Source organism: Ornithinimicrobium avium (assembly GCF_003351765.1).
Taxonomy (GTDB): Bacteria; Actinomycetota; Actinomycetes; order Actinomycetales; family Dermatophilaceae; genus Ornithinicoccus; species Ornithinicoccus avius.
This window is the reverse complement of record NZ_CP031229.1, coordinates 3363724-3419765: the sequence shown is the minus strand read 5'-3', so window position 1 is coordinate 3419765 and position 56042 is coordinate 3363724. Positions and strand designations below refer to the sequence as shown.

The 56042-nt window shown below is 72.6% G+C and carries 55 protein-coding genes and 1 pseudogene (2 of these 56 only partly in view); 23 read left to right on the top strand and 33 right to left on the bottom strand.

Annotated elements, in window-relative coordinates:
- The 4 genes from DV701_RS15700 to DV701_RS15685 all read right to left on the bottom strand — a co-directional run.
- Window positions 1-532, bottom strand: partial view of a LacI family DNA-binding transcriptional regulator gene (locus tag DV701_RS15700; RefSeq protein ID WP_228255077.1) — the 5' portion only. The gene continues 512 nt to the left of window position 1, outside the view; the window shows 532 of its 1044 coding nt (coding positions 1-532); its start codon is at window positions 530-532; the stop codon falls past the left edge of the window.
- On the bottom strand, window positions 529-1482 hold the full coding sequence (locus DV701_RS15695) for a sugar ABC transporter permease (RefSeq protein ID WP_114929663.1): 954 nt from the start codon (window positions 1480-1482) through the stop codon (window positions 529-531). The genes DV701_RS15700 and DV701_RS15695 overlap by 4 nt, the downstream gene beginning before the upstream one ends.
- A 2-nt stretch (window positions 1483-1484) precedes the next feature.
- On the bottom strand, window positions 1485-3155 hold the full coding sequence (locus DV701_RS15690) for an ABC transporter permease subunit (protein WP_114929661.1): 1671 nt from the start codon (window positions 3153-3155) through the stop codon (window positions 1485-1487).
- A gap of 160 nt (window positions 3156-3315) precedes the next feature.
- A complete protein-coding gene (locus DV701_RS15685) occupies window positions 3316-4659 on the bottom strand; it encodes a sugar ABC transporter substrate-binding protein (RefSeq protein WP_114929659.1) in 1344 nt (447 codons plus the stop codon).
- A 243-nt stretch (window positions 4660-4902) separates the two neighbouring features.
- Between DV701_RS15685 and DV701_RS15680 the strand changes: the two genes are divergently transcribed.
- The 5 genes and pseudogenes from DV701_RS15680 to DV701_RS19295 all read left to right on the top strand — a co-directional run bounded on the left by DV701_RS15680 (window position 4903) and on the right by DV701_RS19295 (window position 7355).
- Complete coding sequence (locus DV701_RS15680) at window positions 4903-5988, top strand: ABC transporter ATP-binding protein (protein ID WP_114929657.1); 1086 nt, start codon at window positions 4903-4905, stop codon at window positions 5986-5988.
- 33 nt (window positions 5989-6021) lie between these two features.
- On the top strand, window positions 6022-6525 hold the full coding sequence (locus DV701_RS15675; RefSeq protein WP_114929655.1) for a universal stress protein: 504 nt from the start codon (window positions 6022-6024) through the stop codon (window positions 6523-6525).
- Entirely contained in the window at window positions 6522-6980 is a 459-nt protein-coding gene (locus DV701_RS15670) for a CrcB family protein (RefSeq protein WP_114929653.1), read from the top strand. Before DV701_RS15675 ends, DV701_RS15670 begins: the two co-directional genes overlap by 4 nt.
- A pseudogene (locus DV701_RS19300) lies at window positions 6977-7087 on the top strand (chromosome condensation protein CrcB); the annotation flags it as partial. The gene DV701_RS15670 and the pseudogene DV701_RS19300, both read left to right, overlap by 4 nt.
- A gap of 73 nt (window positions 7088-7160) precedes the next feature.
- Complete coding sequence (locus DV701_RS19295) at window positions 7161-7355, top strand: fluoride efflux transporter FluC (RefSeq protein ID WP_324616598.1); 195 nt, start codon at window positions 7161-7163, stop codon at window positions 7353-7355.
- Window positions 7356-7612: 257 nt separating this feature from the next.
- On the opposite strand, the gene DV701_RS15660 is transcribed toward DV701_RS19295, so the two are convergent.
- The gene (locus tag DV701_RS15660) at window positions 7613-8236 is read right to left on the bottom strand and encodes an FtsX-like permease family protein (RefSeq protein ID WP_114929651.1); all 624 of its coding nucleotides are present in this window, start codon (window positions 8234-8236) and stop codon (window positions 7613-7615) included.
- On the bottom strand, window positions 8233-8646 hold the full coding sequence (locus tag DV701_RS15655) for a hypothetical protein (RefSeq protein WP_162803081.1): 414 nt from the start codon (window positions 8644-8646) through the stop codon (window positions 8233-8235). The genes DV701_RS15660 and DV701_RS15655 overlap by 4 nt, the downstream gene beginning before the upstream one ends.
- A gap of 382 nt (window positions 8647-9028) precedes the next feature.
- Here DV701_RS15655 and DV701_RS15650 point away from each other — a divergent pair, with 382 nt between their 5' ends.
- The 3 genes from DV701_RS15650 to DV701_RS15645 are packed head-to-tail and all read left to right on the top strand — an operon-like array spanning window position 9029 to window position 11027.
- The gene (locus DV701_RS15650; protein ID WP_114931263.1) at window positions 9029-10123 is read left to right on the top strand and encodes a GNAT family N-acetyltransferase; all 1095 of its coding nucleotides are present in this window, start codon (window positions 9029-9031) and stop codon (window positions 10121-10123) included.
- A gap of 48 nt (window positions 10124-10171) precedes the next feature.
- Window positions 10172-10345: a DUF6104 family protein gene (locus DV701_RS18535; RefSeq protein ID WP_202863556.1), complete on the top strand. Its 174-nt coding sequence runs from the start codon at window positions 10172-10174 to the stop codon at window positions 10343-10345.
- A gap of 13 nt (window positions 10346-10358) precedes the next feature.
- On the top strand, window positions 10359-11027 hold the full coding sequence (locus tag DV701_RS15645) for a GDSL-type esterase/lipase family protein (RefSeq protein ID WP_114929647.1): 669 nt from the start codon (window positions 10359-10361) through the stop codon (window positions 11025-11027).
- A gap of 13 nt (window positions 11028-11040) precedes the next feature.
- On the opposite strand, the gene pheA is transcribed toward DV701_RS15645, so the two are convergent.
- The 6 genes from pheA to DV701_RS15615 form a co-directional block, all read right to left on the bottom strand.
- Window positions 11041-12000, bottom strand: coding sequence for a prephenate dehydratase (gene pheA / locus DV701_RS15640; RefSeq protein WP_114929645.1), 960 nt, complete (start codon window positions 11998-12000; stop codon window positions 11041-11043).
- A gap of 79 nt (window positions 12001-12079) precedes the next feature.
- Window positions 12080-13573 carry a sugar transferase gene (locus DV701_RS15635; protein WP_114929643.1) on the bottom strand — a complete coding sequence of 498 codons (1494 nt, stop codon included), beginning with the start codon at window positions 13571-13573 and terminating at the stop codon, window positions 12080-12082.
- Window positions 13574-13786: 213 nt separating this feature from the next.
- Complete coding sequence (locus tag DV701_RS15630; protein ID WP_114929641.1) at window positions 13787-14368, bottom strand: arsenate reductase/protein-tyrosine-phosphatase family protein; 582 nt, start codon at window positions 14366-14368, stop codon at window positions 13787-13789.
- Between the two features lie 9 nt (window positions 14369-14377).
- Window positions 14378-14899 carry a tRNA (adenosine(37)-N6)-threonylcarbamoyltransferase complex ATPase subunit type 1 TsaE gene (tsaE, locus tag DV701_RS15625; RefSeq protein ID WP_114929639.1) on the bottom strand — a complete coding sequence of 174 codons (522 nt, stop codon included), beginning with the start codon at window positions 14897-14899 and terminating at the stop codon, window positions 14378-14380.
- A complete protein-coding gene (gene alr, locus DV701_RS15620) occupies window positions 14896-16071 on the bottom strand; it encodes an alanine racemase (RefSeq protein WP_114929637.1) in 1176 nt (391 codons plus the stop codon). The genes tsaE and alr overlap by 4 nt, the downstream gene beginning before the upstream one ends.
- The gene (locus tag DV701_RS15615) at window positions 16068-17186 is read right to left on the bottom strand and encodes a 3-isopropylmalate dehydrogenase (RefSeq protein ID WP_114929635.1); all 1119 of its coding nucleotides are present in this window, start codon (window positions 17184-17186) and stop codon (window positions 16068-16070) included. Before DV701_RS15615 ends, alr begins: the two co-directional genes overlap by 4 nt.
- A gap of 91 nt (window positions 17187-17277) precedes the next feature.
- On the opposite strand from DV701_RS15615, the gene leuC reads away from it, so the two are divergent.
- The 5 genes from leuC (at window position 17278) to DV701_RS15590 (ending at window position 22307) form a co-directional block, all read left to right on the top strand.
- Window positions 17278-18690, top strand: a complete 1413-nt coding sequence (leuC, locus tag DV701_RS15610) for a 3-isopropylmalate dehydratase large subunit (RefSeq protein WP_114929633.1) — start codon at window positions 17278-17280, stop codon at window positions 18688-18690.
- Complete coding sequence (gene leuD, locus DV701_RS15605; RefSeq protein ID WP_114929631.1) at window positions 18690-19289, top strand: 3-isopropylmalate dehydratase small subunit; 600 nt, start codon at window positions 18690-18692, stop codon at window positions 19287-19289. The genes leuC and leuD overlap by 1 nt, the downstream gene beginning before the upstream one ends.
- A 122-nt stretch (window positions 19290-19411) precedes the next feature.
- Window positions 19412-20602, top strand: coding sequence for a glycosyltransferase (locus DV701_RS15600; RefSeq protein WP_228255076.1), 1191 nt, complete (start codon window positions 19412-19414; stop codon window positions 20600-20602).
- 83 nt (window positions 20603-20685) lie between these two features.
- Window positions 20686-21264 carry a TVP38/TMEM64 family protein gene (locus DV701_RS15595; protein ID WP_228255075.1) on the top strand — a complete coding sequence of 193 codons (579 nt, stop codon included), beginning with the start codon at window positions 20686-20688 and terminating at the stop codon, window positions 21262-21264.
- A 5-nt stretch (window positions 21265-21269) separates the two neighbouring features.
- Window positions 21270-22307, top strand: a complete 1038-nt coding sequence (locus DV701_RS15590; protein WP_228255376.1) for a glycosyltransferase family 4 protein — start codon at window positions 21270-21272, stop codon at window positions 22305-22307.
- A gap of 110 nt (window positions 22308-22417) precedes the next feature.
- Here DV701_RS15590 and DV701_RS15585 read toward each other — a convergent pair whose 3' ends face one another.
- Together DV701_RS15585 and DV701_RS15580 are read right to left on the bottom strand one after the other, a co-directional pair.
- Complete coding sequence (locus tag DV701_RS15585; RefSeq protein ID WP_162803079.1) at window positions 22418-23389, bottom strand: hypothetical protein; 972 nt, start codon at window positions 23387-23389, stop codon at window positions 22418-22420.
- Window positions 23390-23508: 119 nt separating this feature from the next.
- Window positions 23509-26115, bottom strand: coding sequence for a M14 family zinc carboxypeptidase (locus DV701_RS15580; protein ID WP_114929623.1), 2607 nt, complete (start codon window positions 26113-26115; stop codon window positions 23509-23511).
- Between the two features lie 259 nt (window positions 26116-26374).
- Between DV701_RS15580 and leuA the strand changes: the two genes are divergently transcribed.
- Window positions 26375-28114: a 2-isopropylmalate synthase gene (gene leuA / locus DV701_RS15575; protein WP_114929621.1), complete on the top strand. Its 1740-nt coding sequence runs from the start codon at window positions 26375-26377 to the stop codon at window positions 28112-28114.
- Between the two features lie 54 nt (window positions 28115-28168).
- Here leuA and DV701_RS15570 read toward each other — a convergent pair whose 3' ends face one another.
- From DV701_RS15570 to glmS, 4 genes are read right to left on the bottom strand one after another with little or no spacing between them, the layout of a single operon-like run.
- Window positions 28169-28627: a VOC family protein gene (locus DV701_RS15570; protein ID WP_114929619.1), complete on the bottom strand. Its 459-nt coding sequence runs from the start codon at window positions 28625-28627 to the stop codon at window positions 28169-28171.
- A gap of 22 nt (window positions 28628-28649) precedes the next feature.
- On the bottom strand, window positions 28650-30170 hold the full coding sequence (locus DV701_RS15565; protein WP_114929616.1) for a bifunctional ADP-dependent NAD(P)H-hydrate dehydratase/NAD(P)H-hydrate epimerase: 1521 nt from the start codon (window positions 30168-30170) through the stop codon (window positions 28650-28652).
- Window positions 30171-30521: a holo-ACP synthase gene (locus DV701_RS15560; RefSeq protein ID WP_114929614.1), complete on the bottom strand. Its 351-nt coding sequence runs from the start codon at window positions 30519-30521 to the stop codon at window positions 30171-30173.
- A 32-nt stretch (window positions 30522-30553) separates the two neighbouring features.
- Window positions 30554-32413 (bottom strand): glutamine--fructose-6-phosphate transaminase (isomerizing), encoded by a 1860-nt coding sequence (gene glmS, locus DV701_RS15555; RefSeq protein WP_114929612.1) that lies wholly within the window; start codon window positions 32411-32413, stop codon window positions 30554-30556.
- Window positions 32414-32489: 76 nt separating this feature from the next.
- Here glmS and coaA point away from each other — a divergent pair, with 76 nt between their 5' ends.
- Window positions 32490-33452 carry a type I pantothenate kinase gene (gene coaA / locus DV701_RS15550; protein ID WP_114929610.1) on the top strand — a complete coding sequence of 321 codons (963 nt, stop codon included), beginning with the start codon at window positions 32490-32492 and terminating at the stop codon, window positions 33450-33452.
- A gap of 5 nt (window positions 33453-33457) precedes the next feature.
- Here coaA and DV701_RS15545 read toward each other — a convergent pair whose 3' ends face one another.
- The 7 genes from DV701_RS15545 to DV701_RS15515 all read right to left on the bottom strand — a co-directional run bounded on the left by DV701_RS15545 (window position 33458) and on the right by DV701_RS15515 (window position 40424).
- Window positions 33458-34273: a DUF1206 domain-containing protein gene (locus tag DV701_RS15545; protein WP_228255074.1), complete on the bottom strand. Its 816-nt coding sequence runs from the start codon at window positions 34271-34273 to the stop codon at window positions 33458-33460.
- Between the two features lie 91 nt (window positions 34274-34364).
- Window positions 34365-35300 (bottom strand): aggregation-promoting factor C-terminal-like domain-containing protein, encoded by a 936-nt coding sequence (locus tag DV701_RS15540; protein ID WP_114929608.1) that lies wholly within the window; start codon window positions 35298-35300, stop codon window positions 34365-34367.
- A 234-nt stretch (window positions 35301-35534) separates the two neighbouring features.
- A complete protein-coding gene (locus DV701_RS15535) occupies window positions 35535-36905 on the bottom strand; it encodes a PhoH family protein (protein WP_114929606.1) in 1371 nt (456 codons plus the stop codon).
- Window positions 36906-37151: 246 nt separating this feature from the next.
- Entirely contained in the window at window positions 37152-37919 is a 768-nt protein-coding gene (locus tag DV701_RS15530; RefSeq protein ID WP_114929604.1) for an amino acid ABC transporter ATP-binding protein, read from the bottom strand.
- Window positions 37919-38719, bottom strand: a complete 801-nt coding sequence (locus tag DV701_RS15525) for an amino acid ABC transporter permease (RefSeq protein ID WP_324616597.1) — start codon at window positions 38717-38719, stop codon at window positions 37919-37921. The genes DV701_RS15530 and DV701_RS15525 overlap by 1 nt, the downstream gene beginning before the upstream one ends.
- A 31-nt stretch (window positions 38720-38750) precedes the next feature.
- Window positions 38751-39608 carry an ABC transporter substrate-binding protein gene (locus tag DV701_RS15520; RefSeq protein WP_114929602.1) on the bottom strand — a complete coding sequence of 286 codons (858 nt, stop codon included), beginning with the start codon at window positions 39606-39608 and terminating at the stop codon, window positions 38751-38753.
- Window positions 39609-39659: 51 nt separating this feature from the next.
- On the bottom strand, window positions 39660-40424 hold the full coding sequence (locus tag DV701_RS15515; RefSeq protein ID WP_114929600.1) for an isoprenyl transferase: 765 nt from the start codon (window positions 40422-40424) through the stop codon (window positions 39660-39662).
- 116 nt (window positions 40425-40540) lie between these two features.
- Here DV701_RS15515 and trhA point away from each other — a divergent pair, with 116 nt between their 5' ends.
- Entirely contained in the window at window positions 40541-41263 is a 723-nt protein-coding gene (gene trhA, locus DV701_RS15510) for a PAQR family membrane homeostasis protein TrhA (RefSeq protein WP_114929598.1), read from the top strand.
- A 42-nt stretch (window positions 41264-41305) separates the two neighbouring features.
- Here trhA and DV701_RS15505 read toward each other — a convergent pair whose 3' ends face one another.
- Window positions 41306-41512 (bottom strand): hypothetical protein, encoded by a 207-nt coding sequence (locus tag DV701_RS15505; protein WP_114929596.1) that lies wholly within the window; start codon window positions 41510-41512, stop codon window positions 41306-41308.
- On the bottom strand, window positions 41509-42564 hold the full coding sequence (gene mca / locus DV701_RS15500) for a mycothiol conjugate amidase Mca (protein ID WP_228255073.1): 1056 nt from the start codon (window positions 42562-42564) through the stop codon (window positions 41509-41511). The genes DV701_RS15505 and mca overlap by 4 nt, the downstream gene beginning before the upstream one ends.
- 128 nt (window positions 42565-42692) lie before the next feature.
- On the opposite strand from mca, the gene DV701_RS15495 reads away from it, so the two are divergent.
- Window positions 42693-43160 (top strand): DUF4307 domain-containing protein, encoded by a 468-nt coding sequence (locus DV701_RS15495; RefSeq protein WP_114929594.1) that lies wholly within the window; start codon window positions 42693-42695, stop codon window positions 43158-43160.
- 85 nt (window positions 43161-43245) lie between these two features.
- On the opposite strand, the gene greA is transcribed toward DV701_RS15495, so the two are convergent.
- The 4 genes from greA to DV701_RS15475 all read right to left on the bottom strand — a co-directional run bounded on the left by greA (window position 43246) and on the right by DV701_RS15475 (window position 46752).
- Window positions 43246-43755, bottom strand: a complete 510-nt coding sequence (gene greA / locus DV701_RS15490; RefSeq protein WP_407669325.1) for a transcription elongation factor GreA — start codon at window positions 43753-43755, stop codon at window positions 43246-43248.
- A 122-nt stretch (window positions 43756-43877) separates the two neighbouring features.
- Entirely contained in the window at window positions 43878-45107 is a 1230-nt protein-coding gene (ilvA, locus tag DV701_RS15485) for a threonine ammonia-lyase (RefSeq protein ID WP_114929590.1), read from the bottom strand.
- A gap of 2 nt (window positions 45108-45109) precedes the next feature.
- Window positions 45110-46477 carry a glutamate mutase L gene (locus DV701_RS15480; RefSeq protein ID WP_114929588.1) on the bottom strand — a complete coding sequence of 456 codons (1368 nt, stop codon included), beginning with the start codon at window positions 46475-46477 and terminating at the stop codon, window positions 45110-45112.
- Window positions 46474-46752, bottom strand: a complete 279-nt coding sequence (locus tag DV701_RS15475; protein ID WP_114929586.1) for a hypothetical protein — start codon at window positions 46750-46752, stop codon at window positions 46474-46476. The genes DV701_RS15480 and DV701_RS15475 overlap by 4 nt, the downstream gene beginning before the upstream one ends.
- Window positions 46753-46825: 73 nt before the next feature.
- Here DV701_RS15475 and msrA point away from each other — a divergent pair, with 73 nt between their 5' ends.
- Complete coding sequence (gene msrA, locus DV701_RS15470) at window positions 46826-47500, top strand: peptide-methionine (S)-S-oxide reductase MsrA (protein ID WP_114929584.1); 675 nt, start codon at window positions 46826-46828, stop codon at window positions 47498-47500.
- A 42-nt stretch (window positions 47501-47542) separates the two neighbouring features.
- Here the strand turns inward: msrA and DV701_RS15465 are convergent, their stop codons facing one another.
- A complete protein-coding gene (locus tag DV701_RS15465) occupies window positions 47543-48412 on the bottom strand; it encodes a hypothetical protein (protein ID WP_114929582.1) in 870 nt (289 codons plus the stop codon).
- Window positions 48413-48578: 166 nt separating this feature from the next.
- Here DV701_RS15465 and DV701_RS15460 point away from each other — a divergent pair, with 166 nt between their 5' ends.
- The 5 genes from DV701_RS15460 to DV701_RS15440 all read left to right on the top strand — a co-directional run bounded on the left by DV701_RS15460 (window position 48579) and on the right by DV701_RS15440 (window position 55754).
- Complete coding sequence (locus DV701_RS15460) at window positions 48579-49601, top strand: 3-oxoacyl-ACP synthase III (protein WP_114929580.1); 1023 nt, start codon at window positions 48579-48581, stop codon at window positions 49599-49601.
- 7 nt (window positions 49602-49608) lie between these two features.
- A complete protein-coding gene (locus tag DV701_RS15455) occupies window positions 49609-52347 on the top strand; it encodes an alpha/beta fold hydrolase (RefSeq protein ID WP_228255072.1) in 2739 nt (912 codons plus the stop codon).
- Entirely contained in the window at window positions 52347-53402 is a 1056-nt protein-coding gene (locus DV701_RS15450; protein ID WP_114929578.1) for an NAD-dependent epimerase/dehydratase family protein, read from the top strand. Before DV701_RS15455 ends, DV701_RS15450 begins: the two co-directional genes overlap by 1 nt.
- A gap of 74 nt (window positions 53403-53476) precedes the next feature.
- The gene (locus DV701_RS15445) at window positions 53477-54700 is read left to right on the top strand and encodes an acetyl-CoA C-acetyltransferase (RefSeq protein ID WP_114929576.1); all 1224 of its coding nucleotides are present in this window, start codon (window positions 53477-53479) and stop codon (window positions 54698-54700) included.
- Between the two features lie 79 nt (window positions 54701-54779).
- Complete coding sequence (locus DV701_RS15440) at window positions 54780-55754, top strand: DUF808 domain-containing protein (protein WP_114929574.1); 975 nt, start codon at window positions 54780-54782, stop codon at window positions 55752-55754.
- A gap of 35 nt (window positions 55755-55789) precedes the next feature.
- Here DV701_RS15440 and DV701_RS15435 read toward each other — a convergent pair whose 3' ends face one another.
- Window positions 55790-56042, bottom strand: partial view of a VOC family protein gene (locus DV701_RS15435; RefSeq protein WP_114929572.1) — the 3' portion only. The gene runs 245 nt beyond the window's last position; 253 of the gene's 498 nt are visible here — the last part of the coding sequence; its start codon lies beyond the right edge, outside the window; it ends in the stop codon at window positions 55790-55792.

Sequence of the window (56042 nt, the reverse complement as noted above, 5' to 3'; positions counted from 1 at the left end):
CGCGCATCGAGGCGAGGTCGTCGTGGGAGACGAAGGTCGCGTCGATGCCCTCCCGGTAGCCGTTGACCAGCGCGATCGGCAGGCCTCGGTCGCGCAGCCCGGTGTAGCGCTCGGTGCTCGCCCGGGTGTCGGCGTGGAGGCCGCTGACGAACACGATCCCGGAGACGCCGCGGGCCAGCAGCATCTGGACGTACTCGTCCTCGTGCACGCCGCCGGGCGTCTGGGTGCACAGCACCGGGGTGTAGCCGGCGCCGGCCAGCCGGGTCTCGATGACCTGGGCGAACATCGGGAAGACCGGGTTGGTCAGCTCGGGAGCGACCAGCCCGATGAGGCCCGCACTGCTGCGCCGCAGCTTGCTCGGCCGCTCGTAGCCCAGGACGTCGAGCGCGGTGAGCACGCCCTGCCGGGTCTTTGCCGCCACCCCCGGCTTGTCGTTGAGCACCCGGCTCACCGTCGCCTCGCTGACCCCCGCGTAGGCCGCGAGGTCGGCCAGGCGGCCCCGCGTCGGTGGGTCCGCGGGCGCCGTGATCACTTCACCGAGCCCGAGGTCAGGCCGCCGATCAGCTGCTTCTGCAGGCTGAGGTAGACCAGCACCGGCGGGATCGATGCCACCAGCGCGCCGGCGGCGAACATCCCGAAGTAGCGGTTGCGGTCGGCGAGGTTGAGCGAGTATAGACCGACGCCGAGCGTGCGGACGTCCTGGTCGAGCAGGAAGATGCTGGCCAGCATGAACTCACCCCACAGGCCCACGAAGGCGAGGATCCCCACCGTCGCCAGGATCGGGCTGACCAGGCGCAGGGTCATCGTGAAGAAGATCCGCGCGTGGCTGGCACCGTCGATCTTCGCCGCCTCGTCCAGCTCCTTGGGGATCGTGTCGAAGTAGCCCTTGAGCAGCCAGACGTTGGCGCCCATCGCGCCGCCGAGGTAGACGAGCAGCAGGCCCCACAGCGTGTTCAGCCCGACCACCGGCAGCGACTGCCCGAGGTGCAGGAACATCAGGTACAGCGCCGGGAAGGCGAGCAGCGCGGGAAACATCTGCGCCAGGAGCAGCGCCATCAGGCCTGGCCGCCGCCCCCTCCAGCGCAGCCGCGAGAACGCAAAGGCGGCCGCCGCAGCGATGAACACCGTGATCAGCGTGCCCAGGCCGGCCACGACCAGCGAGTTCTTGAACCACGTCCAGAAGGGGAAGGTCGTCGAGGAGAACAGGTCGTCGAAGTTCTTCGTCGAGAAGTGCTGCGGGATCGGCGAGGTGGCGCTGAGCGTGCCGGCCGGGTTGAGCGCCGCGGACACGACGAAGAGCACCGGGAAGAGTGCCCACGCCACCACGATCAGGGCGATCAGGTGCCGCCACCAGGTGCCGGTGCGGGGCCGCGACCCCGCGGCGTGCACGGGGGTGTCGCCGGCACGGAGCTCGCCGCCCGGGTCGATGGTCTCCTCGGCGGCCAGGCCACCACCGGGCTCGAGCTGGGACTGCTGGGACATCTCTAGTTCACCTCTTCGAGGGCCTGGGACTGGCTGAAGCCGATGTAGCTGATCACTCCGACGAGGAGGAAGATCACGATGCTCACGGCGGAGGCCAGTCCGATGTTGGGCTGGCCGGACTCCAGGGCCAGGCGGTAGGCGAAGTTGATCAGCAGGTCGGTGTTGCCGACGAGGCTGTTGGACGAGTCGAACGGACCGCCGCCGGTGACCAGGTAGACCAGGGTGAAGTTGTTGAAGTTGAACGCGTAGCTGGCCACGAGCAGCGGGCCGACCGCCACCAGGAGCAGCGGCATGATGACCGACCACGTGGTGCGGACCGGTCCGGCGCCGTCGACGGCAGCCGCCTCCTTGACGTCCTGCGGGATGGACTGCAGCGCGCCGGTGCAGATGAGGAACATGTAGGGGAAGCCGAGCCACAGGTTGGTGATGATCAGCGCCGCGCGCGCCGCCCACGGATCACCGAGCCAGTCCACGTTGAGACCGGTGACGTTGTTGATGAGGCCGAACTGCTGGTTGAACATCGAGGCCCAGATGATGCCGGTGACGAAGATCGGCAGCGCGTAGGGCAGCACCATCACCGACCGGTAGATCGACTTGCCCTTCAGCCGTGGGTCGTTGAAGAGCATCGCCAGCAGCATCCCCAGCACGAAGGTGCTCACCACGGTGATGAGGGGGAAGGCCAGGTTCCACAGGAAGATCTTGCCGAAGCCGGTGCGGAAGCTGGGGTCGGTGAAGATCGTGGCGAAGTTCGCCAGGCCCACGTTCTCGGTCCAGCCCGCGGTCAGCGCCTGGCCCTGCCCGTCCTGCGGCACGAAGTTGCCCTCGCTCGCCACGTAGACCTTGCCGTCGAGGTCGGTCATCGTGTCCGTGTCCGGGTCGTAGCTGACGGTCGGCCGGCCGACGAACGCCTGCGTCGTGGTCGCGGCCTTGATGCCGGCCCCGGCGTCACCGACCGGGACGGCGAAGCTCTGGACCTCCTGGGCGCGCTGGTTGGCCTCCAGCAGGTTGAGCACCCGGTAGCCGGGAGCGGTCTGCACGGTCCCGTTGCCGCGCAGCTCGACCCCGTCGGCGGGCAGCGGCTCCAGGCCCTGCTCGGTGCCGACGAACAGCCGCGTGCCGTCAGGCGCGACGTTGCCCTGGTCGGAGGTCTCCACCCCCTCGGCCTCGAGGTCCTGCACGTCCGCGGGCGGGGTGGTGAGCAGCATGGCCAGCTCACCGGTCTCGATCGGCTGGCCGTCGGGCACCGCGATCGACATCGCGTAGCGCGGTGAGTCCGGGGTGGGGCGCACCGACTGCGCCTGGATCGCGTCGATCGCCTCCTGCTTGGTCAGCGTGTGCCCGTCACCGTAGTTGGTGAACGCGGTGCCGACGGTGTAGACGATCGGCCACATCTGGAAGAGCAGGAGCAGGACCAGGCCGGGAAGCAGGTACTTCATCGGCACCAGGCCCCGGGTGGCGTAGACGACGAGCACCGCCATGGCGACGAACGCGCAGACGGTGACGACGAGCCACGAGCCGTTCTGGATCGCCAGCTGAGAGGCCCATGCGAGTCCCAGGATCGTGAGCGCGATCAGGCCCCACTTGGCCGCCAGCACCCACCCGGGGGTGCGTACGGCGTCCTGCTGCGGGGGCGGCTCGGCCGTCCGTGCGGGCTGATCGGTCGTCGTCGACATCGGTGTCTGCTCCGTCGTGGTGCGGGGCCCGGGTGGGCCGGTCCGGGGGCGGTGGGGAGGTGGGCGGGACCTGGTACGGCGTCCGGCCGGCTGCCATCACGCACGCCACACCGGACCTTGCCCGGGGACGGCCTGTCCGTCCCCGGGCGGGTTCAGCAGGTCACTGCTTCAGCGCGTCCTCGACCTCCTTCTGGGTGGTGGCGAGACGCTCGGCCGGGTCCTGACCGCTGACGATGTCGGCTGTCGCCTTGCCCAGCGGACCCCAGACGGCGTTCATCTCCGGGATGTTCGGCATCGGGGTGCCGCCCTCGGCCGCCTTGCCCCACGCGGCGATGTCGTCGTCCTCGGCGGCGACCTGCTCGTAGGCCTCGATCAGCGCCGGGGGCCGGTTGCCGGCCTCGTAGAGCGAGACCTGGACCTCGGGCCGGGTGACGAACTCCTGCACGAAGGTCTGCGCGATCTGCGGGTTCTTCGACGCGGCCGAGACGTAGAACGCCTGGACGCCCAGGAACGGGCTGGTCTCACCGCCGTCCTCGAAGTCCGGGATCGGGTCGATGGCGTAGTCGATGCCGGCGTCGCTGATCTGTCCGACCGCCCAGGGTCCGGAGACCATGTAGGCGGCCTTTTCGTCGCTGAACAGCGGGATGACGTTGGAGGCGTCCTGGTTGGTGGACAGGGCCCCCTCGTCGGCCAGCCACTGCATCTTCTCGGCACCCTGGATGGTCTCCTCGGAGTCCAGGATCACCTTGGTGCCGTCGAAACCACCCTCGGGCAGCACCGGGAAGATCCCGCCGCCGTAGGCCGAGAGGTAGGGGTAGAGGGAGTAGGCGTTGCCCTCCTTGCCGACCTCCTGGGTCATGATCAGCTCGGTGCTGCCGTCCTCGACGAGCTTCTTGCCGTTCTCGACCAGCGCCTCCATGGACCCGGGAGCCTCCGGCGCGAGAGCGGTGTTGCGGATGAGACCGAGGGACTCCACGGCGTAGGGGACCGCATAGGTCTGGCCCTGGTAGGTCACCGCCTCGATCGACTCGGGGGTGAAGGCGTCGACCACGTCCGAGGACATCTGGACCGGGGCCACGACGTTGTTCTGGACGAGTTCGCCCAGCCAGTCGTGGGCACCGACGGCGATGTCCGGCCCGGCGCCGGCACCGACGGAGTCCTTGAACTGCTCGCGCAGCTTCTCGTTGGCGACGATCTGGATCTTGACCGGGACGCCGGTCTCCTCCTCGAAGGTCTTGGCGTGCTCCTCCAGCGCGGCCGCGCGCAGGTCGTCGGCCCAGATCACGAGGTTGGTGCCGTCGGAAGCGGCCGGCTCACCGCCTTCCTCGGTCGTCGCGGCCGGGTCCGCGGCCTCGGTGTCCTCGGCCGACGCGGCGGCCGTGTCCTCGGCCGACTGCTCGGCCGTCGTCTGGTCGCTGGTGTCGTCCGTGGTGCCGCCGCAGGCGGTCAGCACCAGCGCCGCGGCGCTGACGACGGCGAAGACGCCGGTGGTGGTGCGCTTCATGCGTTCTCCTTCGAACCTGTGAGGTGGTCGAGCCAGTATGCAGCCATCCGACAGTCCTTGCAAGATCTTGCAGAACGAGTGGCAGCGCCTCTGCTACCGTGATGCTCGTCACCGGCAACGACGCCGTGCAGCACCCACCTCGTCGTCGGCACCGGAGACCTGCACGACGCCCGCCCGCGCCGCGGGCGGGTTCCTTTACGACGGATCGTCCGGCACGTACCTGCCGGTGAAGGAGAGTTTCCGATGGCAACCGTGACCTACGACCAGGCCACCCGCACCTACCCCGGGGCCGACAGCCCCTCGGTGGACCAGCTCAACATCGAGGTCGCCGACGGTGAGTTCCTCGTGCTGGTCGGCCCCTCGGGCTCCGGCAAGTCCACCGCCCTGCGCATGCTGGCAGGGCTGGAGGAGGTGAACGGCGGACGCATCCTCATCGGCGACCGCGACGTCACCCACATGCCTCCCAAGGACCGCGACGTGGCGATGGTCTTCCAGAACTACGCGCTCTACCCGCACATGTCGGTCGCGGACAACATGGGCTTCGCGCTGAAGATCGCCGGCAAGCCCAAGGCGGAGATCCGCGAGCGGGTCGAGGAGGCCGCCAAGATCCTGGACCTGGAGCCCTACCTGGATCGCAAGCCCAAGGCGCTCTCCGGTGGTCAGCGTCAGCGCGTCGCCATGGGCCGCGCGATCGTGCGCCAGCCGCAGGTCTTCCTGATGGACGAGCCGCTGTCCAACCTGGACGCCAAGCTGCGCGTGCAGACCCGGACCCAGATCGCCTCGCTGCAGCGCCGCCTCGGCGTCACCACCGTGTACGTCACCCACGACCAGGTCGAGGCGATGACGATGGGCGACCGGGTGGCCGTCCTCAACTTCGGCGTCCTGCAGCAGGTCGACAGCCCCCGGCGGATGTACGACCACCCCAACAACGTCTTCGTCGCGGGCTTCATCGGCTCCCCTGCGATGAACCTGATGACCGTCCCGGTGGCCGACGGCGGCATCAAGCTCGGCGACCACGTCCAGCCGGTCGCGCGGGAGGTGCTGGCCAAGGTCGAGGGCAACGAGGTCGTGCTGGGCGTGCGCCCGGAGGACCTGGAGATCTCCGACTCCGGCCGCGGGCTGCCGATCGAGGTCGACGTGGTCGAGGAGCTCGGCGCGGACGCCTACATCTACGGCAGCATGCCCGGTTCCGAGCCGACCGACCGGCCGTTCATCGCCCGGGTCGACGGCCGTACCCCGCCGAAGAAGGGCGAGGTCGTGCACTTCCAGCCCAACGGCGACCACCTGCACGTCTTCAACGTCGGCAGCGGCGAGCGCATCAGCGACTGACCACGGCAGCGACCGGACCGCACGGACCCCAGCATGAGCACGACGCCGACGCCCCACGTGGTCGTCGGCGTCGTGCTGGGTCAGCCCGCCGCGGTCGCGCGGACCGCCGCGACCTTCGCCGACCGCTTCGGCGCCGACCTCGTCTGCGCCTGCGTCGACCCCGCCCGCTACCCGCTGACGCACGACGTCGACCGGCCGGACCTGTCGGTCCCGGTGGACCCGGACCTGCTCGACCTGCCCGGGCCGGGCCTCCGGCCCGCGCTGGAGACCATGCTGTCCGAGCACCTGCGCGGGCTCGACGTGCGCTGGAGCGTCCGGGCGCTGGCCGGCGGCCCCGCGCGCGAGCTGGCCCGGCTGGCCGACGAGCTCGACGCCGCCATGATCGTGGTCGGCACCCGCGAGGCGGGGCTGCGCGAGTCCCTGCGCGAGCTGGTCAACGGCTCGGTGGCCGCCCACCTGGCCCACCGTCAGCACCGTCCGGTGCTCGTCGTGCCCCTCGCCCCCGCCCCGGCCCGGCAGGACCAGCCTTCCGCATGACCCCGGCCGACCCTCAGGGCCTCGACCCCCGCCCCTCCCACCTGCGCCCCTCCCACCTGGGCCTCGTCCTCGTCGGCGGCACCGTCGGCACCGGCGCCCGGGAGGCGCTGACCCTGGCCCTGCCGCCCGTGGACGGCGTGCCGTGGACGGTGCTGGGGATCAACGTCGGCGGCGCCCTCCTGCTGGGCCTGCTGCTCGACCCGCTGGCCCGGCGCGGTCCGGGCAGCGGCGGGGCACGCACCCTGCGGCTGCTGCTCGGCACCGGCGCCCTGGGCGGCTTCACCACCTACAGCGCGCTGGCCACCGCCACCGCCACGCTCGTCGGCGACGGCCGCCCCGCCACCGGCCTGGTCTACGCGGCGGCCACGCTGCTCCTCGGGGCGCTGGCGACGTGGGCCGGGGTCGCGCTGGCGGCCGCGGGCCGGGGACCCTCCGGGAGGGCCGTCGCGCGATGACCCCGCTCCTGCTCGTCCTGGTCGCCCTCGCCGGCGGGGTCGGCGCAGCCGCCCGCCTGGCCCTGGACGGGTACGTCTCGGGCCGGACGGCTCGGGCCTTCCCCTGGGGCACCGTCACGATCAACCTCAGCGGCTCGTTCGTCCTCGGGCTCGTCACCGGCCTGGCCGGCCAGCACGTGCTTGCCCGAGGACGTCGCGACCGTCCTCGGCGCCGGCTTCCTCGGCGGCTACACGACCTTCTCGACCGCGAGCCTGGAGACCGTGCGGCTGCTCCAGGAGGGCCGCCGCACCACCGGCGTCCTCGTGGGGGCCGGGACGCTGGTGACGACCGTGCTCCTGGCCGGCCTCGGGCTGTTGCTGGGCTCGCTCGCCTGACCTGGGGCGGGTCCCGGTGCCGACCGGCGTGCAGATCTCGCGACCGCTCCAGACCTCGATCGCCTGACCTGAGACGTCGCCCTCGCCACTCCCGTCGTGTACGCCGTTCGTCACCACCCGGCGTCGTGGGTCGACAGGCCCGGAGTCCGCTGAGCGCTGGCTGGGTCGGGCACGCCGGCGCACGCCGCTCTCCGCTGCCCTGAGGACGGGCCCCAGCGACGTCCGGCCGGGGCTGAGCTAGAGCACTCGGGTGCTTTTCACGGAACTCGCAGGACCGCGACGGGGTACTGCAGAGCCACGCTCAGGGCAGGCGGGACCGTGGCGACTGCGACCACGCCCAGGGTGAGTAGATTGACCGCCAGCACGAAGAGCGGGTCGGGCAACGAGCCGTGCATGATCACCATCGCACCCACACCCACGACTGTGCCCAGCACGGCTCCGGCGAGCGTGGGGATGGTCACGGTCATCATGACGAGCGCGACCAGAGCGGAGCGGGAGGACCCGAGTGCCTGACGGCGACCCATGTCCGCCCGACGGCTCGCCAGGGCCAGGCTCACCGTCAGCAGCGCCAGGAGGAGACCGAGGGCCACCACGCCGACCGCGATCTGCCGGGAGAAGGCCCCTACCTGACCGCTGATCACCTCGTTGGCCGACAACAGTGCATCGGAGGTGCGGATCGAGAGGAGATCCGGATCGCCGCCGACGAGCATCCTGACGTGTTCGACGACGAGGGGGACATGCTGCGCGTCGCGCGCCAGCACGTAGACGAGCGTCGCGTGAGGTGGATGGTCCGAGCTACCGGTGAGGACGAGTCGGTCCAGGTCGGAGATCACCCCGCCGGCGGTGAAGGAGCCGACGACCGCACATGGGTGGCTGTTCACCGTGAGCCACCGCGCAGGTGCTGCAGCCGTAGCGTGCGCTGCGCGGGGACGCTCGTGACGGCCTCTCCCGGGGAGGGCGCCCGGCCGACCTCGATGGTCACCAGGGGTGGCAGGTCGCTCACGAGCACCCGGGCGCAGACGTTGACACGCTCACCCGTCGGTCCGGAGCGCACGTCCTCCGCCGGACCCAACCCAAGGACCCACTCGACCTGCGGGAGTTCACCGATGGTCCCCAGCTGCCGAGGCGGGATGCCCGGGCTCTCGTCGAGGGCGAGGACGGTGATGAGGCGAGTCCCCTCCGCGTCAAGACCGTCGAGGATGTCACGCTCGGCTGCCGCCGAGCGACCGACCGTGAGCAACGTTGCGGCCGTCATGGCCAAGGAGACCAGGAGGAGCAGCGTTGTGGTCACGGGGTGTGCCCGCGCCTCGGCCACGGACTCGGTGACCGCGCGCCTAGACGAGAAGGCCATCGCGGACCTCGAGCGCGCGCTGGCAGGTCCTGCCCCCGTCCAGCCACCACCCAGCAGACCCGGCCCGTGGAACCCGGCGCCCACCCCGAGCGGACCGGCCGCCCCCGCACGCCTACGGCCCCTCAGCGACCTACGCCCGGCCGCCGCTGCAGCGTCACGGCCTCACACCGTCACCGTGAATGATCGAGGTCGACGTCCTGGAATGCCACGGCGAGCTGTGGCTCCGGTCCAGGACGTCGGGAGATTGGTCCCCGTGGCAGGTACAGCGGGGCGAGGAACCTGTGGAAGTGACCTTATGAGGACGTTTGGAAGAATGTCCCGCATGAGCGTCGACGCAGCCGGACCCGTCCTGCCCCCCGGGCACACCGCATACACGCCGGGGCCCGACGACCTCGGGGACCTCGCCCGCCTGCTGCGCAGGCACGAGAGGGAGGCCCGCGGCTGGCCCGGCGCGGACAGCGAGACCGTCGCCGCCGAGGTGACCGGGCGCGGCGCGACCACCCACCTGCACGAGACGGTGCGCGACCGCGACGGGGTGCTGCGCGCCTGGATCAACTGCCACGACCGGGCGGCCGGCCGCGTCCTCGTCGGCGTGACCGTCGACCCCGACCTGCCGGACGCCCAGGCCGACCCGCTGGCCCTCTACGGCTTCGCCCGCGCCCAGGACCTCGGGCGCGAGGTGCTCAGGCGGCGGGGCATGGCGCAGACCCAGCTGGACTCGGGCGCGTACGCTGACGACCCGCGCCAGCAGCGCTGGCTGGCCGCGGCCGGCTACGAGCACACCCGGAACTGGTGGCAGATGGTCCGGCCGGTGGACCCGGCCTCGGACCTGGAGCATCCGCCGCTGCGCCAGGGGGTGGAGATCCGCCGGGTCCGGCGCGACGACGGCGTCGGCATGCCCGACGAGGCAGACCTCCACGCCGTCCACGACGTCCTGGAGCACTCCTTCGCCGACCACTTCAACTCCTACCGTGAGACCTTCGAGGAGTTCCTCGGTCGGTTGCGCGAGGACCCGGGTCACCGGTGGGACCACTGGTGGTTGGCGACGGTGGACGGTCAGCCCGCCGGCGCGCTGGTCGCCGTCACCGTCACCATGCCCGTGAGCGACGACGGTGTCGCGCAGCCCGACTCCTCCTACGTCGAGTACATCGGAGTCCACCGTCTGGCCCGCGGCCGTGGGGTGGCCAAGGGCCTGCTGCGCACCGTGATCGCCGACGCCGCGGCCCGCGGGCGGGCGTCCGTCGGACTGGAGGTCGACGCGGACTCTCCGACCGGCGCCGACGGTCTCTACCTGTCCATGGGCTGGCGTACGAGGTACACCACCCAGTCCTGGCACCGCACGCTCAACCCGCCGACCGACCGGGCTGCGGGCAGCGGCTCCGAGGAGCGCATCACCCCCGGTGGGCGCGCGTCCTGACGGCGCCGCCTGAGCGGCACGGGCACGGTCTGCGGTTAACCTGCAGGTGTGTACTTCACCGACCGCGGCATCGAGGAGCTCGCCACCCGCCGTGGCCAGGACGAGGTCACGCTCGAGTGGCTGGCCGAGCAGCTGCGCACCTTCGTGGACCTGCACCCGGAGTTCGAGGTGCCGGTGGACCGGCTGGCCACCTGGCTCGCCCGCGAGGACGACGACGACTGATGAGAGGCATGCCGTGAGCACGGACGCGACGACGGGGACCACGACCGACATCGAATACACGCCGAGCGCCCACTTCCAGGTGACCGAGGGACCGCGGGACATCGGGCTGTGCTTCGTGGGTGACGGTTTCGTCGCCGGCTACGGCGACCCCAGGGCGCTGGGCTGGGTGAGCCGCGTCGTCGGGCGTACGGCGCTGGAGGAGGCCGACCTCACCTCCTACAACCTCGGGGTGCGCGGCAGCAGCTCGGCGGACGTGATGAACCGCTGGCGCACCGAGTGCCCCCCGCGCTGGGAGGGCCGCAACGAGCGCCGGCTGGTCGTGGGCGTCGGCGCCGAGGACGTGCAGCAGGGCGTCACCACCGCCCGGTCGCGGCTCAACCTGGCCAACGTGCTCGACGAGGCCAGCTCCACGGGGGTCGGCACCTTCGTGGTCGGCCCCACGCCGACGCTCGACTCCGAGGTCAACGCCCGCCTGCAGGTGCTGGCCGAGGCCCAGTCCGACGTGTGCGCGCGCCGCGGGGTGACGTTCGTCGACTGCTTCAGCGCCCTGCAGGGGCACGACCAGTGGCAGTCCGACCTCGCGGCCGGGGACACGGTGCACCCGGGGCAGGCCGGCTACGGACTGGTCGCCTGGCTCGTGCTCAACGGCGGCTGGCAGGACTGGCTGCAGCTCGAGTCCTGACCGGCCCGGCCGTTCACCCCGCAGCGTCCGCGGGCCCGCGGTCCAGGGTGTTCACCCACCGCAGCGCCTCGGCGTAGGTGTCCGCCCCCGCGTGCGCCGGCACGACGCTGGCGCGCCCGTCCGCGCGCGGGTAGGAACCGAAGAAGCGCACGTCCCGGCAGGTGCGCCGCAGGCCGATGAGCGCCTCACGCATCCGCGGCTCGCTCAGGTGGGCGTCCGCGTCGATCCAGAAACAGTACTCCCCCAGCCCCTCGCCCGTCGGACGCGACTCCAGGCGGCTCAGGTCGATCCCGCGCGTGGCGAACTGCTCGAGCAGCTCGAGCAGTGCGCCCGGGCGGTTCTGCCAGATGAGCGCCACCAGGGTGGTCCGGTCGCTGCCCGTGGCAGGGGGCGCGGCGGCGCCGCTGCGCAGGACGACGAAGCGGGTCACCGCGCCCTCGCGGTCGGCGATGTGCCTGGCCGCCGCGGTCAGGCCGTAGGCCTCGGCCGCCCCGGGAGCGGCGACGGCGGCGTCGTAGCGGCCCTCGGCCACGGCCTGCGCCGCGGCCGCCGTGGAGCTCTCCGGCACCTGGCGGGCACCGGGCAGCCGCGCGTCGAGCCAGTCCCTGGTCTGGGCGAAGGCGTGCGGGTGCGAGGCCACCGTGCGGACCGGCTCGTCGGCCCGACCGGGGCGCACGAGGAGGGAGAACTGCACCTCGACGAGCACCTCGCCGACGATCCGGACGTCGTCGCCGACCTGCAGCAGGGCCTGCAGGGTCGCCGGGACCGAGCCCTCCACGGAGTTCTCGAACGGGACGACGGCGGCGTCGGCGCGCCCGGAACGGAGCGCCTCGACCGCTGCCGGCACGCTCGGCTCGGGCTGCGCGTCCGGCCCCGTGCCGGTCGGGAGGTCGGCACCTCTCTCCACAGCCCATCGGCGGGTCGCCTGCTCGGTGAAGGTCCCGGCCGGCCCCAGGTAGGCGATGCGCGTCACCCTGGGCACGATAGCCGCGCCGCGCGGGCCGTCGTCGGACCGGTGCTCCTCCGGGTGTCCTGCCTGGCCGGCGAGCAGGTCAGTAGGCCCCGTTGGACTCCGGTCGGAGCACCACCTGCACTGTGCGCCACAGGATCATCAGGTCCAGGACCGGCGTCCAGTTCTCGACGTAGTAGAGGTCCAGGCGGACCGCCTCGTCCCAGGACAGGTCGCTGCGGCCGTTGATCTGCCACAGGCCGGTCAGTCCGGGCCGGACCAGCAGCCGGCGCCGGGTGGAGGCCTCGTACTCGGCGACCTCGCGGGGCAGGGGCGGCCTGGGCCCGATCATGCTCATCTCGCCGCGCAGGACGTTGACCAGCTGGGGCAGCTCGTCGAGGGAGTACTTGCGGATGAAGGCCCCGGTCCGCGTCACCCGCGGGTCCGTGCGCATCTTGAACAAGGGGCCGGCGGCGTCGTTGGCGGTGGCCAGCTGCGGCAGCCGGGACTCTGCGTCGGGGACCATGCTGCGGAACTTGTACATCGAGAAGGTCCGGCCGTCGCGACCGACGCGCTCCTGGCGGAAGACCACCGGGCCGTCGTCCTCGAGCCGCACCGCGACCGCGACCGCGAGGAGGACCGGCGAGAGCACCACCAGGGCGAGCACCGCGCCGAGCCGGTCCAGGACGTTCTTGGCCACCAGCTGCGGGCCGGCGAAGACGGGCGCCTCGACGTGGATCAGCGGCAGCCCCTGGACGGGGCGGGTCAGCACCCGCGGCCCGGCGACGTCCATGATGCCGGGCGCCACGACGAGGTCGATGTCGGTCCCTTCCAGCGCCCAGCCCAGGCGGCGCAGGCCCTGCTGGCCCAGCCCGGCCGAGGAGGAGACCGCGACGACGTCGACCTGGAGCTCCACGGCGCGCACGAGGACGTCGGACTCCGGCCCGAGCACGGGGACGCCGGCGACCTTGCCGGCGGCGGCGTTGTCCACGCAGGCGCCCAGGACGTTGTATCCGGCGTCAGGGGTGCGGGCGAGCGCGACGACCAGGCTGGCGACGTGCTCGCGGTCGCCGACGAGGATGACCCGGTCGGAGAGCTCGCCGTGCCTGCGCTGGGTGACCAGCCAGCGGCGCGCCACCCAGCGCCCGAGCAGCAGCAGGAAGGTGCCGACCGGGAAGGCGACGAGGACGTAGCCGCGCGCGAAGTCGAGCTTGAAGGCGAAGGCGACGATCGCCAGGATGGCGAAGAGCCAGGTGGAGGCCTGGAAGACCTGCTTGTACTCCTGCACGCCGTGGCCCACGAGGCGCCCGTCGTAGGCGTCCTGGAGGTGCAGGGCCAGCATCCAGCCCAGGGCGAGGGCCGCCGAGACGGCCACGTAGTCGATCTCGCCGAAGCCGCTCTGCAGGTGGCTCCCCTCGAGGCCGAAGCGGGCCACCTGTGCGCCGAGGGCCGCGACGGTGACGACGAGAAGGTCGGTGAGACGCACCGCGCGCAGGTAGCCGACGAGGTAGCGCCGCGCTCGGCCAGGCGCGTGCCTGCGCGTCGGCGAGAGGGACTCGGGCACGACGAAGAGCGGCGCAGGACGCGCCGCTCTCATGACTTCCAGGTCCCGGGGAGCCCCCTGCGGCTCGCGCGAGACCTCAACCGATGCGGTCAAAGGGCTCCCATCTGCAAGGACCCGTGACGCCGACTCACCGCGGCGCCTGACGAGATCCTTACCCTTTCTTTACCTTTGGCAGACTAGCCAGCAACGGGCCTCACGTCCACCCCCTCCCCGCTCCGGGTCCGCCCGGCCCGTCCGGGGGGTCCTTCACCGTCCTCCGAGCACCCGTGCCAGGGCCGGGTATGCCGTGACGACCTGCTCGCGCATCAGCGCGTAGACCTCGTCCCCGCGCCGGTAGGGGTCGGCGACGTCGAGGTCCTCCTGCCTGGCCGGGCGGTGGAGGCCGCGGTGGGCGGTGCCGATCTCGGCCAGCCGGGCGAGCAGCGCCTGCGGGTCCTCGCCGTCGGGCAGCTCCTCCTCGTCGCCGACGCTGTCCAGGAGGTGCGCCAGCTCGCGGAAGGTGAAGGTCCGTCTCATCGCGCGCGGATGCATCCGGGACACCTGCGCCCGGTGCTCGCGGGTCGCGGTCAGCACCAGCGCGGCCGAGCTGACCATCGGTTCGACGAGCCGGCGGGCCACGAAACCGTCGGGGTCCCCGCCCAGGCCGCGCAGCACCTCGGCCGCGCGCTCGTCCATCGGAGAGCCGACCAGCGCCCTCGTGCCGGCCGACCGCACCGGCACCACGCCCCGGCCGTAGCGCTGGTCGAGCGTGCGCTGGAGCAGCCGCTCCATGAGCGGGGACCGGCACACGTTGCCCGTGCAGACGGTGAGTATCCCGATCTCGGCCACGTCGTCACCCTAGCCGTGACCGGGGCGCGTGACCTCCAGCCCAGCCACCAGCCCGGCCCAGCGCGGGCCGGCCCCGCGCAGCAGGACACGCCGCTCCTGCTGGTCGCCGTCCTCGCTGTCCGACCGCTCCAGCACGACCTCCAGGAACTGCTCCGCCAGCTGCTCGGCGAGGCCGTGCCCCCACTCCACGACGGTCACCGACTCCTCCAGCGACTCGTCGAGGTCGAGGTCGTCGAGCTCGGCCGCCCCGCCGAGGCGGTAGGCGTCGACGTGGACGAGCGGCGGGCCGCCCACGAGCGAGGGGTGCACGCGGGCGATGACGAAGGTGGGCGAGGTGATCGGACCGCGCACCCGCAGACCTTCGGCGAGCCCCTGGGTGAAGGTGGTCTTGCCGGCCCCGAGCTCGCCGGTCAGCACGACCAGGTCGCCCGCCACCAGCAGTCCTCCGAGCGTGCGGCCCAGCTCCCGGGTGTCGTCGGCGGTCGGGAGGACCCGGCCGACCTGCTCGGCACCCCCGGCGGACGCGCTCACGCTGCGCCGCCGACGTAGACCCGCGGCACCCGCGGCCCGAAGCGCGTGACGATCTCGTAGGAGATCGTGCCGGCCGCCTCGGCCCAGTCCTGAGCGGTGGGCTCGCCGCCGTCACCGGGTCCGAAGAAGACGACCTCGTCACCCGCGGCGACCGGCAGGTCGCCCACGTCGACGACGAACTGGTCCATGCAGACCCGTCCGGACACCGTGAAGCGTCGCCCGCCGATCTGCACCGGACCGCTCCCGGAGGCATGACGAGGTATGCCGTCGGCGTAGCCGAGCGGGACGTCCACCACCGTGGTCTCGCGCGGCGTGACGTAGGTGTGGCCGTAGGACAGACCCTGTCCGGCCGGCACCCGCTTGGCGACGGCGACCCGCGCGGTCACGCGCATCGCCGGGCGCAGGCCGAGCTCGGCGGCCGGGCCGAGGTCAGGGACGGGCGAGAGCCCGTAGACGGCCAGCCCGGGCCGCACCATGTCCCAGGAGGCCTGCGGCGTGGTCAGCGTGGCGGCCGAGTTGGCCATGTGGCGGACCTCGGGGGTCAGTCCGCCCCGCTCGGCCACGGCCACGGCGTCGGCGAACGCGTCCTGCTGGGCGCGGACCGTCGGGTGCTGCGGGGCGTCGGCGTAGGCGAAGTGGGTGAAGACGCCGCGGACGCGCACCGCACCCTCCGCCTCGAGCCGGGCGGCGTGCTCGACGAGGTCGGTCCAGGCGGTCCGGGGGTCGCCGTCGACGAGCGGCAGGCCGAAGGCACCGTTGCGGCCCAGGCCGGTGTCGACCTTGAGCTGGACGGTCGCCGTGCGGCCCAGGTCGCGGGCGGTCTCGGCCAGCTCGTCCAGCAGCCACGGGGCGGACACCGCGACCTCGACACCGGCGGACACCAGCGGCGCGACGGCGGTGCCGGGCGCCACGAGCCAGGTGAGCACCGGTGCCTCCACCCCGGCCTCGCGCAGGGCGAGGGCCTCGGAGGGCTGGGCGACGCCCAGCGCACAGGCACCGCCGGTCAGGGCCGCGCGGGCGGAGGGGACCAGACCGTGGCCGTAGGCGTCCGCCTTGACCACGGCCATCAGCTCGGTCCCGCCCACGTGCTCGCGCAGCGCCCGGACGTTGTCCGCGATGGCGTCGAGGTCCACGGTGGCCCGCGCGGGCCACAGGTCGAGGTAGGCGCTCACCTGGCCATCACCTGCGTCAGTTGGCTCATCAGGCTGCCCTCCACGGGCGGGGCCGAGCCGTCGGCGAGGAGGCCGGCGATCCGCTCGCCGAGCTCCTGCGTGGAGGCCCCCATGCCCTCACCGGCGAGGGCCGGCAGGCCGGCCAGCACGGCGGTGGTGGCAGCCTCGACGCCGGCCGCGGCCTCTCCCTCGCCGAGGTGGCCGAGCATCATCGCCAGCGAGAGGCAGGCACCGGCCGGGTTGGCCCAGCCGCGGCCCGCGATGTCCGGTGCCGACCCGTGGATCGGCTCGAACATGCTCGTGCCGTTGCCGGCGATGTTCAGGTTGCCGCTGGCGGCCACGCCGAGGCCGCCCTGCAGCACGGCGCCCAGGTCGGTGACGATGTCGCCGAACAGGTTGTCGGTGACGACGACGTCGAAGCGCTCCGGGCTGACCGGCAGGTGCATGCACATCGCGTCGACGTGGACGTAGTCGGTCTCGACGTCGGGGAAGCGCTCCCCGACGCTCTCCATGACCGCGGTCCACAGCTTGCCGGCCTCGACCAGGACGTTGGTCTTGTGGCAGAGGGTCAGCCGCCCCCGGCGCACCGCCGCGAGCCGGTAGGCGAAGTCGACGGCGCGCTCGACGGCATACCAGGTGTTGACCGACTCCTGGACGGCGACCTGAGCGGGCGTGCCGACGTGGACGCTGCTGCCCTGCGCCACGTAGGCGCCCTCGGTGTTCTCGCGGACCACGACGAGGTCGCAGCGCTCGGGGGTGAGCCCGGCGATCGGCGTCGGGACGCCCGGATAGAGCCGGACCGGGCGCAGGTTGATCGCCTGCTCCATCGCCCGGCGCAGGGCCAGGATGATCCCGCGCTCGAGGACGCCAGGAGTCACCCGCGGGCTGCCGATCGCGCCGAAGAGGATGGCGTCGTGCGCGCGGAGCTGCTCGACCGTCCCCTCGGTGAGCAGCTCGCCCCGCTCCAGGTAGTGGTCGGCGCCGAGGGGGACCTCTGTGCGCCCGGTGGTGAAGTCGAAGCGGGACTCGGCGGCGTCCAGGACCGTGAGCGCGGCCCGGGTCACCTCCGGACCCACACCGTCCCCGGGAAGGACGGCGATGGCGTGTCGGCGCATGACGGGACCTCCTGACGTTGCGTCAACCCTCGGGCACTACAGTGTGTGCATTCTGTCGCACCCGCCGCGGACGAGAGGAAGGGGTCGCGAGATGGCCGGACTGACGTTGGCCGAGAAGCTCTGGGCGCAGCACGTCGTGCGCTCTGCCGAGGAAGAGCCGGACCTCCTCTACATCGACCTGCACCTCATCCACGAGGTGACCAGCCCGCAGGCCTTTGACGGGCTGCGCGCCGCGGGGCGCCAGGTGCGGCGGCCGGACCTGACGCTGGCGACCGAGGACCACAACACGCCGACCACGCTGGGCCCGGTGACCGACCCGGTCTCGCGCACCCAGCTGGAGACCCTGAAGACCAACTGCGAGCAGTTCGGGATCGTCCACCACGAGCGGGGCCGGCTGGGTCAGGGCATCGTGCACGTGATCGGTCCGGAGCTGGGGCTGACCCAGCCGGGCATGACGATCGTGTGCGGGGACTCCCACACCTCCACGCACGGCGCGTTCGGGGCGCTGGCCTTCGGGATCGGCACCTCCGAGGTCGAGCACGTGCTGGCCACCCAGACGCTGCCGCTGAAGCCGTTCCGGACGATGGCGATCAACGTCGACGGGGAGCTGCCCCCCGGGGTGAGCGCCAAGGACATCATCCTGGCGGTCATCAACCGGATCGGCACCGGCGGCGGACAGGGCTACGTGCTGGAGTACCGCGGGTCGGCGATCGAGGCGCTCTCGATGGAGGGCCGGATGACGATCTGCAACATGTCGATCGAGGCCGGGGCGCGGGCCGGGATGATCGCACCGGACGAGACGACCTTCGCCTACGTCAAGGGCCGCCCGCACGCCCCGAAGGGCCAGGAGTGGGACGCGGCGGTGCAGGCGTGGCGGGCGCTGCGCACCGACGACGACGCGGTCTTCGACGCCGAGGTGCACCTCGACGCCGCGCAGCTGACCCCCTACGTCACCTGGGGCACCAACCCGGCGCAGTCGGTGCAGCTGGGCGAGGCGGTGCCCGACCCGCTCAGCTTCCACACCGACGATGCGAAGGACTCCGCGCGTCGTGCGCTGGAGTACATGGGTCTGGAGGCCGGGACGCCGATGCGGGAGGTCGCCGTCGACGTGGTCTTCCTCGGCTCGTGCACCAACGCCCGGATCGAGGACCTGCGGGCCGCGGCCGCCGTGCTGCGCGGTCACCAGGTCGCCGACGGCGTCCAGCTGATGGTCGTGCCCGGCTCGCACGCGGTGCGTCTGCAGGCGGAGGAGGAGGGCCTGGACAAGGTGTTCACCGACGCCGGTGGGGACTGGCGGCTGGCGGGCTGCTCGATGTGCCTGGGCATGAACCCCGACCAGCTGCTTCCCGAGCAGCGCTGCGCCTCCACCTCCAACCGCAACTTCGAGGGCCGTCAGGGCGCCCGGGGCCGCACCCACCTGGTCTCCCCCGTCGTCGCGGCCGCGACCGCGGTGCGGGGCACCCTGTCCTCCCCGGCCGACCTGAACCAGGAGGCGCTGCTCTGATGGAGAAGTTCAGCACGCACACCGGCGTCGGCGTCCCGCTGCGCCGCGCCAACGTGGACACCGACCAGATCATCCCCGCGCACTACCTCAAGCGGGTCAGCCGCACCGGTTTCGAGGACGGGCTGTTCTCGCGGTGGCGCGAGGACCCCGCCTTCGTGCTCAACCAACCGGTCTATGCGCAGGGCTCGGTGCTGGTCGCCGGCCCGGACTTCGGCACCGGCAGCAGCCGCGAGCACGCGGTCTGGGCGCTGCAGCAGTACGGCTTCCGCGCCGTCCTGTCCTCCAAGTTCGCCGACATCTTCCGCGGCAACTCCGGCAAGGGCGGGCTGCTCACCGCCCAGCTGGAGCAGGGCGACATCGAGCTCATCTGGAAGCAGCTGGAGGCCGAGCCGGGCACGACGATCACCGTCGACCTGCCCGCTCGCTCCGTCACCTGCGGCGACGTCGTGGCCACCTTCACCATCGACGACTACGTCGCCTGGCGCCTGGAGAACGGTCTGGACGACATCTCCCTGACTCTTCGCCACGAGGACGACATCACCGCCTACGAGGCCGCCCGCCCCTCATGGAAGCCGGTCGTCACCGCAGCCGTCGAGTAGGGCGTAGTCTCCCTGTCTGCTGCTCCGCTGCCCGCAACGGCGCAGTCCGGTCGGGTTAACCCCACCTCGCCCCGGCGGGTCGCACCATGGCCCGGGCCCTCACCGTCCGCGACGCTGGAGACATGAACGTGCCACCCCGACGCCATGCCCGTCCGCGCCGGATCCTCCTGCTCACCGACTCCTACCGTCCGACCGTCAACGGTGTCGTCGCCTCGATCGAGGAGCTGCACCGGGGCCTGGTCGAGGCCGGTCACGAGGTCCGGGTGCTGACTGTCGGCCCGACGCGGCGGACCACATTCGACGGCGAGGTCTACCGGCTGCCGTCGCTGGACGCGAGCCACATCTACCCGCACGCCCGCCTGGGCCGTCCCGTGGACCGGGGCCTCTTCGCCGACCTGGTCGCCTGGCGCCCGGAGATCCTGCACTCGCACACCGAGTTCGCGGCGTTCTGGTGGGCGCGGCGGCTGGCGAACCGGCTGACGGTCCCGCACGTGCACACCTACCACACGCTCTACGCCGACTACACCCACTACTTCTTCCCCCACGAGCGCGCCGGCCGCGCCCTGTGCGCCCGGTTCGCCCGTGGCACGCTCAACCGCACCGACCTGGTCATCGCCCCCACCGCCAAGATCCAGGACCTCCTGCACGGGTATGGCGTGCGCGCCCCGGTCCGCGTGGTCCCCACCGGTATCGACCTCACCCGTTTCACCCCCGGTCCCGGCTCGGCGGACCTTCGCGCCTCCCTCGACCTGGCACCCGGCGTGCCTGTCGTCCTGAGCCTCGGGCGGCTGGCCGTGGAGAAGAGGACCGCCGAGGTCATCGACCTGCTGGCCAGCGTCGACGAGCCGTGGCAGCTGGTCGTCGCCGGGGACGGGCCGCAGGCGGGAGCGCTGCGTCGCCAGGTCGACCGTCTGGGCCTGACGCCGCGGGTGCGCTTCGTCGGGGCCATCGAGCCCACCCGGGTCCCGGAGTTCTACCGTCTGGCGGACGTCTTCGTCTCCGGCTCTCGCAGCGAGACCCAGGGCCTGACCTACCTGGAGGCACTGGCCAGCGGTGTGCCGGTGCTCTGCCGCGACGACCCTTCCGTGGACGGCGTCGTGGTGGACGGCCACAACGGTCGTCGCTACCAGACCCCCGAGGAGTTCACCCGGACGCTGCGCGACCTGCTCCACGACGCCGGGCTGCGGCGCCGCTGGAGCGAGGGCGCGGTGCAGACCGCTGCGGGCTTCGGCCGTGACACCTTCGTCGACGCGATCTGCGCCGCCTACGACCGCGCCCGCGGTCCGGTCGGCACGGCGAGGTGGGCGGCATGAGCGCCGCGACGGGGGCGCACGTGGTCGCGACACGGTCGTCGACGACCGTTCGGCCTGTCCGATCGCCGTCCGCGGAGACCTTTGTGCGCTGGTCCCGCCCGGTCGCGCTCGTGGGCTGGCTCGGCCTGGCCGGGATGGTCCTGTGGGGCGTCCAGTCCGGGGTGCTCACCTCGGCGACGCAGCTGCGTGACCTCGTCGACGGCGTGGGGCCGCTGGCGCCCGTGGTCTACGCGCTGGTCGGCGCCGGTGAGGCGGTCTTCCCGGTCTTCCCCGGCTCGGCGACCATCATGGCCGCACCCATCCTCTTCGGCCCGGTTCTCGGTGTGGTCGTGGCCTACTGCGCCACCTGCCTCGGTTCGATGCTGGTCTTCGCCCTCTCCCGGCACCTCGGCCACGACCTGATCTCCGCCCGGTTCCGTCCGGTCACCGTGCAGCGCTGGCTCGGCTGGCTCCAGCACCGGCACTTCGCCGCCTGGTTCGCGGTGGCGATCGCGCTGCCGTTCGGCCCTGACGACCTCCTCTGCTACCTCGCCGGGCTCTCCCGCATGCGGTGGCGCACCTTCGTGGTGATCGTCGTGCTGCTCAAGCCCTGGGCGCTGATCATCTACACCTTCGGGGTCCTGACCCTGCTGTCGCGCTGGATCCCGTGGCTGGCGGGGTGAGCTCGATGAACCTGGTCGTCAACATGGCGAGCGAGAGCGACGTCTCGGTGCAGGGGCACGGCGTGCACACCGCATACCTCGAGCTCGCGACGGCGCTGGAGCGGCGCGACGACGTCGACGTGGTGCGCGGACGCTACGGCGAGCGCGTCGACTGCGACGTCTACCACCTGCACACCATGGGCACCGGCGTGTGGCCCAAGATCCTCGACCCGCGCACCCGCACGGTCGTCTCCGCCCACGTCGTCCCCGACTCGCTGGTCGGCTCCCTGCGCGGGGCCAGGTGGTGGCGTCCGCTCGCGCGGCGCTACATGCAGTGGTTCTACCGGCGGGCCGACAGGGTCCTGGCGGTCTCCGGGACGGTCGCGCACGCGCTGGAGACCGAGCTGCGCGTCGACCCGGGGCGGATCGAGGTCCTCCACAACACGATCGACATGGCCGCCTACCGGACCTCCCCGGAGGACCGGGGGGCCGCTCGCCTGGAGCTGGGGTTCGACGACGACGCGTTCGTGGTTCTCGGGGTCGGCCAGGTCCAGCCGCGCAAGCGCGTCGACCTCTTCGACCGGCTCGCCCGCGAGCACCCCGGGATGACGTTCGTCTGGGTGGGCGGCATCCCGTTCAAGCACCTCGCCGCCGACCACGGGGCCATGCGGCGCCTCATGGAACGAGCGCCGGAGAACCTGCGCTTCACCGACGTCCTGCCGCACCCCGAGGTCCGGCGCTACCTGCAGGCGGCAGACGTGTTCTGCCTGCCCGCCGAGCAGGAGAACCACCCGATGTGCATCCTCGAGGCCGCTGGCGTCGGCCTGCCGGTGGTGGCCCGCGACATCCCGGAGTACGACGACACCTTCGGCCACGACGTGCTGCGCTGCCGCGACGCGACCTTCGGCGAGGCCCTCGTCCACCTGCGCGAGGAACCGCTCACCTACCGGGCGTGGCAGGAGCGGTCCCGCCGGATCGCGGACCGCTTCGACAGCGCGGCCGCCGCCGAGCGGCTGGTAGGTATCTATCGCGAGGTGGCCGCGGCGGCATCGTCCGCCGGGTGACGCAGCGGTGGCGGCTGCGGGACCCCTGCGGTGGTGTCAGGCATCTGTGTCATGCACCGCCAGGCTTCCAGCCCCGGGAGTGCCTGACACAACTGCCTGACACTGCTGTCTCAGGCGGCGCACCGCCACCCGCGCCGACGCAGCGCGTCCTCGACCTGGTCCAGGAAGCCGTCCTCGTCGAGCAGCAGGCCGAGGACCGGGATCTCGAGGGACAGGTCGCCCTCGAGCGTGCGGTCGTTGCGGCGCAGGGCGTCGGCCACAGGGGCGAGCCTGGAGTAGTGCTGGGCGCCGTTGATCTCCACGTGGACGCCGTAGCCGTCGAAGCGCACGTCGAGGTAGACCACGCCGTGGGGCGTGGTGCGCAGCTCCTGCCGAGAAGGCTCGGGCAGTCCCCGGCGCCGGCAGGCCCGTGCGAAGTCCAGCTCACCCAGCGCGTGCGCCCCGTCGCAGACGAGAGGGACGGCCCGGGCGAGGAGTCGGCGCCGCCGGTGCCGCTCGGTGGCCTCCCACGCCGCCAGCAGCCGACCGGGAGGGACGAGCCGCTGCTGGACGGTCATCGCCAGGACCGTCAGGGCCTGCCTGTCCGAGACCGCCCACTGGGCCGCCCTCAGCACCGCCACTTCGGGGGCGGTCCTCGGTATCCCGGCGTCGACCGTGCGCCCGAGGCGGCGCTGGTGGTGGATCCGCACCCCGGGACGCGGTCGGGTACGCGTGCCCCTGGCCACGCTGACGTGGACGACCCTCTCCTCCCACGACCTCAGTCCGGCAGCCAGCAGCGAGGACACACCGTCGAGCACCGCCCCCGACCCGCACTCCCACACCGCGACCCACCAGGAGGCCTCGGTGCTCAGCCGCGGGCCGACGATGCTGACGGCTCGCCGGCCGACCCGGTGCCAGCGCCCCGCGTCGACCTCGGCGAGGATCTGGTCGTAGGTCAGGCCCAGCTCGTAGAGCTCGCAGAAGCGGACGACCCCGTCGTGGAGGGCACCCAGCTCACGCCCGACCGTGTCCCGGCGCCGCGCCGTCGTCATCCGTGCGACGCGCTGCCGCGCCTCCGTCGCGTCCTCGCTGCGGTTTCCCATCACGACCCATGGTGGCGCAGATGCCGGGACGGCTAGCGCCACCCTGTGGACAACACGAACGTCAGGCATCGCCAGGGCCTGGACCCTGGCGATGCCTGACGCAGATGCCTGCCGCTGGGTCAGCCCTCCGGCGTCACCGCGAAGATGGCCTGCGCCACCTGGCTCATACCGCCCTTGGGGTGGGTGCGGTAGAACGGCGAGGTGCCGAAGACGACCGCCTTGCCGCCGGCCGCCGACTCGCCCGAGATGACCGCGGCGTTGCCCGCGGCCGCCTGGGGGCTGGCCGTGCCGTCGCCGCGCCAGTGCCCGGAGAGCAGCGGGTTGCCCTCGCCGTAGAACTGCTCGGCCCGGGTGCCCTCGCCGAGGTCGGTGTAGGACTGCGCCGGGTAGACGAAGGCGTAGTCCTGGCCGTAGTTCGCCAGCAGCGAGTCCGCCGGGGTGTCGACGGCGACGATCCCGTTGCCGCGGCTCTGCCCGCTCACCGCCGTCGCCGAGACCAGACCGAAATTGCGCGCCGTGGTGAAGGCGCTGCTGCCGGAGCCGACGAGGGCGTGGCCCTCGTCGAGCCAGGCCTGGGTCGCGTCGCGGCCGTTGACCTGGTTGTTGGTGAAGTTCAACGCCGAGCTCAGCCAGATGACGTCGAGGTCGTCCAGGATGCCCTGGTCGGCGTCGATGGAGGCAGCGGAGACCTCGACCGCGTCGAAGCCGAGCTGCTCCAGCGACGTGCGCGGGTCCTGGGTGCCGACATAGCCGACGCGGACCTCGTCGAGCTCCTTGGCGTCCCCGGAGGTGACGGTCCCGACCTCGGCCGCCGTGGCGGCCCGGAAGGCGATGTCGTGCTCGAGCGCGGCGTTCACCACAAGCCCGTGCGACTCCGGCGCGACGACCGCCTGGCCGGACGGCAGCAGCCAGGCGACCGCGTCCTGGGCCAGCAGGTCGTTGAGCGCGACGTAGTCCTCGACGCCGGCGACGTCGAAGGTCACGTGCTGAGCACGCTTGGGCACGGACGCCTGCCGGGTCGGGGCGGAGGCTGCCTTGGTCGCCTTGACCGGCCCGTCGCCGACGTCACCGACCTTGTCCACCGTGGCGCCCCACAGGTAGGAGTAGCTCCACGCGGAGATGTCGTACATCGAGGGCACCTTGGCCGAGATGTCGCTGCCCAGGTCGAGCAGCGCGTTGGCCAGCGCCCGCTTGGACTGCGCCATGTCGATGACGTAGGAGCCGCGAGGGTAGGTCGTGCCGTCGATCGTCCGCGCGTTGTTCAGCGTGCGGACCTCGATGTCGTGCAGCAGCAGCTGCTCGACCAGCGACGTGGCGTCGCTGAGCGAGCGCTGTCCCTCGCCCACCGGGATGACGTAGGCCTGCGGCAGGTCGACCGGGTCCTGGTCGTCGGCGACGTCCCACAGCGGCTTCCACTGCTCGGGGCCGGCCACCCCGTCGATCGTGTCGACCGTCAGCGCGGTCTTCTCCTCGCCCGAGAGCGCGCGGTCGAAGAACTCGATCTGGTTGGCCAGGATCTCGCCGTCGTTCTCGTGGACGTAGTCCACCGTGCTGCGCAGCACCTGCAGGGCGACCTCGACGTTGATCGCGGCGCGCTCCGGCGTCTGCACCCCCGTGCTGCGGTCCCGGCTCAGCGGGAGCTCCACCGTGCTGGTCAGCGCACCGTAGAACGCGGCGTACTGCGCGGTGAAGATCGGCGGGTAGTCGTCCCAGCCGGACGGGGTGTCACGGTAGGGGATCTTGATCCCACCCGCCGCGGTCAGCGGGTTGCCCTCGATCGCCGCGTCGACGACGTCCTGCTCGATCTGCAGGGCCATCGCGTAGTTGTGCGGGATGAACAAGTCGTACTCGTAGTTCTCGCCGTGCGGCGGACCGGTCGGCTCGACCTGCAGGTTGCCGGTGTAGCCGTGCAGGTCCGAGGCGTTGATGGGCAGCAGCGACTGGGTCAGCCGCACGTAGGACTCAGACTCCGGGTTGGTGTTGGTGATCATGTCGCGGTTGGGGTCGAAGCCCAGCGCCGTGACCCGCTGGCCCAGGTTGCGCCCGTCAGGGTTGAGGGTGAGCGAGAAGTAGAGGCGGTGACCGTCGAGCAGGTCCGCCACGTCCGACCGGGGCGCCGTGGCCAGCTCCTCGATGAACTGCATCGAGGCGTCCGTGCCCTCCCACTCGTTGCCGTGGATGTTGGCCGAGAACCAGATCGGCGTCTTGTACTCCGCCTTGAGCTTCTTGTCCCTGGCCGCCTTGTGCGGCTCGTTCTGGATCATCTCCCGGTATGCCGTCTGCTTGCGGGTCTCGTTCGCCTTCTCCGGCGCGGTGACGGTCACCAGGTAGAGGTCGCGGCCCAGGGTGGACCGGCCCACCACCTGCGCCGAGACCCGGTCGCTGCGGCTCATCAGGTCGTTGAGCCAGGGCGCCAGGTCGGCGTAGCCGACGAGGTCACCGGAGTAGGACCGGTCGTCAGGGTCGTGCGGGAAGACCCGCAGGGTCGGCTGGTGCGGGTAGGCAGCCGGCATCTCCACGCCCGAGTAGCCCGGCGTCGCGGCCTTGGGGCCGCGAGCGTCCTGACGCTCCAGCGCGGTGATGTTGGCCGCGGGCCCGCCCTTGCCGTTCCCGTCGCCCTTCCCGTTGCCGGGGGCCGAGGTGGCGGCTGGCGCCACCGCCAGGGAGAGGGCGATCGTCGCGGTCGCGACGCCGAGGGCGGCGCGCCGTGGTGTGCGATGACTCATGCTGCTCCTGAGCTCGTCGTTGAACAGGGTCCGTGCAGCCTAACTGCATTCGTGCAGTCTGTCAGCACAGGGTCGCGGGTGACGTCGTGTGACGAGCGTCACGTTGACGCAGCGTCATCACGGTCGGCTATAGTAGCGGTCGATGACTCACCTGCTCCTCCTTCGACGCCGCAGCGAGACCACCTAGGTCCGGCCCTCGCTGCGGAGTTGCGCTGTCCTCGGACCACGACAGCCCCCAGCAGCGAGGAAGATCCAGACCATGAGCATCGCCACCCCCACCGCGCCCGCCTCCGCACGCAACCCCCAGCAGCCGAGCGGGATGCCGTTCGAGCGGTACACCCCATACCCCGCTGTCGACCTGCCGGACCGCACCTGGCCGAGCCGCACGATCACCCAGGCCCCTCGCTGGTGCGCGGTCGACCTGCGCGACGGCAACCAGGCGCTGATCGACCCCATGACACCCGACCGCAAGCGGCGGATGTTCGAGCTGCTGGTGCAGATGGGCTACAAGGAGATCGAGGTCGGCTTCCCGGCGGCCAGCCAGACCGACTTCGACTTCGTCCGGATGCTCATCGAGGAGGACCTGATCCCCGACGACGTCGTCATCCAGGTGCTGACCCAGGCACGCGAGCACCTGATCGAGCGCACCTACGAGTCGATCGCCGGATGCAGGCAGGCGATCGTCCACCTCTACAACTCCACCTCGACGCTGCAGCGGCGGGTCGTCTTCGACGCCAGCGAGGACGAGATCGTCGACATCGCGGTCCAGGGAGCGCGCATCTGCAAGAAGTACGAGGAGCAGATGGCTCCGGGCACGGAGATCTACTACGAGTACTCCCCCGAGTCCTACACCGGCACCGAGCTGGAGTATGCGGTGCGCGTGTGCAACGCGGTCATGGAGGTCTTCGTCCCGACGCCGGAGAAGCCGGTGATCATCAACCTGCCCGCGACCGTGGAGATGGCCACGCCCAACGTCTACGCCGACTCGATCGAGTGGATGAGCCGGCACCTGAACCACCGCGAGAACGTCGTGCTGTCGCTGCACCCGCACAACGACCGCGGCACCGGAGTCGCGGCCGCCGAGCTGGGCTACCTGGCCGGCGCCGACCGGATCGAGGGCTGCCTGTTCGGCAACGGTGAGCGCACCGGCAACGTGTGCCTGGTCACGCTGGGGATGAACCTGTTCACCCAGGGCGTCGACCCCCAGATCGACTTCTCCGACATCGACGAGGTCCGCCGCACCGTCGAGCACTGCAACCAGCTGCCCGTGCCCGAGCGGCACCCGTGGGGCGGCGACCTGGTCTTCACCGCCTTCTCCGGCAGCCACCAGGACGCGATCAAGAAGGGCTTCGACGCGCTGGAGCGGGACGCCGCGGCAGCCGGGGTGCCCGTCGAGCAGTTCCGCTGGGAGGTCCCCTACCTGCCCGTGGACCCCAAGGACGTCGGCCGCAGCTACGAGGCGGTCATCCGGGTCAACAGCCAGTCCGGCAAGGGCGGCGTCGCCTACGTGATGAAGACCGAGCACAAGCTGGACCTGCCGCGCCGGCTGCAGATCGAGTTCAGCGGCGCGGTCCAGCGGCACACCGACAGCGAGGGCGGGGAGATGACCCCCGCCCAGATCTGGGAGTCCTTCCAGCGCGAGTACCTGGAGCAGCCCGGCCCGCTGGTGGGCAAGGACTACACGGTGACGCACGACGACGCGCGCGACGCGGACCAGATCGAGGCGACCGTCGAGGTCGACGGCGTCGAGCAGCAGATCACCGGGACCGGCAACGGCCCGATAGCGGCCTTCACCGACGCGCTGTCCACGGTCGGGATCGACGTCCGCGTGCTCGACTACCAGGAGCACGCGCTGAGCTCGGGCTCCGACGCCCTGGCCGCGTCCTACGTCGAGTGCGCGGTCGACGGCGAGGTGCGCTGGGGGGTGGGCATCCACCCCAGCACGGTGACCGCGTCGCTGCGGGCCGTGACCAGCGCCCTCAACCGGCCCGGTCGCTGACCGACGGGGCGTCCCCGACCGGCGCAGCCTCGCCGGGCGGTGGGGCGGGCGGGGTCAGCCCCGTCCGTCCCCCAGCATCGTCTTGCCGTCCTCGGTGACCGTCCAGTAGGGGTTGTAGGCGATCTCCCACACGTGCCCGTCCGGGTCGGCGAAGACGCCGGAGTAGCCGCCCCAGTAACGGCTCGCCGGCTGGCGCAGCACGGTGGCACCGGCGTCCACGGCCGTCTCGAACTGCTCGTCGACGTCGGCGGCGCTGGACACGTTGAGGCCGACGACCTTGCCGCCCCACACCTCGCCCGCGCCCGGCGTCTCCTCGGTCTCGTCGTCGATGTCGATGCCGGAGTCCACGGCGAGCGCCATGCGGTCCCACAGCCCGACGATCATGGCGCCGACCTGGAAGAACTCGATGTGCTCGGGCGAGGGCCCCGGCTGCCAGCCGAGGGCCACGTAGAACTCACGGGCACGGTCCATGTCGGCTACGCCGAGGGTCACCAGGGAGACTCGCTGATCCATGCCGTCAACCTAGCAGCGCTGGTCAGCCGGTCAGCAGGGCCGCCACGGTCGAGGGTATGGAGTGCGCCACCGCGAGCGCGCGCAGCGGGCCCCCGGGGTTGGCCCGATGGGCGGCGAGCCCGTGGACCAGGGCGGCGAGGGAGCCGGCATCGCGTGCCTCCAGGCCGGCCGCGAGCAGCACCCCGGCCAGCCCGGCGAGGACGTCGCCGGCCCCGGCCGTCGCCAGCCACGGCGGGGCGTCGGCCTGGGCGCGTACCGGCACTTCGGGGTCCGGATCCACGACCAGGGTCGTGGCCCCCTTGAGCAGGACGGTGCAGCTGGTGAGCGCGGCGGCGCGGCGGGCGTGCTCCAGGGGCGCGGCCTCGACCTGCTCGCGGGTGACCTCGCCGTCCTCCATCGCGGTCAGCAGCCCGGCCAGCTCCCCGGCGTGCGGGGTGAGCAGCGTCGGGGCCGGCCGGCGGTGGCCGGAGTCCAGCCACGTGGCGAGCAGCTGCACGGCACCGGCGTCGACGACGAGGGGCACGTCCTCACCGAGGGCTTCACGGACGCGCTCGACCTGGTGGTCCTCGCAGTCCTCGTGGTCGCAGCCCTGCGGGTCGATGCCCGGGCCGACGACGGCCGCCTGCACCCGCCCCGGACCGGGAACCACCTCGGGGCAGGCGGCCAGGACGAGGTCCGTGGCGTGCTGCGGCCCGACGTAGCGCACCATCCCGGCGCCCGACTCGAGGGCCGCGGTGCTGCACAGCACGGCTGCGCCCGGGTAGCGGTCGCTGCCCGCGACGACGCCGACGACACCGCGCGAGTACTTGTGGTCCTGCCGGCCCGGCACCGGCCACAGCGTCGCGACGTCGTCGGGCTGCAGCCGCTCCACGACCGGCGAGACGTGGAGGGCGAGGCCGATGTCGACGACGGTCAGCCGGCCGACGGCGTCAGCGGTCGCGGGCAGGAGGTGCACCGGCTTGGCCACCCCGAAGGTCACCGTCTCGTCCGCGTGCACCGCGGTCCCGAGCTGCGCCTCCCCCGCAGGGTCGGCCCCGCTGGGCAGGTCCACCGCGACGACGTATGCGGTCTCCCGCACCGCGGCCACCACCTGCGCCATGGCGCCCCGCAGGCCGGGGCGTCCGCCGATGCCGAGCAGGCCGTCGACCACCAGGTCCGCGGACGAGACGGTGCGGGCGACCTCGGCGGCCAGGTCGGCGTCGGGGTCCACGAGGTGCACCTGGACGCCGGCCCGTTCGGCAGCGTCCTGTCCGGCCTCGTGCAGGCCGTGCGCGACGCCCACCACCATGAGCCCGTCCCGCGCGGGTCCGTCGTCCAGCAGCCCCTCGCGGGCCAGCAGCGCGGCGGCCCACAGCGCGTCGCCCCCGTTGTCGCCGGGTCCGGCGAGCACGACCACGTGCCGCGCGCGGCGGGCGCGGGCCCGCTCGGCGACGACGTGGGCGAGTCCGCGCGCGGCCCGCTGCATCAGCTCGCCGTCGCCCAGGCCGGCACGCACCCGGTCCTCGACCGCGCGGACGTCGGGGACCGCATACCCGCGCAGCATCTAGTCCTCCGCGACGACGACCGCGGAGGCGATCCCGGCGTCGTGGGAGAGCGAGACGTGCAGGTGGTGGATGCCGAGCTCGTCGGCGCGCGCCCGGACCGTGCCCTGGGTGCGCAGGTGCGGACGGCCGGTGCTGTCGCGGACCACCCAGGCATCCGTCCAGCGCAGCCCGACGGGGGCGCCGAGCGCCTTGGCCAGCGCCTCCTTGGCCGCGAACCGTGCCGCCATCGACTCGGGCCGCAGGCCCCGCTCCTCGGGGGTGAAGAGGCGCTCGGCCAGGCGCGGGTTGGCCTCGATGCGGGCGGCGAAGCGGGCGACGTCGACGACGTCGATCCCCAGTCCGATGATCACGCCGGCCCCGCGTCCACGCCGCTCGCCACGCCCTACTCGACCGTGACCGACTTGGCCAGGTTGCGCGGCTGGTCCACGTCCAGGCCCTTGGCCGTCGACAGCTGGAGCGCGAAGACCTGCAGCGGGACGACGGTGAGCAGCGGCGCCAGCAGCGGGCTGGTGCGGGGGACGCGGATGACGACGTCGGCGAAGGGCACGACGTCCTCGTCGCCCTCCTCGGCGATGACGAGCGTGCGGGCGCCGCGGGCGCGGATCTCCTGGATGTTGGAGACGACCTTGCCGTGGAGCCCGTGCTCGCTGCTCGGCGAGGGGACGATGACGAAGACCGGCTGGCCCGGCTCGATGAGCGCGATCGGGCCGTGCTTGAGCTCGCCGGCCGCGAAGCCCTCGGCGTGGATGTAGGCCAGCTCCTTGAGCTTCAGCGCACCCTCCATCGCGACCGGGTAGCCCACGTGGCGCCCGAGGAAGAGCACCGCGCGGGAGTCGGCCATGTAGTAGGCGATCTCCTTGACCCGGTCCATCGTGCCCAGCAGGGCCTCGATCTTGTCGGGGATGGCCTGCAGCTCGGCCATGATCTCCGCCGCCGCCTGGCCGTAGCTGGTGCCGCGGAGGGCGGCGAGGTAGAGGCCGAGGATGTAGCTGGCGGTGATCTGGGCCAGGAAGGCCTTGGTCGAGGCGACCGCGATCTCCGGGCCCGCGTGCGTGTAGAGGACGGCGTCGGACTCGCGCGGGATGGTCGAGCCGTGGGTGTTGCAGATGGAGACCGTCATGGCCCCCAGCTCCTTGGCGTGGCGCACCGCCATGAGTGTGTCCATCGTCTCGCCGGACTGGGAGATCGACACCACCAGCGTGTGCTCGTCGATGACCGGGTCGCGGTACCTGAACTCGTGGGCGAGCTCCACCTCCACCGGGATCCGGGTCCAGTGCTCGATGGCGTACTTGGCGACCATGCCGGCGTAGGAGGCGGTGCCGCAGGCCACGATGACGATCTTGGTCACCGCGCGCAGCTCGTCCTCGTCGATGTGCAGCTCGTCCAGGGCCAGGTCGCCGCGGGCGTCGGTGCGGCCGATGAGCGTGTCGCGCACGGCGTGCGGCTGGTCGTGGATCTCCTTCTCCATGAAGGTGTCGTAGCCGCCCTTCTCGGCGGCGGCCGCGTCCCAGGTGACCTCGTAGGCCTTGCCGTCCGAGGGCGTCCCGTCGAAGTTGATCACCGCGTAGGTGTCGGGCGTGATCGTCACGATCTGGTCCTGGCCCAGCTCCATCGCCTGCTTGGTGTAGCCGATGAAGGCGGCCACGTCGGAGCCGAGGAAGTTCTCTCCCTCGCCCAGGCCGACGACGAGCGGGCTGTTGCGGCGCGCCCCGACGACCGTGCGCGGCTGCTCGGCGTGCACCGCCAGCAGGGTGAAGGCACCCTCCAGGTCGGCGACCGTCTCGCGCATCGCCTCGGTGAGGTCGCCGGTGCGGTCGACCGCGGCGCTGAGCAGGTGGGCCACGACCTCGGTGTCGGTCTCGGAGGTGAACGTGACGCCCTCGGCCTCGAGCCGCCCCCTGAGCCCGTGGAAGTTCTCGATGATCCCGTTGTGCACCAGCGCGAGCTTGCCGTCGTGGCCACCGCGGTGCGGGTGGGCGTTGGCGTCCGTAGGGCCGCCGTGGGTGGCCCACCGGGTGTGGCCGATCGCGGTCGCGGTCTGCGGGAGGTCGGCCTCGGCCAGGGCCTGGCGCAGGTTGGCCAGCTTGCCGGCCCGCTTGCGCGTCTCGACCTTGCCGTCCCCGACGAGCGCGACGCCGGCCGAGTCGTAGCCGCGGTACTCCAGGCGACCCAGGCCCTCCATGACGACGTCCAGGGCCTTGTCGCCGACCTGGGGGCCGACATATCCGACGATTCCACACATGGGCCCAAGCCTACGTCCTGCCCGACCCGGACAGCCGCGCCGACGCCGCGGCCGGCGCCTCTGCGAGAATGCGGCCATGGGTTCCCAGGGCAACGGCGCCGGCATCCCCTCCCCCTACGTGGAGCTGGACCGCGAGGCCTGGGCCAGGCTGCGCGAGGAGCACCCGATGCACCTCGACGCGCAGGACGTGGAGCGGCTGCGCGGCCTCGGGGAGCCCCTGGACATGGCTGAGGTCGAGCAGGTCTACCTGCCGATCAGCCGGCTGCTCTCCTTCTACGAGCAGGCGACCGGCCGGCTGCACAAGGTGACCAGCGACTTCCTCCTCGAGCGAGCCGAGCGCACCCCCTTCGTCATCGGCGTCGGCGGGTCGGTCGCGGTCGGCAAGTCGACGACGGCCCGCATCCTGGCCGAGCTGATCCGCCGCTGGCAGTCCTCCCCGGACGTCGCCCTCGTCACCACCGACGGCTTCCTCTACCCCAACGCGGTCCTGCGCGAGCGCGGGCTCATGGAGCGCAAGGGCTTCCCGGAGTCCTACGACCGACGCCGCCTGCTGCGCTTCGTCTCCTCGGTCAAGGCCGGCCAGGCCGAGGTCACCGCCCCGCTCTACAGCCACCTGGTCTACGACATCGTCCCCGACGAGCAGATCGTCGTGCGCCAGCCGGACGTCCTGGTGGTGGAGGGCCTCAACGTGCTGCAGCCCCCGATGCCGCACGTCAACGGCCGCGGGGCGGGGCTGGCGGTCAGCGACTTCTTCGACTTCTCCGTCTACGTGGACGCCAACGTCGCCGACATCAAGAGGTGGTACGTCTCCCGCTTCCTGCGCCTGCGGCAGACCGCCTTCGCCGATCCTGAGTCGCACTTCCACCGCTACGCCTCGCTCAGCGACGACGAGGCCGCGGCCACCGCCAGCGACATCTGGGACACGATCAACGCGCCGAACCTGGTCGAGAACATCCTGCCGACCCGCAGCCGGGCCACCCTCGTGCTGCGCAAGGGCCCGGACCACGGCGTGGACCGGGTGCGACTGCGCCGGCTCTGAGGTCGTCAGTCGCCCATGCGGGCGTAGCGAGCCCGCGCGAAGCAGTAGAGGCCGTAGAGCACCAGCCCGACGGCCACGGCGACCAGCAGCGTGCGGCCGAAGGGCTGCCCGGCGAGCGCCTTCAGGGCGGCGTCCAGGCCTCCCGCCTCGTCCGGGTCGGCCTGCACGGCAGCGACGGCGAACAGCACCCCCACGACGCTCAGCACGACGCCCTTGGCCGCGTAGCCCACCGTGCCGACGAGGCGCACGGCCTTGCCGGCCGCCCCCGCGCCGCTGGTGCGCAGGTCCTCGAGGAACTTCAACGAGAGACCCTTGTAGACGTGGTAGACCCCCACCCCGACGATGACCGCGCCGGTCGCGGCGACGAGAAGCCGTCCGGCAGGAAGGCCCATGAGGATGGCGGTGATGTCGTTGGTGCGCTCCTCGCCGTCCGAGCCCCCGCCGCGGGCGAAGCCGAAGGTGGTGACGGTGAGGGCCGCGTACACGAGGGTCAGCGCCGCGGTGCTCCAGCGGGTCTTGCCCGGCACGCTCCCGGTGGCGGTGGCGACCGCGTACCAGAGCGCGAGCATCGCCAGGCCGACGACGCACACCCACAGCAGGACCGGCCCGGCAGGAGCCCCGCGCAACGAGGTCAGCGCCCCCGACTGGTCGGCCTCGCCCCCGCGTCCGAAGGCGACCTGCGCGGCGATCCCACCGATGACCACGTGGATCAGACCGGCGGCCGCGTAGCCGCCGCGGGCAAGACGCTCCACCCAACGGTTGCCCGCGACCTTCTCGGCCGTCTGCGCGGCCTCCTGACCCAGCTGCTCGACGTCGTCCACAGGGCAAGCGTAGGGCCGCGCCGGTTCCGGCGCGGCCCTACGAGGGTTGCGGGACGGGACGGCGCCGGCCTGGGCCGGCACCTTCTCAGGCTCAGTACCAGCCCACGGACTCCGAGTGGGCCCAGGCGCCGCACGGGCTGCCGTAACGGCCGGAGATGTAGCCCAGACCCCACTGGATCTGGGTGGCGGGGTTGGTCTGCCAGTCGGCACCGACGGTCGCCATCTTGTTGCCGGGCAGGGACTGCGGGATGCCGTAGGCGCCGGAGGAGGCGTTCATCGCGGTGTGGTTCCAGCCGGACTCACGCATCCACAGGGAGTCAAGGCAGCCCCACTGGTCGTCACCCCAGCCGTAGCTGCCCAGCATCGATCGCGCGATGGAGCGCGCGTCGCCGGAGGAGACCGGGGCCGGCCGGGGGGCGGGTGCCTGTCGCTGGCTGCTGCGCGAGGCGGCCTGGTCGCTCTCGCGCCGCTCGGCGGCGCGCTCGGCGGCGGCGGCCTCCTCGGCCGCGCGCTGCTCGGCCGCGCGCTCGGCGGCGGCGGACTCCTCGGCCGCGCGCTGCTCGGCGGCACGCTGCTCGGCGGCACGCTGGGCTGCCGCGGCCTCCTCGGCCGCGCGCTTCTCCTCCGCGCGCTTCTCGGCCGCCGCCTTCTTCTTCTGCTTGGTGATCGCCTTGGACGCGTCACGGACCGCGTCGGCGCCGCTGCTGCTCAGGTCGGTCGACAGGGACAGCGCCGCGACGCCCTGGTTGGTACGCGTCTGGCGGACCTGGGCGAAGACCCGTCCCACCTGCGTCCCGGTCGCCGTGGTCAGCGTTCCGACGGCCTCGGCGGCCAGCGCCGGGTCCGCCCGCGTGACGGTGGCCACGGCGGGCTCGCTGGGGGCGGTGGCCGTCGAGGCGGCGTAGGTGGCGACCGCCAGGGCACCGGCGGCGATACCTGCGGTGACCGCGCTGGCGGGACCGCCAGCGCGGGACTTGCGGTGGCGGCCGGAGGCGGCGCGCTCCCGCTGCGGGGCTTGGAGGATCAAAGGGATACCTATCGTCGAGACCGGGTCCACCGCTGCCGGGCTCGGAGGTCAGGGGCACCTCGTCACGGGATCCCGGGGGGACTGGCGGCGTTACCGAATCGTGATCTATCTCCTCAACGGTGCCCTCCTGGCGACCGGTGAGTCAAACCTCCGAGCCCTATTGTGGCGAACGTCACCCTGGCAGGGCCCGCACCACCAGCCCCGTGCGTCCCGCCCGTCCCGCTCGACACCCGCTCAGGGCAGGGCGTGCCCGCCTTCGAGCAGCTCGGTCACCAGCGCCGCGATCGGACTGCGCTCGCTGCGGGTCAGGGTGACGTGGGCGAACAACGGGTGGCCCTTGAGCGCCTCGATGACCGCGGCCACGCCGTCGTGCCGTCCGACGCGCAGGTTGTCCCGCTGGGCGACGTCGTGGGTGAGCACGACGCGCGAGCTCTGCCCGATCCGCGAGAGCACCGTCAGCAGCACGTTGCGCTCGAGGGACTGGGCCTCGTCGACGATGACGAAGGCGTCGTGGAGCGAGCGCCCACGGATGTGGGTCAGCGGCAGCACCTCGATCAGGTCCCGGTCGAGGATCTCCTCCACGACCTCCTTGGAGACCACCGCCCCCAGGGTGTCGAAGACGGCCTGCGCCCACGGACCCATCTTGTCGTTCTCGCTGCCGGGCAGGTAGCCGAGCTCCTGCCCTCCCACGGCGTAGAGCGGGCGGAAGACGATGACCTTGCGGTGCTGGCGGCGCTCCATGACCGCCTCCAGCCCGGCGCACAGCGCGAGGGCGCTCTTGCCGGTCCCGGCGCGGCCGCCGAGGCTGACGATGCCGACGTCCGGGTCGAGGAGGAGGTCCAGGGCAATCCGCTGCTCCGCCGACCGGCCGTGCAGCCCGAAGGCGTCGCGGTCGCCGCGGACGAGCCGCACGCTGCCGTCCGGCGCCACCCTGGCCAGCGCGCTGCCGGTCGGGCCGAGCACGGTGAGCCCGGTGTGGACCGGCAGCTCGGCCGCCGCGGTGCCCTCCAGCCGGCCCTCCTCGTAGAGGCGGTGCATCTGCTCGTCGTCGACCTCCAGCTCGGTCATCCCGGTCCACCCGCTGTCGACGGCGAGCTCGGCGCGGTACTCCTGGGCGTCCAGGCCGACCGCGGAGGCCTTGATCCGCATCGGCAGGTCCTTACTGACCACCGTGACGTCCTTGCCCTCGCCGGCCAGGTTGGCGGCCACCGCCAGGATCCGGCTGTCGTTGTCCCCGAGCCGGAAGCCGGGCGGCAGCGTGCTCTGGTCGCTGTGGTTGAGCTCCACGTGCAAGGTCCCGCCGGTGTCGCCGACCGGGACCGGCTCGCTCAGCGTGCCGTGCTCCACCCGCAGGTCGTCCAGCAGCCGCAGCGCGACCCGGGCGAAGTAGCCCAGCTCGGGGTGGTGCCGCTTGCCCTCCAGCTCGGTGACGACGACCACGGGCAGCACGACCTCGTGCTCGGCGAAGCGCAGCAGGGCGCGCGGGTCGGAGAGCAGCACGCTCGTGTCGAGCACGTAGGTGCGCAGGCCGGTGGACGGCAGCACGTCCAGCGGGGGCCTGAGTGCTTCGGTCGCGCGCGTCCGGTCGGTGCTGGTCGTGGTCATGTCGGCTCCTGCAGGACGCGCCTCGGCGCTACGCGTCTCGTCGGTGGTGGGACCGGGACCGGCCTCTCGCCACGGTGGCGCAGTGCCGGTGCCGGCCCTCCGCCTCGAGCGTCAGCTCCATGTGGTGGGCCTCCCGAGACGAGGACGGGCGTCCTGCGTCTGCTCCGACCGTATGACGAGCAGGCACCACCGGGGTGGACGTCAGCGCCGCGTGTCGTGTCGGCGAGCGTCCTGCCCCCCGTGGCCTCAGAGGACCTTGGACAGGAAGGACTGGGTGCGACGGTTCTGCGGGTCGCCGAGCACCTTGACCGGGTCGCCCTCCTCCACGATGACGCCGCCGTCCATGAAGACGAGGTTGTCGCCGACCTCGCGGGCGAAGCCCATCTCGTGGGTGACGACCATCATCGTCATCCCCTCCGAGGCGAGCTTCTTCATCACGTCCAGCACGTCGCCGACCAGCTCGGGGTCCAGCGCCGAGGTCGGCTCGTCGAAGAGCATCATGTCCGGGTTCATCGACAGCGCCCGGGCGATCGCCACCCGCTGCTGCTGCCCGCCGGAGAGGTGGGCCGGGTAGGCGCCCTCCTTGTCGGCGAGCCCGACCCGGTCCAGGTTGGCCCGCGCGACCTTCTCCGCCTCGGTCTTGCCGCGCCCCTTCACCCGCTGCTGGGCGATGGTGAGGTTGCGCAGCACCGTCATGTGCGGGAAGAGGTTGAACTGCTGGAAGACCATGCCGATGCGCGAGCGCACCTTGTCCAGCTCGGTGTCGGGGTCGGTGATGTCGATCCCCTCGACGAAGATCTGCCCCGAGGTGGGCTCCTCCAGCCGGTTCACGCAGCGCAGCAGCGTCGACTTGCCCGAGCCGGACGGCCCGATGACGCAGACCACCTGGCCCGCGTCCACGTGGAAGTCGATGCCCTTGAGCACCTCGTTGTCGCCGAAGTTCTTGTGCAGCTGGCGCACCTGGATGGCGGGTGCGGAGGAGTCGACGTGCTGGTCGGGGTGCAGCTCGTCCATCAGCGGCTCCTCTTCTGCTTGCGCTCCATCCACGCGACCAGCTGGGTCAGCGGCAGCGTGATGGCGAGGTAGAGCAGGGCGGCGAACACCAGGCTGGTCGCCGTGCCTGCGGAGGGTCCGCTGGCCATGAAGTCCCTGGCCATCGTGGTCAGCTCCTTCTGGCTCGCCGCCAGACCGATGACGAAGAGCAGAGAGGTGTCCTTGATGAGGATGACCAGCTCGTTGGTCAGCGGCGGGACGACGATCCGCAGCGCCTGCGGCATGACGATCGAGGTCATCGTCCAGGGCGCGCTCATCCCGAGGCTGCGCGCAGCCTCGGACTGCCCCTTGGGGACAGCCTCGATGCCGGCCCGCAGGGTCTCGGCCATGTAGGCGCCCGAGACCATCATCAGCGCGACCAGCCCGGCCCCGACCGTGCCGCCCGGGGGCCGCCAGCCGAAGGCGATGGGCACGCCCAGGCCCATGAAGATGATGACGATCAGCGCCGGGAGCCCGCGGAAGAGCTCGATGTAGGCCGTGGACACCCACCTGAACGGCGCGACCGGGGCCAGCTTCATCAGCACCAGCAGGACGCCGAGGACGAAGCCGCCGATGAAGGCCACGATCGTGTAGAGGATCGTGTTCTTCGCCGCGACGAGGATCATGTCCTGCCAGTTGCCGGTGAAGCCCTCGGTGAGGAAGAAGTTGTGGCTGACGCTCTCCCAGTCGACGAGGAGGAGGACGACGACGACCAGCGCCACGAACACGGCATACAGCACCATGCGGATGGTGCGCTGCCGCTGTCGCCTGGTCATCGCCATCGACGCCCTCCTCCTCGTCCTGTGCCGGGTCTCAGCCGTCGGTGCTGGCGGCGGCGTCGTCGGCGCTGAAGTACTTGTCGTAGAGGGTGTCGTACTCGCCGCTCTCCCGGAGCTCGCCGAGCTGCTTGTCCACGGCCTCGACCAGGGCGGTGTTGCCCTTCTTGATCGCCAGGCCGTAGGTCTCCTCGGTGTCGTACTCCTCGACGATCTCGAACTTGCCGTCGCTCTTCTTGGCGTTGTCGACGTTGACCGGCAGGTCCTGCAGCAGGGCGGCGACCTGACCGGCCTGGATCGCCTGGAACATCTCCGCGTTGCTGGGGAAGGCGATGATGTCCGCGTCCGCGGCGTTCTCCTTGGTGTAGGCCTCGCCGGTGGTGCCCTGCTGGACGCCGACCTTCTTGCCGGCCAGGTCGCCGATGGCGGTGATGTCGCTGCCGGCGGGGACGAGGAGGGACTGGAGCGAGTCGTAGTAGCCCTCGCTGAAGTCGAGGTTCTTCTTGCGGTCGTCGGTGATCGTCATCGCCGAGGCCGCCAGGTCGCACTCGCCGGCGTTGAGCGAGAGGCCGGACTGGAGCCCGTCGAAGGAGGAGTCCTTGACGGCCAGGTCGAGGCCGAGGCCGTCGGCGACCGCCTGGACGATGTCGATGTCGAAGCCGCTGAAGCCGGAGGGCGCGGACTCGTCGAAGTCCTCGAACGGGGGGTAGGGGACGTCGGAGCACACCGTCAGGGTGCCGTCGGTCACGAGGTCGAGATCGGCTGCTGCCACGTCGCCGGTGCCGGTGCCGGTGCCGGTGTCACCCGCGTCGGCCCCGTCGTCGGAGCCGCATGCGGAGAGGGACAGGACCAGGCCAGCGACAGCGGTGGCCGTCCAGAGAGATCGAATGTTCATGCCCGAACTGTATAGGTGCACTGCCCCGGACAGGTAGCGCCCACGCCCGGGTCAGGTTCCGTAGCGCCGTTCGCGCTCGGCGTAGGAGCGCAGCGCCCGCAGGAAGTCGACCTTGCGGAAGTCGGGCCAGTAGGCCTCGCAGAAGTAGAACTCGCTGTGCGCGCTCTGCCACAGCAGGAACCCGCCCAGCCGCTGCTCCCCCGAGGTGCGGATGACCAGGTCCGGGTCCGGCTGGCCCTTGGTGTAGAGGTGCTCGGCGATGTCCTGCGCCGTGACCGTCTCGGCGAGCTCGTCCAACGACGTGCCGCGACCGGCCGCGTCCCGCAGCAGCGAGCGGACCGCGTCGGCGATCTCCCGGCGCCCCCCGTAGCCGATCGCCACGTTGACCACCATGCCGTCGACGGCGGCGGTGCTCGCCGCAGACCGCAGCAGCCGCTCGGCGGTCTCCTCCGGGAGCAGGTCGAGCGCCCCGACGACGTGCATCTGCCAGTGCTGGGCGGCGGCGAGGTCGGCGACCACCTGCTCGATGATGTCCAGCAGCGGCTCGAGCTCGGCCGGCGGCCGGTTGAGGTTGTCGGTGGACAGCAGCCACAGGGTGACGACCTCGACCCCCGCCTCCTCGCACCACCCCAGGAACGGGGCGATGTTGTCGGCACCGGCACGGTGCCCCTCGGTCGACCCTGCACCCCGCTCCCGGGCCCATCGGCGGTTGCCGTCCAGCATGACGCCGACGTGGCGGGGGAGCTCCTCGAGCGGCAGCTGACGGCGCAGGGACTGGGCGTACGCCCGGTAGACGAGGTCCCGCGGTGTCTGCATGGGAGAAACCTACTGGGCTGCACTGGGAGAAGGCGGGAGGACCGCCTTCGAGCACGGCTACGTCCTGGCAACCTACGCTGTCGTAACCTACGGCACCGTAAGTTACGCTGGCACCCATGAGCAGGAGCAGGCAGGCAGCCCAGGACGTCGCGATACGGGCCGGCGAAGCCGTCGACGCCCTGGTCGACCAGGTCAAGCCGCATCTGCGCGGGTGGCTGCACGTGGGCATGGTCCCCGTCAGCCTGGCCGCCTCGGTGGTGCTCGTCGCGCTGGCCCCCGGCACCGTGGAGCGCGTGGCCGCCCTCGCCTTCGGCATCACCGCGGTGCTGCTGTTCGCCACCTCGGCGACCTACCACCGGGGCCGCTGGTCCCCCCGCGTGGCCCGCCTCCTCAAGCGCTGGGACCACGCCAACATCTTCCTCATCATCGCCGGCACCTACACCCCGTTCGCGGTGACCCTGCTGCCGCCGGGCCAGGCCCGCACCCTGCTGTGGGTGGTCTGGGCGGGGGCGGTCGCCGGCGTCGTCTTCCGCGTCTTCTGGGTGGGCGCCCCCCGCTGGCTCTACACGATCGTCTACGTCGCCCTGGGCTGGGTCGCGGTCTTCTACCTGGCGCCGTTCTGGCAGCACGGGGGCCCGGCCATCGTGCTGCTCATCGCCGCCGGCGGGATCCTCTACACGCTGGGCGCCGTGGTCTACGGCGCGAAGCGACCCAACCCCTCACCGCGGTGGTTCGGCTTCCACGAGGTCTTCCACGCGTTCACGGTGGCCGCCTTCGCCGCGCACTGGACGGCCGCGCTGCTGGCGGTCCTCGCCGAGCGCGCCGCCCTGGTCTCCTAGGCCGACCGTCCGGCACGCGCCGGTCTGGTCAGGTCGGCACGGTCAGGTCCTCGGCCCGTCTTCGTCCTCGGGCCGCTGCGCCCCGGCCTGCTCGCGGCGCAGCGTCTCCAGGCGCTGGTCCTCGGCCATCCGCATCCGGCGCAGCCGCCGGGTCATGTCCCGGCCGAGGAACCAGACCACGACCATGAGGCCGAAGAGGACGAGGAAGCCGCCCAGCCCGGCGGTGATCTCCACGCTGGTGTTGCTCATTCGGTGTGCCCCTCTCCCTCACGCATCTCGTCCCGCTCGTCGGCGTCCGCGTCCTGCGGAGCGGTGGACCGCGCGTCGAGGCCCGGCTCGTCCGGGGGCAGCGGCGGCTCGCCCACGTAGGCGACCACCGGCTCGCCGTCGGCGTCGCGCGCGGGTGCGCGACGGCATACCTCGTCCGGGTCGTCCAGCTCGCGGATCCCGGCGAAGAGGTCGTCCTCCGGCATCGTGGCCGGCACGATCGAGCGGGCCAGCTCGAACTCCTCGGTCGGCCAGACGCGCTGCTGCAGCTCCAGCGGGACCGCGAACCAGTGCCCGTCGGGGTCGACCTGGGTGGCGTGCGCGAGGAGCGCCTGGTCGCGCTGGGCGAAGTGCTCCGCAGCGCTGATGTGGGTGCCGAGCACTCGGCGGGGACGGCGGCGCATGTTCGCCAGCCAGTCCGCCCAGGGCGACTCCAGCCCCGCGGCGAGCATCGCCTCGTGCAGCGCGGTCGTGCGCTCCAGGGTCCAGCCGTTGTAGTAGAGCTTCAGCGGCTGCCAGGGCTCGCCCGCGTGCGGGTATGCCGTGGGGTCGCCGGCGGCCCGCCAGGCCGACATCGTCACCACGTGCGTCTGGATGTGGTCCGGGTGCGGGTAGCCGCCGTTCTCGTCATAGGTGGTGAGCACGTGCGGCCGGAACTCGCGGATGACCCGCACCAGGGCCTCGGTCGACGCCTCGAGCGGCGCCAGGGCGAAGCAGCCCTCGGGCAGCGGCGGCAACGGGTCGCCCTCGGGCAGTCCCGAGTCCACGAACCCCAGCCAGGTGTGGCTCACGCCGAGGATCTGGGCCGCCCGCGCCATCTCGTCGCGGCGCACCCGGGTGATGTCGCTCAGGATGTGCGGGTCGCCCTTGAGGCGTTCGTTGAGGATGTCCCCGCGCTCCCCGCCCGTGCACGAGACCACCCGCACCGAGACCCCCTCGGCGACGTACTTCGCCGAGGTCGCCGCACCCTTGGAGGACTCGTCGTCGGGGTGGGCGTGCACGGCCATCAGGCGCAGGTCCTGAGCGGTCGTCATCACGTAAGGCTCCTTCGTGGCGGCCGGGCATCCGGCCGTCCCGGGTCGTGACGGACAATGGGTGTGCCGCGCTGCACCGGCGCGTGGCACAGCGACCATCTTCTCACCCCCGGCAGGACGGACCGACCGTGACCTTCGCACCCCGCCCCGACGAGCACGCACCGGTGGACTGGGACGCCGAGGAGGAGGCGGCCGAGCACGCGGACCGCCACGCCGGCCCGGGCACCGACCCGGACGTCCGCCGCCGCTGGTGGACGATCGGCGTCGTGGCGGTCGTGCTGATGTCGGCCCTCGCGGTGTGGTTCGGGATCTCTGCGACGTCCGGTCGGGTGCACTGGGTCGACACCGGCTTCCAGATCGTCTCCGACCGGCAGGTGGACGTGCGCTTCGACCTGCGCCGCGACCCCTCCCGGGCGGTCGACTGCGAGCTGGAGGCACAGGACTACTCGCACGCCGTCGTGGGCCGCACGCAGGTGAGGGTCCCGCCCTCGGACTCCTCCCCCAGCCGCCAGGTGATGAGCGTGGAGACCGCGACCGAGGCCGTCACCGGCTACGTGTCCGAGTGCTGGTACGCCGACGAGGTGCCGCGCCACTGACCCGGCCGGCCCCCGGGGGGAACGACGCGGGACGCCGCCCGGCCGGTGGCCGGGCGGCGTCTCACGCGGTCCGATCAGGTGCGGCTCAGGCCTTGTAGGGCTTGGCCTTGAGCACCTTGACCTCGATCTGCTTGCCGTTGGGCGCCTCGTAGCTCACGGTCTGTCCGGGCCCGGCGCCCATCAGGGCGGCGCCCAGCGGCGACTTCTCGCTGTAGACGCCCAGGTCGTCGTCGTCGCCGATGATCTCGCGGGAGCCGAGCAGGAAGGTCTCGGTCTCGCCGAACATCTCGACGGTGACGACCATGCCCGGCTCGACGACCCCGTCGTCGGCGGGGCTGGTGCCCACGATGGCGTTCTGGAGCAGGTGCTGGAGCTGGCGGATGCGGGCCTCCATCTTGCCCTGCTCCTCCTTGGCGGCGTGGTAACCGCCGTTCTCCTTCAGGTCACCCTCCTCGCGGGCGGCCTCGATCCGTCGCGAGATGTCCGCGCGGCCCTCGCCCGTGAGCTGGGCCAGCTCGGTGCTCAGGCGGTCGTAGGCCTCCTGGGTCAGGTAGCTCGCATCCTTGGCGATCTCGGTCACGTCCTCACTCCTCATGTCGTGCGTCGGGCGTTGGGCCCCACTCGGCACCGTCCAAACACAAGGTCCGGGCACCAAATCGCCCGGACCGTGGTTAAGGACCCCATGATAGTCGGGAACGGACCGCGAGTCGAGGCGCGTCAGGCGCGCTCGACGGCGTAGCCGCGGTCGACCAGAGCCTGGACGACCCCGTCGGAGTGCTCGTGTCCGCGGGTCTCGAGGGTGAGCGAGATGGCCACGTCGCCGAGGCCGAGGCCGGGCACCCGCCGGTGGTGCTGGATCTCCAGCACGTTGCACTGCATCTGCGCCAGCATGGTCAGCGCACCGGCCAGGTTGCCCGGCTTGTCCGGGACGCGCACCTGCAGCTGCAGGTAGCGCCCGGCCACGGTCAGGCCCTGCCGGATGATCCGCAGCAGCAGCAGCGGGTCGATGTTGCCGCCGGAGAGCACTGCGACGACGGGGCCCTCGTAGCGGACGGCGGCCTGCTCACCCAGCTCCATCAGGTGGGCGGTGGCGGCGGCGCCCGCGGGCTCGACGACCAGCTTGGCCCGCTCCACGAGGTAGACCAGGGCACGGGCGATCGCAGCCTCGCTGACGGTCTCCATGGCCTCGACCAGCTCGGCGACCAGCTCGAAGGGAACGTCTCCGGGGCGGCCCACCGCGATACCGTCGGCCATCGTGCTCATCCTGGCCACGGGGACCGGGTGGCCGGCCTGCAGCGACCCGGGCCAGGCCGCCGCCTGCTCGGCCTGCACGCCGACCACGCGGACGTCGGGCCGCGTGGCCTTGACCGCGGCGGCGATCCCGGCGAGCAGACCGCCGCCGCCCGTGGCGACGACGATCGTGCGCACGTCGGGGACCTGCTCGAGGATCTCCAGCCCGCAGGTGCCCTGCCCGGCGACGATGTCGGCGTGGTCGAACGGCGGGATGAAGACGGCGCCCTTCTCCGTCTCGTGCTGGCGCGCCACCTCGATGCAGTCGTCGAGGGTCTCCCCGGTCTGCACGACCGTCGCGCCGTAGCCGCGGGTGGCGGCCAGCTTGGGCATGGAGGCCCCGTTGGGCATGTAGACGGTGGCCTCGATGCCGAGCAGCCGGGCCGCCAGGGCCACACCCTGGGCGTGGTTGCCGGCACTGGCCGCCACGACGCCCCGGCGGCGCTCCTCCTCGGTCAGCCGCGACATCCGCGTGTAGGCGCCGCGGATCTTGAACGAGCCGGCCCGTTGGAGGTTCTCGCACTTCAGGTGGACCGGCAGCCCGGTGCGGTCGGAGAGCGCCTGGCTGAACTCCATCGGAGTCGGGGCGATGACGTCGGCGAGGACCTCGCGCGCGGCAAGCACGTCGTCGAGGGTCACGGTCGGGATCGTGGACACCCTCACACCGTAGCGCTGTCGGCGACGCTGTCGGCCACCTGGGCGGCGACCGCGCGCGCGAGCTCGGGACGCACCGGGGCCAGCAGGCCGGCCGCGAAGAGCAGGTATGCGGCGTCCACCCGCGTCCGTGCTGCGGCCGGGGGACGCCACCCGCCGCCGTGGTCACCGGCCACGGCGCCGAGGACCTGCTGGGCGGCGCCCGGCCCGGCGTGCCGCAGGACGCCGCCGGAGCCGAGCAGCAGCCGGACGTCCCGCAGCGGTCTCGGTGCCTCGCCGGGCGCGCCCGGCCGGCCGTGCCGACGGGCCGCGACGGTGGCGGCGAGGGTCGCCAGGGTCAGGTCGTGGGCCTGCTCGGCCGCGTCGAGCGGGAGCCGGCCGGGGTCGTCGTGCACCTGCCGCACCCAGGCGGCCAGCGCCGGGTCGTCGGTGCCCGGCAGCGCCTCGGCCGCGGCGGCCTCGAGCACCCCAGGTGCGCCCCACCGCATCCCGAGGTCTCCCTCGACGGTGCGGGCGTGCCAGAGCGTGGCGACCACGTGCTTGCGCAGCGTGGCGTCCTCGCCCTGCGGGGTGAGGACGGAGTAGACGTCGGTGGTCGCCCCGCCGACGTCGACGACCAGCACGTCGCCGCCCACCACCTCGGCCAGCACCTCGACTCCGGCCAGGACCGCGTCCGGCGTCGCCGCCCGGACCAGCCCGGCGAAGCGCGGTCCCCGCGACAGCCCCTTGCCGCCGATCACGTGCCCGAGGAAGACCTCGCGGATCGCCCGCCGCGCCGGGCCGGGGTCGACGACGCCGATCCGGGGCAGCACGTTGTCGGTCAGCCTCACCCGGCGGCCGGTGGCGGCCAGCTCGGCCGCGACCTCCTCACGCGCCTCGGCGTTGCCGGCCACCACGACCGGCGCGCCGACGCGGGAGCGGGCCAGGCGGCGCGCGTTGTGCACGAGGACCTCGGCGTTGCCGCCGTCGGTGCCGCCGACGAGCAGGACCACGTCCGGCCGGGCGGCGCGCAGCGCGGCCACCCCGGCGACGGTCAGCCTGCCGGCGGCGACGTGCACGACCTTCGCGCCGGCCGACAGGCCGACCCGGTGCCCCGCCTCGGCCGTCACCTCGCGCTCGTAGCCGACGACCGCCAGCCGCAGCCCCCCACCCGCGCTGGAGCACACCAGGACGCGGTCCGACCCGGGACCGTCGGCGAGCGGGTCGGGCGCACCCGGCCCGAGCGCGCGGCATACCCGCACGATCCCGTCGAGGACGTCGCGGCCCGGACCGGCGGTGGTGGGCACCGCGGCACCCGCGAGCAGGCCGCCGCCCTCGTCCACGAGGGCGGCCTTGGTGAAGGTCGAGCCGACGTCGACGAGCAGGTGGCTCACACCAGCGCGACGATCAGCGCGACGACGAGCCAGAGGACCGCGACACCCACGAGGACCAGGCCCCACAGCCGCAGCCGGTGCGCGGCGAGGACGGACTCCCGAGCCTCCTCGACCCCGAAGCCGAGCTCGGTGCCGATGTCGAGCGACCCGGGCGGCCCCCCGAAGCCCGCCCGCGGGCGGGTCGCCTCGTCCATCGCGGCCCGCCCGCGCAGGAAGAGCAGGACGCCGACCACCAGCAGCAGGAGCGGGAGGACGACTCCGAGGGTCCAGTACATGGAAGGCAAGGTGCCACACGGTCGGGGGTCGGCGCCACCGGACGCACCGGCCGGGCCGTGTGACACTGGAGGTATGCAGTTCTCCGCCCCGCTCCCCGGCCGTCCCGACCCCCTTCCCGGCATCCCCACGACGCACGAGGTGCTGGGCACCCCGCTGCGCGGTCCGTGGCCGGGTGACGACGTGGAGGTGCTCTACGTGGCGATGGGCTGCTTCTGGGGGGCCGAGCGGATCTTCTGGCAGCTGCCGGGGGTGGTGACCACCGCGGCCGGCTACCTGGGCGGCAGCACGCCGAACCCGACCTACGAGGAGGTGTGCAGCGGTCGCACCGGGCACGCCGAGGCGGTGCTGGTCGCCTACCACCGCGGGCAGACCTCCCCCGAGCTGCTGCTCAAGGCGTTCTGGGAGAACCACGACCCGACCACGCCGAACCGGCAGGGCAACGACGTCGGCACGCAGTACCGCTCGGCCGTCTGGTGGACCACACCGGAGCAGGAGCGGGCGGCGCTGGCCACGCGGGACGCCTTCGAGCAGGTCATCACCAGCGCCGGGCACGGCCGGATCGTCACCGAGCTGGAGCCGGCCTCCGGCGCCGGGCCGTTCTACTACGCGGAGGGCTACCACCAGCAGTACCTCCACAAGAACCCCGGGGGCTACTGCAACCACGGCCCGAACGGCTACACCTGCCCGGTCGGGCTGGTCCGCCAGGACGAGCTGCCCGCCCAGCAGGACGTGCTCCCCCCGCGGTGAGGGGTGCTGCGGGCCCCCCTGCAGGACGGCCCGTCCGCCGGGTCAGCCGCTGCTCGGCAGCCCCTCCTGGATCTCCTCGGCCGTCGGTGCCTGGATGTCCATCGGCTCGCCCCAGTTGTCGGCGTGGATCTCGCTGACCACGCCGTCGAGCTCGAAGGCGATCTTGCGCATCAGGTTGTCGGCGTCGAGCCACACCTCGTAGGTGATCTCCTCGCCCATCATCGCCGAGGCGGCCGCGGCGTCGTCGCCGGTCTGGCCCGAGGCGTCGAGCGCGGCGGCGCTGTCGACCGTCACCTCGTAGTGGCGCATCTGCTGGCCGTCCACGTCGTCCTCACCCAGGAAGACGACCTTGGAGGCACCCTCCTCCCAGGCGTCCCACGTCGTGGTGATGTCGACCTCGTCGAGCTGGGAGGCTGCGTCACCGAGCTGCTCCTTGGGCACCTGCATGAACTTGCCCTCCTGCGTCACGCCGGGCATCGACATGAAGACCTCGCCGCCGGCGAGGATCATGTGCGCCTCACCCATGCCGGGCAGGGTCATCTCGATGTCGAAGGCCGGGCTGTCGCCGCTCAGGTCGGCCTTGCCGGACATGTCCATCTCCTGGCTGCCCATGTTCATGACCATGTCGAGGGTGTAGCTGGACAGCTTCTCCTCGCCCGGCGACTTGAGCATGGCCAGGAACTCCTGGATGTCCACCTCCTGGCCCTCGGCCGGCGTGGCGGCCTCGGTGCCGGCCGCGGTCTCGGTGGAGCTCTCCCCCGCCGCCTCGGTGCCGGTCGCGGACTCCTGCGTGGTCCCGGTGGGGACGTCGGTCGTCCGGCCGGCCGGGTCGTCCCCCCCGCAGGCGACGAGGCTGAGCCCGAGGGCTCCGGCCGTCAGCAGTCCGGCCCAGCGGCGGTGCGTGCTCTTCATCTCGGGCGTCCTTTCCCCTCCGGTGGGACGCCCCGGAAGGAGGCATGCCCGTGAAGGACCATCGTGGCACACCGCGGCCCCGCACCGCACCGGCGGTTCTTCGGCACGGGGCTCGCTGTGGTCGAATGGCGGACGCCCCAACACCAGAGACAGCAAGGACCACCACGTGACCGGCAACGCCACCTTCCGCCACCGCGACGTCGCCGTCCTGTCCGTGACGGCCGTCGACGCGCCGGTGGTGCGGACCTCGGAGGAGTTCGACGCGAGCATCGGCGACTCCTACCGGCGCAACGGGCTGCGGCCGGGCATGCTCGCCGCGCTCGCCGGGATCCGGGAGCGCCGCTGGTGGGGCGAGGGCCAGCACTTCGTCGACGGCGCGATCGAGGCGGGCCGGCTGGCGCTGGAGCAGTCGGGCATCGACCCCTCGCGGGTGGGCCTGCTGGTCAACACCTCGGTGAGCCGCAGCCACCTGGAGCCCTCGATCGCGGTCCGCGTGCACGCCGAGCTGGGGCTGGCCACGCACTGCCTCAACTTCGACCTCACCAACGCCTGCCTCGGCTTCGTCAACGGGATGCAGCTGGCGGCGACCATGATCGACGCCGGCCAGATCGACTACGCCCTCGTCGTGGACGGGGAGGGCTCGCGCGAGCCGCAGGAGCGGACCCTGGAGCGGCTGGCCTCGCAGGAGGCGACCACCGAGGACATCCTGACCCAGTTCGCCACGCTGACCCTCGGCTCGGGCGCGGCCGCCATGGTCCTGGGCCGGGCGAGCGAGCACCCGGAGGGGCACCGCGTGGTGGGCGGCGTGAGCCGCGCGGCGACCGAGCACCACGACCTGTGCGTCGGCGACTTCGACGAGATGCGGACCGACACCCAGGGCCTGCTCACCGGCGGGCTGGCCCTGGCCGGCGACCTGTGGCGGGACGCCGGCCAGGAGTGGGACTGGCAGGACATGGACCGCTACGTCGTCCACCAGGTCTCCAGCGTGCACACCAGCCGGACCGCCCAGGCCCTCGGGCTGGACGAGTCGAGGATCCCGCTGACCTTCCCCACCCTGGGCAACGTCGGCCCGGCCGCGGTCGCCATCACCCTCGCCAAGGAGGCCGACAGCCTGGAGCGCGGCGACCGGGTGCTGATGATGGGCATCGGCTCCGGCCTCAACATGACCTGCCTCGAGCTGACCTGGTGAGACCGGCGTGACCGACCCGCACACCCGGCCGTTCGCCCAGCACGCCCACGGGCCGGCGGGGCGCGCGGTCTCGGACCCGCCCGGGATCCCGGCGCGGGAGCTGCCCGGGCTGGACCCTGCCTGGTCTCGGGTCGTCGTCGCACCGGACGGGGAGGGCACGGTCCGGCACTGGCACGTCCTCGACAACGGCCCCCTGCTGCAGGGGCGCGGCGAGGAGGTCGCGGCGACCCTGCTGTGCGTGCACGGCAACCCGACGTGGTCCTACCTGTGGCGAGAGGTCCTCGCCCAGGCTCCGCGGGGCTGGCGCGTCGTGGCCGTCGACCAGCTCGGCATGGGCTGGTCGGAGCGCACCGCCGAGGCGCGGCGGCTCGCGCAGCGGGTGGAGGACCTGGACGGGCTGGCCGCGACGCTCGGCCTGCACGGGTCCGGGCCGGTCGCGCTGCTCGCCCACGACTGGGGCGGCCCGGTCGGGCTGGGGTGGGCGCTGCGCCACGTCCCCGACCTCCTCGGCGTGGTGCTGACCAACACCGCCGTCCACCAGCCGGCGCAGTTCGCGCCGCCGGCGGTGATCCGCCTCGCCCGGGCGCCCGGCCTGCTCGCCCAGGTATGTCGTCGCACGCCTCTCTTCGTCCGCGCCGCCACCGCCCTGTCCGTGCCTCCGCTGCCGAGGGCGGTGCGCGACGCCTTCGCGGCGCCCTACGCGACGCCGGGGCGCCGGGCCGCGGTGGCCGACTTCGTCGCCGACATCCCGTTCGAGCCGGACCACCCGAGCCGGGAGGCGCTGGACGCGATCGCGGCCGGCCTGGCCGACCTCGCGCAGGTGCCCGCGCTGCTGGTGTGGGGGCCGCGGGACCCGGTGTTCGGGCAGCGCTACCTGGACGACATGGTGCGCCGTGTGCCGCACGCGGACGTGCAGCGCTACCCCGGCGCCTCGCACCTGGTGCTCGAGGACAGGCCCGAGGGGGTCGGCGTGGTCTGGCGCTGGCTACAGCAGCAGGTCGCCGCACGCGCGGCCGCGGAGCAGGTGCTCACCGGACCCGAGGACGTCGATGGCGGGTCCGGGATCGGCGCGGGCACCGACGTGGCCCGCGTGCCGGTCCGGGTCGACGTCGGCCGACCCGAGGAGCCGGCGGTCGTGGAGATGGGCGACGGGCGCCGCTCGGTCACCTTCGCCGAGCTGGCCGGTCGCGTGGACGACGTCGCACGCGGGCTGGCCGCACGCGGCGTGCAGCAGGGCGACCGCGTCGCCGTGCTCGTCCCCCCTGGCATCGAGCTGACCACGCTGGTCTACGCGCTGTGGCGGCTCGGGGCCGTGGTCGTGGTCGCCGACGCGGGCCTCGGACTGGGCCGGCTCGGCAGCGCGCTGCGCTCGGCCGGCCCGCGCCACGTGGTCGGGATCGGCCGCGCGCTCGCGCTGGCCCGCCTCACCGGGGTGCCGGGCCAGCACCTGCTGGTGGGGACCGGGGGCGCCGAGCTGGACACGCTCGCGCAGGAGGGGCGCACGGCATACCCCGGCCTGCCCGAGGAGGGCGACCTCGACGGCGACGCCGACGGGGCGGTGCTGTTCACCTCCGGGGCGACCGGGCCCCCCAAGGGCGTCGTCTACACCCGCGCCCGGCTGGGCGCCCAGGTGGGGCTGCTGCGCGACACCTTCGCGCTGGCGCCCGGCGACGCCCTCGTCGCCGCGTTCGCGCCCTTCGCCCTGTACGGTCCGGCGCTCGGCCTGACCAGCGTCGTGCCCGACATGGACGTCACGGCACCGCACACCCTCACCGCACGGGCGCTCGCCGACGCCGTCGCGGCGGTGGGCGCCACCGCCGTCTTCGCCGCCCCCGCAGCCCTGCGCAACGTGGTCGCCACGGCCGGTGAGCTCGATGAGCAGCAGCGCGACGCACTGACCCGGCCGCGCCTCGTGCTGTCGGCCGGCGCACCGGTCCCGGTGGCGCTCCTGCGCCAGGTGCGCGAGCTGCTGCCCGAGGCGGCGACGCACACGCCCTACGGGATGACCGAGGCGCTGCCGGTCGCCACGCTCGACCCGACGACGCTCGACCCCGCGGACGAGCCGGGCGTCTGCGTCGGCGAGCCGGTGCCCGGCGTCACCGTCGCGATCGCCCCGCTCGACGCGGACGGCGTGCCGGCCGAGGACCTGGTCGGCGACGCCGGCGTGCTCGGCGAGATCGTCGTGCGCGGCCCGCACGTCAAGGAACGCTACGACCGGCTGTGGACCCACCAGCAGGCCAGCGACCGGCCGCACGGCTGGCACCGGACCGGCGACGTGGGGCACCTGGACGACCGCGGACGGCTCTGGGTCGAGGGCCGGCTCGCCCACGTGATCACCACGCCCGCCGGGCCGGTGACCCCGTATGCCGTGGAGGAGCGCCTCCGCGGGCTGCCCGCGATCGCCGACGTCGCGGTCGCCGGGGTCGGCCCGGCCGGCACCCAGCAGGTCGTGGTCGTCGTCGTGCCGCCCGGTCGCGGCGGGCCGGCCGCCCGGCTGACCGGGGCCCCGCGGGGGTCGGCGGTGCTGGCCCCGGCGGACGTCGCGGAGGCCGTGCGCGCCTCCGCCGGCGTCCCCGTCTGCGCCGTGCTCGTGCGCGACTGGCTGCCGGTCGACGTGCGGCACGCCAGCAAGGTCGACCGCGGCGAGCTGGCCCGCTGGGCGACGGGGGTCCTGCACGGTCGCCCGCTGCGGGACCGGCTCGCGGACGCCGTGCGCGACCGGGCACCGAGGACGAGGAGCCGCTGATGACCCACCCGACCGGCGACACGCTTGGTCCACCGGCGGCGCCCACCGTGTCGCCGGTCGGGGGTGCCGGGCAGCGGGTCCTGGTGACGGGCGCGAGCGGGATGCTCGGCGGCGCCGTCGCCGACCTCCTGGCCGCGCGCGGCTGGGACGTCACCGTGATGCAGCGCCGCTCCTCGGGGGGCCGCCACCGGGAGTCGCTGGGCGACGTCCGGGACGAGGACGCGGTCGCGCGGGCGGTCGCCGGCCAGGACGCCGTCGTGCACCTGGCCGCGAAGGTCGACGTCGTGGGGCCGTGGATGGACTTCGTGCGGGTCAACGCGACCGGGACGCGGCACGTCGTGGAGGCCGTGCGGGCCTCCGGTGCCGGACGGCTGGTGCAGGTCTCCTCGCCCTCGGTGGCGCACACCGGCCGCTCGCTGGCCGGGGCGGGCGCCGGTCCGGCCAGCCCGATGCGGGCACGGGGCAGCTATGCGCGCACCAAGGCCGCCGCCGAGCTCTTCGCCCTGCTGGCCGACTCCCCCGACCTCGCCGTCACCGCGGTGCGCCCGCACCTGGTGTGGGGTCCCGGGGACACCCAGCTGGTCGGGCGGATCGCCGAGCGGGCGAAGCAGGGGCGGCTCGCCCTCGTCGGCCCTGGCACCGCGCTCATCGACACCACCTACGTGGACAACGCGGCCGAAGCGGTCGTGGCCGCGCTCGAGCGGATCGAGCAGGCCCGGGGCGAGGCGTTCGTCGTCACCAACGGCGAGCCGCGGCCCGTCGGTGAGCTCCTCGCCGCGATCTGCCGTGCGGTCGGTGCACCGCCGCCGCGCCTGCACGTGCCGCGGCCGGTGGCGTGGGCACTGGGCGGTGCGGTCGAGGCCGCCGTCGCGGTCTCCGAGCGGGTCGAACTCCTCCCGACGATCACCCAGCCGCCGCTGACGCGCTTCCTCGCCGAGCAGCTGAGCACCGCGCACTGGTTCGACCAGCGGCGCACCCGTGAGGTGCTGGACTGGGAGCCGCGGGTGAGCATCGCCGAGGGGCTGGAGCGGCTGGCGGAGCACGCGTGCGGCTGACGCGTGCGGCGTGAAGGCGAGATCCGCGACCGCCTAGACTCACGGCATACCCGCCCGTCGCAAGGAGGACCACCATGGCCGAGGCCGTCATCGTCGCCGCCGCCCGTACCCCGATCGGTCGCGCCTTCAAGGGTTCGCTGACCTCCGTCCGCCCCGACGACATGGCTGCCGGCGTCATCCGCGCGGCCCTCGACCAGGTCCCCGGGCTCGACCCCACCACCGTCGACGACCTCTACCTCGGCTGTGCCGAGCCGTGGGGCGAGCACGGCTTCAACATGGCCCGAGTCGTGTCGGTCATGCTCGGCCTCGACACCGTGCCGGGCTCGACGATCAACCGCTTCTGCGCCTCCTCGGTCCAGACCACCCGGCAGGCCTTCCACGCGATCAAGGCCGGCGAGGGCGAGGTCTTCATCAGCGCCGGCGTCGAGTGCGTCTCGCGCTACGCCGACTTCAAGGGTGCCGGCGAGAGCAAGCCGGAGTGGCACAACCCCCTCTTCGCCGACGCCATGGCGCGCACCAAGGAGACCGCCAGGACCAACGCGACCTGGACCGACCCGCGCGAGCAGGGCCTGATCCCCGACGCCTACATCGCGATGGGCCAGACGGCCGAGAACGTCGCCACCTCCCTGGGCATCCCCCGCGAACGCCAGGACGAGTGGGGCGTGACCAGCCAGAACCGCGCCGAGAAGGCCATCGCCGAGGGAGTCTTCGAGCGCGAGATCGCCCCGGTCACCCTCGCCGACGGCACGGTCGTCTCCACCGACGACGGCCCGCGTCCCGGCGTGACCATGGAGAAGGTCTCCCAGCTCCAGCCGGTCTTCCGCGAGGACGGCACCGTCACGGCGGGCAACTGCTGCCCGCTCAACGACGGCGCCGCCGCGCTGGTCGTGATGAGCGACACCAGGGCCAAGGAGCTGGGGCTGAGGCCGCTGGCCCGCGTCGTGTCCACCGGCGTCTCCGCCCTCTCCCCCGAGATCATGGGTCTGGGTCCGATCGAGGCGTCCAGGCAGGCCCTGGCCCGGGCCGGGATGACCATCGAGGACATGGACCTCTACGAGATCAACGAGGCCTTCGCCGTCCAGGTGCTCGGCTCTGCCGACGCGCTCGGCATGGACTACGAGCGGCTCAACGTGCACGGCGGCGCGATCGCGCTGGGCCACCCGTTCGGCTCCACCGGCGCGCGCATCTCGACCACCCTGATCAACGCCCTGCAGACGCACGACAAGCAGTTCGGGCTGGAGACGATGTGCGTCGGCGGCGGCCAGGGGATGGCGATCGTCCTGGAGCGGCTCAGCTGAGCGCCTACCCGGCGGCGCGGACGCGCTGCCGGTAAGGTTGGGCGCGTCCTGCCCCCGACCGACCTCGTGAGGTACCCCTATGGCCGGTGGTCTCGCCGCCCTGCTCGACGACATCGCGGCGATCGCCCGCCTGGCGGCCGCGTCCGTCGACGACGTGGCGGCGGCCGCGGGCCGGGCGAGCACCAAGGCGGTCGGCGTGGTCGTCGACGACACGGCGGTGACCCCGCGCTACGTCACCGGGTTCGACCCCCGGCGCGAGCTGCCGATGATCCACAAGATCGCGCTGGGATCGATCCGCAACAAGCTGCTCTTCATCCTGCCGGCGATCCTGCTGCTCAGCCAGTTCCTGCCCTGGGTCGTCACGCCGCTGCTCATGCTCGGCGGGGCCTACCTGTCCTACGAGGGCGCCCACAAGATGCTCGAGTGGTTCGGGGTGGGCGGCCACGAGGCGGCCGAGGAGGTCGAGGACCGGGCCGTCCGGCGGGGTCCGGAGCAGGAGAAGAAGATGGTCGCCGGCGCGATCCGCACCGACTTCATCCTCTCCGCGGAGATCATGGTCATCGCGCTGCGCGAGGTGACCCACGAGCCGCTGCTCTCGCGGGCGGCGATCCTGGTCATCGTGGCGATCGGCATCACCGCGCTGGTCTACGGCGTGGTCGCGATCATCGTCAAGATGGACGACGTCGGACTGCATCTGGCCGGCAAGCCGTCACCGGTGATGCAGCGCCTGGGCACGAGCCTGGTCAAGGGGATGAAGCACGTGCTCCAGGTGCTCGCCACCGTCGGCGTCGTGGCGATGCTCTGGGTCGGCGGGCACATCCTGCTCGTGGGCATCGACGAGCTCGGCTTCCACCCGATCTACGACTTCGTCCACCACGCCGAGGGCGTCGTCGGCTCCTGGGTGCCTGCCATCGGCGGCGTCCTGTCCTGGCTGACCAACACCCTCTTCTCAGCCCTGCTCGGGCTCGTGGTCGGACTGGTCCTGGTCGGCGTCCGGGCCCTCCTGCCCTCCCACGACGAGGACGGGGCGCAGGAGCACGCAGCCGCGCACTGAGACCGTGCCGACCGTGTCGCCGGTCGGTCTGGTGGTCAGCCCATCGAGGCCGCCCAGGCGTCGAGCGCCTGCTGCACCTGCTCGTCGTCGCGCTGCGCCACCCGCGTCATGATCGTCCACCGCACGCCGTAGGGGTCCTGCACCGAGGCGAAGCGGTCACCCGTCACCTCGAAGTCGGCCGCCTCCTCGCGCACCCGCGCGCCCCGGGCGACGGCGCGGGCGAGGGTCGCGTCGACGTCGGGCACGTAGACAGCGATGCTGAACCGCGCGTCGTCGCTGCCCGGGTCG

Bases quoted from the DNA above. Each gene is read 5' to 3' on its own strand.
- DV701_RS15565 (WP_114929616.1), bottom strand. From the start codon at position 30,170: ATGCTGCGCGGGTATGCGGTCCCCGACGTCCGCGCGGTCGAGGACCGG.
- DV701_RS15570 (WP_114929619.1), bottom strand. From the start codon at position 28,627: ATGGATCAGCGAGTCTCCCTGGTGACCCTCGGCGTAGCCGACATGGAC.
- DV701_RS15450 (WP_114929578.1), top strand. From the start codon at position 52,347: ATGACCCACCCGACCGGCGACACGCTTGGTCCACCGGCGGCGCCCACC.
- DV701_RS15505 (WP_114929596.1), bottom strand. From the start codon at position 41,512: ATGAGCAACACCAGCGTGGAGATCACCGCCGGGCTGGGCGGCTTCCTC.
- DV701_RS15445 (WP_114929576.1), top strand. From the start codon at position 53,477: ATGGCCGAGGCCGTCATCGTCGCCGCCGCCCGTACCCCGATCGGTCGC.
- DV701_RS15585 (WP_162803079.1), bottom strand. From the start codon at position 23,389: ATGGGAAACCGCAGCGAGGACGCGACGGAGGCGCGGCAGCGCGTCGCA.
- DV701_RS15535 (WP_114929606.1), bottom strand. From the start codon at position 36,905: ATGACCACGACCAGCACCGACCGGACGCGCGCGACCGAAGCACTCAGG.
- trhA (WP_114929598.1), top strand. From the start codon at position 40,541: ATGAGCAGGAGCAGGCAGGCAGCCCAGGACGTCGCGATACGGGCCGGC.
- leuC (WP_114929633.1), top strand. From the start codon at position 17,278: ATGGCCGGACTGACGTTGGCCGAGAAGCTCTGGGCGCAGCACGTCGTG.
- glmS (WP_114929612.1), bottom strand. From the start codon at position 32,413: ATGTGTGGAATCGTCGGATATGTCGGCCCCCAGGTCGGCGACAAGGCC.
- DV701_RS15670 (WP_114929653.1), top strand. From the start codon at position 6,522: ATGACCCCGGCCGACCCTCAGGGCCTCGACCCCCGCCCCTCCCACCTG.
- DV701_RS15685 (WP_114929659.1), bottom strand. From the start codon at position 4,659: ATGAAGCGCACCACCACCGGCGTCTTCGCCGTCGTCAGCGCCGCGGCG.
- DV701_RS15530 (WP_114929604.1), bottom strand. From the start codon at position 37,919: ATGGACGAGCTGCACCCCGACCAGCACGTCGACTCCTCCGCACCCGCC.
- DV701_RS15475 (WP_114929586.1), bottom strand. From the start codon at position 46,752: ATGTACTGGACCCTCGGAGTCGTCCTCCCGCTCCTGCTGCTGGTGGTC.
- greA (WP_407669325.1), bottom strand. From the start codon at position 43,755: ATGAGGAGTGAGGACGTGACCGAGATCGCCAAGGATGCGAGCTACCTG.
- DV701_RS15525 (WP_324616597.1), bottom strand. From the start codon at position 38,719: ATGGCGATGACCAGGCGACAGCGGCAGCGCACCATCCGCATGGTGCTG.
- leuA (WP_114929621.1), top strand. From the start codon at position 26,375: ATGAGCATCGCCACCCCCACCGCGCCCGCCTCCGCACGCAACCCCCAG.
- coaA (WP_114929610.1), top strand. From the start codon at position 32,490: ATGGGTTCCCAGGGCAACGGCGCCGGCATCCCCTCCCCCTACGTGGAG.
- DV701_RS15650 (WP_114931263.1), top strand. From the start codon at position 9,029: ATGAGCGTCGACGCAGCCGGACCCGTCCTGCCCCCCGGGCACACCGCA.
- DV701_RS15515 (WP_114929600.1), bottom strand. From the start codon at position 40,424: ATGCAGACACCGCGGGACCTCGTCTACCGGGCGTACGCCCAGTCCCTG.
- DV701_RS15635 (WP_114929643.1), bottom strand. From the start codon at position 13,573: ATGAGAGCGGCGCGTCCTGCGCCGCTCTTCGTCGTGCCCGAGTCCCTC.
- DV701_RS15675 (WP_114929655.1), top strand. From the start codon at position 6,022: ATGAGCACGACGCCGACGCCCCACGTGGTCGTCGGCGTCGTGCTGGGT.
- leuD (WP_114929631.1), top strand. From the start codon at position 18,690: ATGGAGAAGTTCAGCACGCACACCGGCGTCGGCGTCCCGCTGCGCCGC.
- DV701_RS15690 (WP_114929661.1), bottom strand. From the start codon at position 3,155: ATGTCGACGACGACCGATCAGCCCGCACGGACGGCCGAGCCGCCCCCG.
- DV701_RS15440 (WP_114929574.1), top strand. From the start codon at position 54,780: ATGGCCGGTGGTCTCGCCGCCCTGCTCGACGACATCGCGGCGATCGCC.
- DV701_RS15520 (WP_114929602.1), bottom strand. From the start codon at position 39,608: ATGAACATTCGATCTCTCTGGACGGCCACCGCTGTCGCTGGCCTGGTC.
- DV701_RS15590 (WP_228255376.1), top strand. From the start codon at position 21,270: ATGAACCTGGTCGTCAACATGGCGAGCGAGAGCGACGTCTCGGTGCAG.
- DV701_RS15580 (WP_114929623.1), bottom strand. From the start codon at position 26,115: ATGAGTCATCGCACACCACGGCGCGCCGCCCTCGGCGTCGCGACCGCG.
- DV701_RS15680 (WP_114929657.1), top strand. From the start codon at position 4,903: ATGGCAACCGTGACCTACGACCAGGCCACCCGCACCTACCCCGGGGCC.
- DV701_RS15695 (WP_114929663.1), bottom strand. From the start codon at position 1,482: ATGTCCCAGCAGTCCCAGCTCGAGCCCGGTGGTGGCCTGGCCGCCGAG.
- msrA (WP_114929584.1), top strand. From the start codon at position 46,826: ATGCAGTTCTCCGCCCCGCTCCCCGGCCGTCCCGACCCCCTTCCCGGC.
- DV701_RS15600 (WP_228255076.1), top strand. From the start codon at position 19,412: ATGAACGTGCCACCCCGACGCCATGCCCGTCCGCGCCGGATCCTCCTG.
- DV701_RS15615 (WP_114929635.1), bottom strand. From the start codon at position 17,186: ATGCGCCGACACGCCATCGCCGTCCTTCCCGGGGACGGTGTGGGTCCG.
- mca (WP_228255073.1), bottom strand. From the start codon at position 42,564: ATGACGACCGCTCAGGACCTGCGCCTGATGGCCGTGCACGCCCACCCC.
- DV701_RS15465 (WP_114929582.1), bottom strand. From the start codon at position 48,412: ATGAAGAGCACGCACCGCCGCTGGGCCGGACTGCTGACGGCCGGAGCC.